The organism is Paractinoplanes rishiriensis, from assembly GCF_016862375.1.
In the GTDB taxonomy this organism is placed as follows: domain Bacteria; phylum Actinomycetota; class Actinomycetes; order Mycobacteriales; family Micromonosporaceae; genus Actinoplanes; species Actinoplanes rishiriensis.
This window is the reverse complement of record NZ_BOMV01000104.1, coordinates 1-57,671: the sequence shown is the minus strand read 5'-3', so window position 1 is coordinate 57,671 and position 57,671 is coordinate 1. Positions and strand designations below refer to the sequence as shown.

44 protein-coding genes and 1 pseudogene (1 of these 45 running past the window's edge) are annotated in these 57,671 nt (G+C 71.9%); 21 read left to right on the top strand and 24 right to left on the bottom strand.

The window, feature by feature from the left end:
* The 3 genes in view from Ari01nite_RS44490 to Ari01nite_RS44480 are tightly spaced (at most 21 nt apart) and all read right to left on the bottom strand, a layout consistent with a single transcriptional unit that may run on beyond the window.
* A protein-coding gene (locus tag Ari01nite_RS44490; protein ID WP_203790217.1) for a hypothetical protein crosses the window boundary here: on the bottom strand, positions 1–1,402 show its start. Its footprint begins 3,203 nt before the window's first position; only the first 1,402 of its 4,605 coding nucleotides appear in the window; it begins with the start codon at positions 1,400–1,402; its stop codon lies beyond the left edge, outside the window.
* A gap of 10 nt (positions 1,403–1,412) precedes the next feature.
* Entirely contained in the window at positions 1,413–3,719 is a 2,307-nt protein-coding gene (locus tag Ari01nite_RS44485; RefSeq protein WP_203790216.1) for a hypothetical protein, read from the bottom strand.
* 21 nt (positions 3,720–3,740) lie between these two features.
* A complete protein-coding gene (locus Ari01nite_RS44480; protein ID WP_203790215.1) occupies positions 3,741–8,123 on the bottom strand; it encodes a hypothetical protein in 4,383 nt (1,460 codons plus the stop codon).
* Between the two features lie 391 nt (positions 8,124–8,514).
* On the opposite strand from Ari01nite_RS44480, the gene Ari01nite_RS44475 reads away from it, so the two are divergent.
* A complete protein-coding gene (locus tag Ari01nite_RS44475) occupies positions 8,515–9,609 on the top strand; it encodes a hypothetical protein (RefSeq protein ID WP_203790214.1) in 1,095 nt (364 codons plus the stop codon).
* Between the two features lie 95 nt (positions 9,610–9,704).
* Here the strand turns inward: Ari01nite_RS44475 and Ari01nite_RS44470 are convergent, their stop codons facing one another.
* Positions 9,705–10,022: a hypothetical protein gene (locus tag Ari01nite_RS44470; RefSeq protein ID WP_203790213.1), complete on the bottom strand. Its 318-nt coding sequence runs from the start codon at positions 10,020–10,022 to the stop codon at positions 9,705–9,707.
* Between the two features lie 41 nt (positions 10,023–10,063).
* Positions 10,064–10,510 carry an Hsp20/alpha crystallin family protein gene (locus Ari01nite_RS44465; RefSeq protein WP_203790212.1) on the bottom strand — a complete coding sequence of 149 codons (447 nt, stop codon included), beginning with the start codon at positions 10,508–10,510 and terminating at the stop codon, positions 10,064–10,066.
* Positions 10,511–10,627: 117 nt separating this feature from the next.
* On the opposite strand from Ari01nite_RS44465, the gene Ari01nite_RS44460 reads away from it, so the two are divergent.
* The 3 genes from Ari01nite_RS44460 (at position 10,628) to Ari01nite_RS44450 (ending at position 14,626) form a co-directional block, all read left to right on the top strand.
* Positions 10,628–11,311 carry a type III effector protein gene (locus tag Ari01nite_RS44460; protein ID WP_203790211.1) on the top strand — a complete coding sequence of 228 codons (684 nt, stop codon included), beginning with the start codon at positions 10,628–10,630 and terminating at the stop codon, positions 11,309–11,311.
* A 308-nt stretch (positions 11,312–11,619) separates the two neighbouring features.
* On the top strand, positions 11,620–13,998 hold the full coding sequence (locus Ari01nite_RS44455; protein WP_203790209.1) for a tetratricopeptide repeat protein: 2,379 nt from the start codon (positions 11,620–11,622) through the stop codon (positions 13,996–13,998).
* Between the two features lie 73 nt (positions 13,999–14,071).
* On the top strand, positions 14,072–14,626 hold the full coding sequence (locus tag Ari01nite_RS44450; RefSeq protein ID WP_203790207.1) for a dihydrofolate reductase family protein: 555 nt from the start codon (positions 14,072–14,074) through the stop codon (positions 14,624–14,626).
* Here Ari01nite_RS44450 and Ari01nite_RS44445 read toward each other — a convergent pair.
* Positions 14,602–17,616 (bottom strand): AfsR/SARP family transcriptional regulator, encoded by a 3,015-nt coding sequence (locus Ari01nite_RS44445; RefSeq protein WP_203790205.1) that lies wholly within the window; start codon positions 17,614–17,616, stop codon positions 14,602–14,604. The genes Ari01nite_RS44450 and Ari01nite_RS44445 overlap by 25 nt on opposite strands.
* Positions 17,617–17,673: 57 nt before the next feature.
* Between Ari01nite_RS44445 and Ari01nite_RS44440 the strand changes: the two genes are divergently transcribed.
* The gene (locus tag Ari01nite_RS44440) at positions 17,674–18,432 is read left to right on the top strand and encodes an alpha/beta fold hydrolase (RefSeq protein WP_203790202.1); all 759 of its coding nucleotides are present in this window, start codon (positions 17,674–17,676) and stop codon (positions 18,430–18,432) included.
* 116 nt (positions 18,433–18,548) lie between these two features.
* On the opposite strand, the gene Ari01nite_RS44435 is transcribed toward Ari01nite_RS44440, so the two are convergent.
* Entirely contained in the window at positions 18,549–19,430 is an 882-nt protein-coding gene (locus tag Ari01nite_RS44435; protein WP_203790200.1) for a hypothetical protein, read from the bottom strand.
* Positions 19,431–19,527: 97 nt separating this feature from the next.
* Here Ari01nite_RS44435 and Ari01nite_RS44430 point away from each other — a divergent pair, with 97 nt between their 5' ends.
* Entirely contained in the window at positions 19,528–22,266 is a 2,739-nt protein-coding gene (locus Ari01nite_RS44430) for an AfsR/SARP family transcriptional regulator (RefSeq protein WP_203790198.1), read from the top strand.
* Positions 22,267–22,327: 61 nt separating this feature from the next.
* On the opposite strand, the gene Ari01nite_RS44425 is transcribed toward Ari01nite_RS44430, so the two are convergent.
* Positions 22,328–22,972: a hypothetical protein gene (locus Ari01nite_RS44425; RefSeq protein ID WP_203790196.1), complete on the bottom strand. Its 645-nt coding sequence runs from the start codon at positions 22,970–22,972 to the stop codon at positions 22,328–22,330.
* Between the two features lie 233 nt (positions 22,973–23,205).
* Between Ari01nite_RS44425 and Ari01nite_RS44420 the strand changes: the two genes are divergently transcribed.
* From Ari01nite_RS44420 to Ari01nite_RS44390, 7 genes are all read left to right on the top strand, one after another.
* On the top strand, positions 23,206–26,130 hold the full coding sequence (locus Ari01nite_RS44420; RefSeq protein WP_203790194.1) for a BTAD domain-containing putative transcriptional regulator: 2,925 nt from the start codon (positions 23,206–23,208) through the stop codon (positions 26,128–26,130).
* 534 nt (positions 26,131–26,664) lie between these two features.
* A complete protein-coding gene (locus Ari01nite_RS44415) occupies positions 26,665–26,991 on the top strand; it encodes a PadR family transcriptional regulator (protein WP_203790192.1) in 327 nt (108 codons plus the stop codon).
* Complete coding sequence (locus Ari01nite_RS44410) at positions 26,988–27,344, top strand: DUF1048 domain-containing protein (protein WP_203790190.1); 357 nt, start codon at positions 26,988–26,990, stop codon at positions 27,342–27,344. The genes Ari01nite_RS44415 and Ari01nite_RS44410 overlap by 4 nt, the downstream gene beginning before the upstream one ends.
* Position 27,345: 1 nt before the next feature.
* Entirely contained in the window at positions 27,346–27,651 is a 306-nt protein-coding gene (locus Ari01nite_RS44405) for a DUF1048 domain-containing protein (RefSeq protein WP_203790188.1), read from the top strand.
* Positions 27,652–27,694: 43 nt separating this feature from the next.
* Positions 27,695–28,225, top strand: coding sequence for an EXLDI protein (locus Ari01nite_RS44400; protein WP_203790186.1), 531 nt, complete (start codon positions 27,695–27,697; stop codon positions 28,223–28,225).
* Between the two features lie 78 nt (positions 28,226–28,303).
* On the top strand, positions 28,304–29,062 hold the full coding sequence (locus Ari01nite_RS44395; protein ID WP_203790184.1) for an ABC transporter ATP-binding protein: 759 nt from the start codon (positions 28,304–28,306) through the stop codon (positions 29,060–29,062).
* The gene (locus Ari01nite_RS44390) at positions 29,059–29,805 is read left to right on the top strand and encodes an ABC transporter permease (RefSeq protein ID WP_203790181.1); all 747 of its coding nucleotides are present in this window, start codon (positions 29,059–29,061) and stop codon (positions 29,803–29,805) included. Before Ari01nite_RS44395 ends, Ari01nite_RS44390 begins: the two co-directional genes overlap by 4 nt.
* Positions 29,806–29,815: 10 nt before the next feature.
* Here Ari01nite_RS44390 and Ari01nite_RS44385 read toward each other — a convergent pair whose 3' ends face one another.
* Complete coding sequence (locus Ari01nite_RS44385) at positions 29,816–30,640, bottom strand: SAM-dependent methyltransferase (protein ID WP_203790179.1); 825 nt, start codon at positions 30,638–30,640, stop codon at positions 29,816–29,818.
* A 107-nt stretch (positions 30,641–30,747) separates the two neighbouring features.
* Here Ari01nite_RS44385 and Ari01nite_RS44380 point away from each other — a divergent pair, with 107 nt between their 5' ends.
* From Ari01nite_RS44380 to Ari01nite_RS44370, 3 genes are all read left to right on the top strand, one after another.
* The gene (locus Ari01nite_RS44380; protein WP_203790178.1) at positions 30,748–31,143 is read left to right on the top strand and encodes a hypothetical protein; all 396 of its coding nucleotides are present in this window, start codon (positions 30,748–30,750) and stop codon (positions 31,141–31,143) included.
* A gap of 72 nt (positions 31,144–31,215) precedes the next feature.
* Entirely contained in the window at positions 31,216–33,468 is a 2,253-nt protein-coding gene (gene secD / locus Ari01nite_RS44375; RefSeq protein ID WP_203790177.1) for a protein translocase subunit SecD, read from the top strand.
* A gap of 15 nt (positions 33,469–33,483) precedes the next feature.
* The gene (locus Ari01nite_RS44370) at positions 33,484–34,452 is read left to right on the top strand and encodes an aldo/keto reductase (RefSeq protein ID WP_203790176.1); all 969 of its coding nucleotides are present in this window, start codon (positions 33,484–33,486) and stop codon (positions 34,450–34,452) included.
* Between the two features lie 13 nt (positions 34,453–34,465).
* On the opposite strand, the gene Ari01nite_RS44365 is transcribed toward Ari01nite_RS44370, so the two are convergent.
* Genes Ari01nite_RS44365 through Ari01nite_RS44335 form a run of 7 tightly spaced genes read right to left on the bottom strand, consistent with a single transcriptional unit; the run spans position 34,466 to position 40,938 of the window.
* Positions 34,466–36,124 (bottom strand): DEAD/DEAH box helicase, encoded by a 1,659-nt coding sequence (locus Ari01nite_RS44365; protein WP_203790175.1) that lies wholly within the window; start codon positions 36,122–36,124, stop codon positions 34,466–34,468.
* Between the two features lie 34 nt (positions 36,125–36,158).
* Positions 36,159–36,818 (bottom strand): response regulator, encoded by a 660-nt coding sequence (locus Ari01nite_RS44360; RefSeq protein ID WP_203790174.1) that lies wholly within the window; start codon positions 36,816–36,818, stop codon positions 36,159–36,161.
* A complete protein-coding gene (locus Ari01nite_RS44355; protein ID WP_203790173.1) occupies positions 36,815–37,999 on the bottom strand; it encodes a sensor histidine kinase in 1,185 nt (394 codons plus the stop codon). The genes Ari01nite_RS44360 and Ari01nite_RS44355 overlap by 4 nt, the downstream gene beginning before the upstream one ends.
* A 53-nt stretch (positions 38,000–38,052) precedes the next feature.
* Positions 38,053–38,823: an ABC transporter permease subunit gene (locus Ari01nite_RS44350; protein ID WP_203790172.1), complete on the bottom strand. Its 771-nt coding sequence runs from the start codon at positions 38,821–38,823 to the stop codon at positions 38,053–38,055.
* Positions 38,820–39,734 carry an ABC transporter ATP-binding protein gene (locus Ari01nite_RS44345; protein ID WP_203790170.1) on the bottom strand — a complete coding sequence of 305 codons (915 nt, stop codon included), beginning with the start codon at positions 39,732–39,734 and terminating at the stop codon, positions 38,820–38,822. Before Ari01nite_RS44345 ends, Ari01nite_RS44350 begins: the two co-directional genes overlap by 4 nt.
* A gap of 48 nt (positions 39,735–39,782) precedes the next feature.
* Positions 39,783–40,106 carry a hypothetical protein gene (locus Ari01nite_RS44340; RefSeq protein WP_239163547.1) on the bottom strand — a complete coding sequence of 108 codons (324 nt, stop codon included), beginning with the start codon at positions 40,104–40,106 and terminating at the stop codon, positions 39,783–39,785.
* Positions 40,093–40,938 (bottom strand): SDR family oxidoreductase, encoded by an 846-nt coding sequence (locus Ari01nite_RS44335; RefSeq protein WP_203790168.1) that lies wholly within the window; start codon positions 40,936–40,938, stop codon positions 40,093–40,095. The genes Ari01nite_RS44340 and Ari01nite_RS44335 overlap by 14 nt, the downstream gene beginning before the upstream one ends.
* Positions 40,939–41,009: 71 nt before the next feature.
* Here Ari01nite_RS44335 and Ari01nite_RS44330 point away from each other — a divergent pair.
* Together Ari01nite_RS44330 and Ari01nite_RS44325 are read left to right on the top strand one after the other, a co-directional pair.
* Positions 41,010–41,507 (top strand): annotated as a pseudogene (locus Ari01nite_RS44330) (TetR-like C-terminal domain-containing protein); the annotation flags it as partial.
* Positions 41,508–41,533: 26 nt separating this feature from the next.
* On the top strand, positions 41,534–42,463 hold the full coding sequence (locus Ari01nite_RS44325) for a toll/interleukin-1 receptor domain-containing protein (protein ID WP_203790166.1): 930 nt from the start codon (positions 41,534–41,536) through the stop codon (positions 42,461–42,463).
* Positions 42,464–42,496: 33 nt separating this feature from the next.
* Here Ari01nite_RS44325 and Ari01nite_RS51150 read toward each other — a convergent pair whose 3' ends face one another.
* The 7 genes from Ari01nite_RS51150 to Ari01nite_RS44290 are packed head-to-tail and all read right to left on the bottom strand — an operon-like array spanning position 42,497 to position 51,688.
* Complete coding sequence (locus Ari01nite_RS51150) at positions 42,497–44,023, bottom strand: tyrosine-protein kinase domain-containing protein (protein WP_203790164.1); 1,527 nt, start codon at positions 44,021–44,023, stop codon at positions 42,497–42,499.
* Positions 44,020–45,204 carry a glycosyltransferase family 4 protein gene (locus Ari01nite_RS44315; protein ID WP_203790162.1) on the bottom strand — a complete coding sequence of 395 codons (1,185 nt, stop codon included), beginning with the start codon at positions 45,202–45,204 and terminating at the stop codon, positions 44,020–44,022. The genes Ari01nite_RS51150 and Ari01nite_RS44315 overlap by 4 nt, the downstream gene beginning before the upstream one ends.
* Positions 45,201–48,206 (bottom strand): murein biosynthesis integral membrane protein MurJ, encoded by a 3,006-nt coding sequence (gene murJ, locus Ari01nite_RS44310; RefSeq protein WP_203790160.1) that lies wholly within the window; start codon positions 48,204–48,206, stop codon positions 45,201–45,203. The genes Ari01nite_RS44315 and murJ overlap by 4 nt, the downstream gene beginning before the upstream one ends.
* On the bottom strand, positions 48,203–48,817 hold the full coding sequence (locus tag Ari01nite_RS44305; RefSeq protein WP_203790158.1) for a sugar transferase: 615 nt from the start codon (positions 48,815–48,817) through the stop codon (positions 48,203–48,205). Before Ari01nite_RS44305 ends, murJ begins: the two co-directional genes overlap by 4 nt.
* On the bottom strand, positions 48,814–49,446 hold the full coding sequence (locus tag Ari01nite_RS44300; protein WP_203790156.1) for an acyltransferase: 633 nt from the start codon (positions 49,444–49,446) through the stop codon (positions 48,814–48,816). The genes Ari01nite_RS44305 and Ari01nite_RS44300 overlap by 4 nt, the downstream gene beginning before the upstream one ends.
* A complete protein-coding gene (locus Ari01nite_RS44295) occupies positions 49,443–50,564 on the bottom strand; it encodes a DegT/DnrJ/EryC1/StrS family aminotransferase (protein ID WP_203790155.1) in 1,122 nt (373 codons plus the stop codon). Before Ari01nite_RS44295 ends, Ari01nite_RS44300 begins: the two co-directional genes overlap by 4 nt.
* Before the next feature lie 23 nt (positions 50,565–50,587).
* Complete coding sequence (locus Ari01nite_RS44290; RefSeq protein ID WP_203790154.1) at positions 50,588–51,688, bottom strand: Gfo/Idh/MocA family protein; 1,101 nt, start codon at positions 51,686–51,688, stop codon at positions 50,588–50,590.
* 377 nt (positions 51,689–52,065) lie between these two features.
* Between Ari01nite_RS44290 and Ari01nite_RS44285 the strand changes: the two genes are divergently transcribed.
* Positions 52,066–53,862, top strand: a complete 1,797-nt coding sequence (locus Ari01nite_RS44285; RefSeq protein ID WP_203790153.1) for a polysaccharide deacetylase family protein — start codon at positions 52,066–52,068, stop codon at positions 53,860–53,862.
* A 51-nt stretch (positions 53,863–53,913) separates the two neighbouring features.
* Here the strand turns inward: Ari01nite_RS44285 and Ari01nite_RS44280 are convergent, their stop codons facing one another.
* Positions 53,914–56,133, bottom strand: coding sequence for a putative bifunctional diguanylate cyclase/phosphodiesterase (locus Ari01nite_RS44280; RefSeq protein WP_203790152.1), 2,220 nt, complete (start codon positions 56,131–56,133; stop codon positions 53,914–53,916).
* A gap of 105 nt (positions 56,134–56,238) precedes the next feature.
* On the opposite strand from Ari01nite_RS44280, the gene Ari01nite_RS44275 reads away from it, so the two are divergent.
* Together Ari01nite_RS44275 and Ari01nite_RS44270 are read left to right on the top strand one after the other, a co-directional pair.
* Positions 56,239–56,580 carry a PadR family transcriptional regulator gene (locus Ari01nite_RS44275; protein ID WP_203790151.1) on the top strand — a complete coding sequence of 114 codons (342 nt, stop codon included), beginning with the start codon at positions 56,239–56,241 and terminating at the stop codon, positions 56,578–56,580.
* Between the two features lie 27 nt (positions 56,581–56,607).
* Positions 56,608–57,660, top strand: a complete 1,053-nt coding sequence (locus tag Ari01nite_RS44270; RefSeq protein ID WP_203790150.1) for a hypothetical protein — start codon at positions 56,608–56,610, stop codon at positions 57,658–57,660.
* Positions 57,661–57,671: the final 11 nt, after the last annotated feature.

Here is a 57,671-nt window from a genome sequence, read left to right as displayed (position 1 = left end):
CGCCGTCGAACCGCTGGTCCTCGGCGTGGTAGCGCACCTGCGCGTCGAGCACCAGGACGTTCTCCACCTCCAGATGGACCGCGACCCCGGCCAGCTCCACCCCGGTCAGACCGCCCGCGTTCCACCGGAGGCGCAGCCCGTCGACGGCCGCGGTGACCGGAATCCCGGAGACCAGGCTGAGGGTGCCGGAGAAGCCGATCCACCGGTCACCGGACGGTTCCGAGCCGAGCCCGACCTTGGTCAGGGTGAGCGTGAAGCCACCGAGCTCGACGCGGGCCGCGGCGGGCAGGGCCAGCCAGCCGCCGGCCACGCTCACCGTGCCGGTCGACGAGATCCGCAGGGCGTCCACGGTGAACGGTGGCAGCGGTCCGGAACCGGGAAGGCCGATCTCGGGGCGGATCGTGCCGCTCAGGCTGAGCGCGCTCTCGGCCGCGCCGATCTCGAGGGTCACGCCGGTGAGGGTCATCGCGACAACCCCCGGCTTCCGTACGGTGACCAGGCCGTCGGTGAGCGTTGCCGAGCCGCGCAGCCGACCGGCCGCGGTGGCCAGCGCGAGCCGGATCCCGGCCGCCGACAGTTGCAGGTCCACCGCGAGGTCGGTGTCGAAGAAGTCCAGGTCCCGGACGACGGACTCGATCTGCCCCAGCACCAGCCGGGACCGGACGAAGCGGATACCGACCCGTTCGAGCTCCACGGTGAACCCGCCGAACTGGCAGGCCGGGGGAGCGTCGAAGGTGACGCTCAGGCCGCCGGTGAACCCGCCCGTGCCGACGCAGCAATGGTCGAGGGTGAGCGTCGGCGCGCCGGCCACCTCGGCGGGCAGGGTGACGGTGGCCTGCTCGAACGCGATGCCCAGGAACTCACCGGGCAGGCCGGCCGCCTCGGCGGTGGGCAGGCCGCGCCCCCGCTCGAAGTTCCAGGTCACGTTGGTGGCGCTGATCGTGACGCCGCTGCCGGCGATCTCCGCCTCGGCCAGGCTGAGCGCGGCGTCGGTCTCGACCGTCACGTTGCCCTCGGCGTCCACCGTGACGCTCGCGGCACAGTGGATCTCCGCGGGGCCGCCGGTGGCGACGTCGCGCAGCACGCTCGCCGGGACTCGCAGCGCGATGTCCACGTCACGCAACGAGATCGACGGGCTCGGACCCAACACGAGCTCTACCGTCAGCGACGTCCAGCCGGCGCCGGCCGAGCCGAACACGACGGCCAGGTCGTCGACGCCCGGGATGCCGAACGCCAGTTCCCGCTCGAAGGTCAGGGTCAGCAGCAGCACCAGGTCGTCGCCGGCCGGGAAGGCCTCGGCCTGGGTGTAGTAGAGACCGTCGAGGACCTCGGCGAGCGGGAACTGCTCCGCGGAGATCAGGTCGCTCAGCGGGAACAGCGTGTTGCTGGACGCTCCGGGCATCGTCCGCCTCCTACGGGTAGAGAACGCGGGGATAGGCCGCGCCGAACGCGTCGACGAGAGCCGCGAAGTGCAGGCCGTTGACACGTGCGGCCCGGGACCGCGTCTCGGGTGCCGCGAGCGGAGTCCGCTGCTGCTCGTCCGCGGTCAGCCGGAAGGTCCGCAGGGCGTCCTGGTGACTGCGCACCCAGGGCGGCGCGGCGCCCCCGGCGAGGACACCGTCGGCGACGGCCCAGAGCCGGCCGGCCTCGGCCAGCCCGCCGTTGAAGGCGATGTAGTTGAAGGCGGGCAGCGACCAGGCGGCAGCCGGCAGCGCCGGATGCGGTGCGGTGCGGGCCGGGTCGAGGTAGGCGACCTGGCGGCGCAGGTACTCGCCGTACTGGATTTGGAGGTGGGTGCGCACGTAGCCGGCGTTCAGCCGGAACTCCCAGCCACCGCCGATCATGGGCCGCAGCTCGATGGTGCCGTTGACCTGCGCCTCGGTGGGTACGGTGAACCCGGCCGCGGCGATGGCCGCGAGCGCGGTGCGGAACTTCGTGTCGTGCCCGGCGGCGCTCGCGGCGATCGTCGGCTCCCAGCGCAGCGTCGTGTCCTGCCCCGGCAGCTTGTCGGTCGCGGCGAAGACGTCCATCCCCCAGCAGTTCCACAGCAGCATGCTTCGCAGCAACGTGCGGGTCTGCGCCTCGGTGGCCGCGCCGAAGACCGCCGCGTCGAACGGGTTGCCGGAGAAACCCGTGCGGTCGGCGAAGATCCACGAAGTGTTCGCTCCGGGTGCCAGCATCGGGATGTTGAAGAATCCCTCCGAGCCGAGCGCCACCCGCCCCTCCATCAGCCAGAGCACCATCGCCTCGGCGGGCCGGATCGGTGGCCGGCCCGGGGCCGGCGTCAGCTGTTGCAGGGCGTCGAAAAGGGCGCGCAGGTCGGCCAGGCCCGGCCCGTCGACCAGGACGTTCTGGTTGGCCGGGTCGGCCGCGCCGGCCCAGGGCCGGCGGGTGCCCCGGAACACCGGCGTGCCGGCCGGCCAGGCCACCGGCCGGATCAGGGACTCGTCGGTCGTCAGCCGCTCGCCGACCGCCTCGCGGGTGGCAGGTGTCCGGCCCAGCCGCAGGCTCAGGGTGGCGAGCCGGGTTGCGTAGGCAGCCTTGCCGGCGGCGTCCAGCACCGGCGGCGGTGGCGGTTGCAGCACCACCCGGGCCGGCTCGGTGAGCGTCGCGAAGTCGAACTCGATCGTCTCGGGCGGCCCGGGCCGCGCGCCGTTGGTCTCGGCGAGGCGCAGGTCGGCGCCGGGGTCCACGGTGCAGCGCACCACCGGCGGCGGTGCGGCCGGGTCGGTCGGCTCCTGCATGACGGTGATCAGGCCGCGGGTCGACAGCCGGCGCTGCTGCAACACAATCCCGGCCGCCGTGGTCACCTCGACGCCGACGGCCGGCAGGGCCCCGGAACGGTAGGCGAACCCGGCCGCACCGGGCGTGCTGAACGCGACGGTGAACCAGCGCGGACCGGCCGGCCAGGCGCCGTCCGGGAGCGCCGTGGACACCAGCGGGCCGACTCCCGCCTCGGCGCCGATCGTTTGCGACCGGAGCGAAATGAGGGTGCGGCGCGCGTCCAGCAGGGCGTTTGCCGGGTGAGCCGGATCCAGGAGCGGGACCGTGCCGGGCACCGGCGCGGGGACGACGCCGTCGTCGGTGGACGTCCCGGCGGCCACCGCGATCCACAGCCCGGTCGACCCGTCGGCGGCCAGCTCGACCGTCGGCATGGCGAACCGGACCGCGTCGTCCTGGTCCTCGGCGGCCGGCGTCCGCAGCTTGACCGCATGGGTGCCGGCGAGCAGGCCGCTGACGGCATGGGCCGGCCAGCGCGGGTCGCCGGTCGCCACCTCGCCGCCGGCCGGGCGGCGCACCTTCGACTTGACCAGCTGATGGCGCACCGAGTCGAGCAGGAAGTCGCGGCTCAGCCGGACCGGCCAGTACCAGGCCACGGTGGGCGCCGGCCGCACGCCGAGCGCCGGGACGAGTGTCGGGTCCAGCTCCATGACCAGGGTGCCGACCGTGCGCCAGCCGGCATACTCGGCGTCGGTCCAGGTGAACGGGTCGGTGGCGGCGGGCAGGACACCGGGGGCACCCGGGTCGGCCAGGAAGCTGAGCACGCCCGGGAACAGCGGCCGGACGGCGGGCGGCCCGGCAGCCGGATTGGTGACGTCGAACTCCAGCCGGAGCCGGTCGGGATGGGCCGGGCCGCCGTCCAGCACGGTGATCGTCGCCGGGTCGGCGCGGGCCTGATCGGTCGCGGTCAGCGGGAATCGCAGCCATCTACGGGGCATCGCCGTACCCCCTCCTGCTCGTCACGGCACGGTCACCGGGCCGATCCGGGGTTCCCCGCGGCTGAGCCGGCCCCAGCGGTCCCGGCCGCGCAGCCGGTAGAGGTAGAGATGGCCGGAGCCCACTTCCGGGTCTTCGATGAGGCCGTCGCCGCCCGGCACCCAGCCGGACACCGGCGCCCACCGGCCGTCGAGCAGGTCGGCTCGTTCGCATCTGACCTCGAGGTCCGCGACCGGGCCGGTCGCCCAGCTGATCCGGACCGCGGCCGTGGCGGTGTCGTACGCCGCGGCCCCGGCCGGCGCCACCGGCGGGCGGGAGTCGAAGGCGGTGGCCTCGCCCACGTCGCTGGGCAGCGACCGCACCTCGACCGTGGCGACCGGGCCCACCTGCGCGGAGCGGAGCGACTCGATCCGGTATTGGTAGGCGCGTCCGGGCTCGGCGGTGCCGTCGCGCCAGGCCAGCCGGGCGCCGGTCGGCAGGACCACCACGGGACCGCCGGCCGGGGTCCGGGCGGCCACGTAGACGAGCGTGCCGTCCGGCAGCGCGGACAGGCCGGTCACCTCGGCGCCGGTCAGCGGGAACGACCCCGGGAGCGGATCGCCCTCCGGAAGGCCGTCCGCGGTGATGCCGGTGGCGAGGTGGACGGCCACCACCTCGTCCGGCGGCGTCCCGGGCAGCCGAACCACCCCGGACACCACCGGTAGCGGCTCCGGGCAGCGGTCCGGAGCGACCGTGGCCAGCACGGTCATGTCCGAGGGCTCGGGCCGGCTGCCTGCGGGCCACGGCGTACGGAGGATGCGGTATCCGGCCGCGGCGGCTCCCGCGCCGTCGAAGAACAGCCACACCTCGCGGTCCCCGCCCACGGCCCGGCGCAGCACGGGTGCCGGCGGCCGGCGGACGTCCGGGACGACCACCGGCGGGGTGGCCGGACCCGGCGGGCCGCTGTTGCCGGCCGCGTCGACAACCCGTACCCGCAGCAGGTGCCGGGCCGGCGCCGTGCCGTCCAGCGGCACCGGCCAGGACAGCCAGCCCGGCTCCGGGTCGGCCAGCAGCGGGTCGGCCGCCTCCAGCGGGCGGTCGGTCACCGGCGCGAAGACGGACGGCTGCCGGTCGGCCAGCGTCCGCAGGCCGCCGGGTGGCAGCGCCGCCTGCTGGGCACGCCAGGCGGCCAGCTCGGCCGGGTCGAGTGCCGGGGCGCCGGTGTACGCCCCGCGGCAGGCGGCCCGGTCCGCGGCGTCGGCCGCCAGCACGTCGCCGACGGTGGCGTGATCGATGTGGAACCGGGTGCCGGTGCCGGCCGGCCACCGCAGCCGGAACCGGCTGCGACCGCTGAATTCGTCGGGCGGATCGGCCCACTGCTCGGCAACCCCGGGCGGCGCGACCGTGCCGGCCGGTGCGTCGAGGTAGTGGCGGCGTACGGGCACGGCGGCGACGGGACCCTCGTTGCCCGGTCCGCCCGGCTCATCCGGCCGGTTGCGGGTGTCGGGCGTCCACGGCCGGCCGTCGAATGCGCTGACCCCGAGCACACCGGTCGCCTCCGGCTGCGCGGCGGTCACCGGCAGGGTGACGCCGGTCAGCACCACCTGATGGTCCGGCAGCCATGTCACGTACGGCACCGGCGGCTCACCCAGCACCACGAGGCGCAACGGCGACGGCGTGTGGGCGATCACCGGCAGGCCCGCGTCGCCGGCCCAGGCGACGCCGCCGATCAGCGGCGGAAAGTCGTCCGGCAGGTAGCCGGCGAGCCGGATGGTGCGCAGTCCCGGAGCCTCCAGCATGGCCGGTCCGGGCGCGAGGACCGGCCCGGCCGCCACGACCAGGGTGGCGCCGTGCCGCCCGAGCGCCGCGCTCACCACCGGCCGGCCGGACAGCGACAGCCCCTCCGGGATCGGGCCGGCGAAGACCCACGACGGCGGTATCCGCACGGTGGTCTGGCCGGCCCGGGGATGGTCCGGCTCGACGGCGTCGCAGTGGACCGCGATGCCGGCCGACTCCTGGAGGATGTCGAAGCTGACCGATGCCGTCGAGACCTCCAGGACCCGCCGCTGCCAGGCCGCAGCCCGGCTCGGGTCCGGCCGCAGCGGGTTGCCGAGCAGGTCCAGGCGTTCCGGGTCCGCCCCGCGCATCGAGACCGAGCAGGGGCCGGCGGCCGGCGGTTCGGTCCCGGACCGGCTCAGGGTCAGCACCGACGGTTCCGCCGCCGTGTTGCCGAGGATCAGATACTGCCGGTTGCCCTGCCGCAGCCAGTCGCCGCGGAATGCGTCCGCCGGCGGTTGTCTCCCGAGCGGAACGGTGACCCGGTAACCGTCGGCGTCCGCCGTCACCGCGGTGACGGCGGCCAGCACCGTGCCGTGCGGACGGTCGTTCCAGTAGACCCGGAAACCGACCGTGTCCGGGGCCTGGCTGACACACCGTTCCGGCCACGACCAGCGCAGCAGCGCGGCCCGGTCCACCCCGGCGTGGTCCAGCTCCGCAGCGTCGTCGGCGGCCAGGTAGGGATCCGAGCGGTCGATCCACCGGCCGGTCACGGCGCCGGGCAGCGGCGGCGGCACCCGATCGGCGGCATCCACCTCGGACGGTGCCGACCAGTCGCTGACCCTTCCGTGGAGGTCCCGCGCCCGGCAGCGGTAGTGGTAGTGGCGGACGCCGGGGTCGAGGCGGTCGTCCACCAGGTCGCCCGGATCGTCCGGCCAGCCCGGCGCCGGGACGAAGGCGGCCGGCCGGGCGGAGGAGCGGAACACCGGCCGGGTCCGGCCGGCGAGCGGGTCGGCCGCCCGATCGGCCCAGTCGCCCAGCTCCGAACCGGGCGGTGTCACCAGGTCCGTCCAGGCGCCCTCGGTGCGCCGCTGCACCTCGTACGAGATCGGGTCGGTCAGCGCGGCCGCCAGGGGCAGCATGCCGGTGTCGAGGACGCGCGCCGGGACCGGATCGAGACGCAGCCCGACGACCTGCTCGGCGGCGAACCGCCGGGCGAAACCCGGCATCGGCACGGCCTCCGGCGCGACCGGCGTGCGCAGTGCGGGCACCGGTCCGCGGGTTACCCCGAAGCAGATCCAGCGGTGGCGCAGGATGTCCTGCACCGGCTCGAGGTGGCACACCTGGGTCACGACCGGGCTGTCGCCGTCGACCCACACCGTGCCGATGTCGGGCGCCTCCACCGTGACGGTGCGCATCGGCCCGGCCGGCACCCGCCGCACCACGTCGCGGCCGTGCCCGGAGGACACCCGCACGATCAGCGGACCCGGTCCGGCGGATCGCGCCGTCACCCGGACCGCGCCGCTCGGGACGGGCAGGTCGACGCGGACCGGTTCGTCTGTCACCGGGACGTCGCGGCACACCCACACCCACCGGATCGGTCCGGGCCAGTAGCCGACGACCTGGTAGTCGTAACTGACACCGGGCTGCGCGGTGCCGTCCACGAGGGCGAGCCCGGCCATCCGCGCGACGTCCGGGTCGAGCGCGCCGAGTTGGACCAGGCGGATCGCGTCGACCTCCACGGTGGGGGCGGTGGTGCCGCTGCCGCTCTGCGTCAGCTGCCGCCCGGCGATCGCCGCGCGGAAGATCTCCCGGGTCCGGCTGAACTCCGGCGGCCCGAACTGCGCGGCCAGCGGGGCCGGAAGTCCGGCCGCCGACCCGGTCGGGCTCAGCCGGTCGGCGGCCTCGAGCCAGTCCTGTGCCCCGGTGCCGGGGTCGGCGCCGTGCCCGTGCGGCACCTGGTATCCGGGCGCGGTGACCGGGAAGCCGATCCGTCTCGGGTTCAGCGGTGGGTCCCACCCGTCGTCGGCCTCGTCGGCGACGGTCGCCCACCGTACGGCAATGATTTTGTAGTAGTAGGCGACCTGGCGCCGTCCCTGGATCTGGAATCCGTCGAGGGCATCGGCGGCGACGCTCACCCGCAGCGCGGTGAATCGGTTCTGCTCGGTGAGCCGCAGCGATGCCGAGCAGACCCGCCGGCCGCCGGCGATGCCCCAGACGACGAAGTCGAACGGCAGCAGGCGGGTGGACTGCGGCACGGAATGCACGATGTCGATGTCGACCCGGCGAACCGGCGCGGCCGCGCTGGTCAGCTCACCGGTGATCGCCCCGGCGACGGCCGGCCGCAGCACCGGCACCTGCGCCCCGCCGACCAGTTCGGTCATCACCTCGGCGGGCGCGCCGGTGGTGGCCGACCGCAGCACGAGCGGTCCGAGGGTGAGTGCCGGCGGCACCGGCCCGCCCGGCAGCGCGGTGAAATCGACGGACTGCGCGGTGCCGGAGCGCGCGGCCCGGCGCTGGACGTCGAAGCCGTGCGGCGGGAACCCGGCAGCCGGATCGACGGACCAGCGCAGGTGAACGCCCGGCCGCAGCACCGCGTCGTTCAGCACGCCGAGAGCGGTCATCGTCAAGGCCGCGGTCTGCAGGGCCATGCGCCCTCCCAAGGGTCGGGCAGTCAGTCTCGGACGGCCTGGCCCGTGGCCCAACACTGTGATCAGATATCCGACGCCTCTGGCGATCGGGCCCGGCGACCAGCGGACCCGAGGCCGGCCTGGCATCGATGACCCTGAATGGTTGTGACCTCGCCCGCATGGGGCTAAAGTACCGAAAACGATTTCAATAGATGTACGTCGATGCGTGGCGAGCCGACCGCGAGCATGGTGTCAGGCCTGCTCTCGCACTCGTGGGCTGATCCGACGCCTTCCGAAAACGTGTTCGGAAGCGGCTGCCTCTCGCCCGCTCATCCGGTGCGGCACAGGGTGCGTCCTGTGGCGCCTATCCGGGCCGGCCTACACACCATGCTGATTGACCTCGGAGGTCTGCGTGCCTATCAAGAAGCTTCTCGTGATCGCGGCCGGCGTGGTCGCCGCGTCCGCACTGGGGTTGTCCGGCACAGCGATAGCGGGCACCCTCGTTCCGGTCGCTGCCGTCGTCGCTGGGCATGACCACTCCGCCACGGAGTCGGACCGCTGCCTGCATGACGACGACTTCGCCCCCAACCCCGCGCTGGGCGATCGGGTGTGCGCCATGGGCGACGGGCTGTTCAAGCTGCGCACCGCGAACGGTGACCGGATCACGCACATCGACCCCCCGACGGCGAAGGACAAGGGCACCCGCGACTCGCTCAAGGCGATCACGGGCGGGTCGGCCGCGCTCGCCGCGCGTGCGCACTTCTGCGCTACCGACTCGTACCGCATCCAGCTGGTCTACATGATCCCGGCGAACGGCACGGACGCGTCGGCGACGATGGTCCCGCTCATGCAGCAGCACTTCATCCAGTCCAACGCCATGGTGTCCGACCGGGCCGCGGAGTTCGGCGGAGACCTGTCGCTGCGGGTCGCGTGCGAAGCTGCCGGACAGCCCGCCGTCCGCGTCCTGCGCAGCAGCACCGACAACGGGAGCATCGGTTCGGTCGACCAGGAGCTCAACCGGCAGGGGCTGCGTGCCACCGGCCAGGACAACGTCGTGTACTGGGGCAACGGGGGCTGTGGCGGCGGCGTCGCCTGGGGCTCCGGGGACGCTCGACCCGGTGTCGACAACCCCGTCAACAACGCCCCGGGCGTTGCGGTGGTCACCGGCCGGTGCCCCTTCACCTACATGCTGCACGAGCAGGGGCACTCGATGGGCGCCGTCCTGCCGAACACGCCCAACGGCTCCGGCCGAGGTCACTGCAACGACGACGCAGACGTCATGTGCTACAACGACGGCGGTCCCCGCTCGTCCGGCTACCGCACCGACGTGTGCCCGTCTCCGAACGGCAACCTCGACTACTACTGGGACTGCAACGTCAACGACTACTTCCACCCCAATCCGCCGGCCGGCTCGTACCTGGCGAGCAACTGGAACCTCGCCAGCTGCTCCAACCGGATGATCTACCGGCCCAACTGCGGCGCGGCTCTGCTGCGCACCCGCAGCTGAACGCCGGCCCGATGACGGCGGCGTAGGGAGGACGAAGCGCCCCAGGGCCGGCCGCGGTTTGCCGGCCCTGGGGACTCGGTGGTGAGCAGGTGCGATCAGGGCGGCGACCGTGGGTTGGTGCCGGCCGTGCCCGGCTGGTGTCCGGACTCCCGGGCCGGTGGGGCCGGCGAGGGGTCGGCCGTCGGAGGGGCGGGTGACGGCTGGGCGGCGGACGGGGCGGGTGGCGCCGGCGGCTCGGGCGGTTCGTCGAAGCTGGCGCCGATGAGGGCGTCGAACTCGGTGCGGACCAGGTCGGGGTCGCTGCTGATGAGTTCGGTGAATGCCTCGTCGAACCCGCGGTCCCATTCCGGGGACAACGCGGTGCCCGCCTGTGCCGTGGGGTCGTTGATCATGCCGGTCACCACCCGCCGCATCCGGTTTTACTGTGAAGGGGCTGACGTGACGAACCGTCAGGTCAGCCGGTGATCACCTGTTGCTCGGCCTGCTGGGGACCGGACACGGCGATCTTGCGGGGCTTGGCCTTCTCCGCGATCGGGATGCGCAGGACCAGCACGCCGTTGTTGTACGCGGCGTCGATGTGGTCGGTGTCCAGGGCGTCGCCCAGGAAGAGTTGCCGGGAGAACACGCCCAGCGGGCGTTCGTTGAGCTGCGTCGTGGCCTGCTCGCCGAGGTTGATGGGACGGCGTTCGGCGCGGACCGTCAGCACGTTGCGTTCCACGTCGATGTCGATCGCGTCGGCGTCCACTCCGGGAAGGTCGAACGCGATCACGAACTCGTCGCCGTTGCGGAACGCGTCGGCGGGCATCGTCGTCGGCCGGGACCAGGTACCGGTCGCGGGGACGCCGAACAGCTGCTGGGCGATCCGGTTGACCTCGGTGAAGGGTTCGCTGCGCATCAACATGGTTCCACCTCCTGCGGTCTCGACTTGACAGTCAATGCGCGATACCGTCTTTCTAACACGTCATCGGAACGATGACAAGAGGTTCGTCATCGTAACGATGACGCGGGATGGGAACGCATGCTCGACACTCCACCGGATCGCGATCTCGCCGCGGCAGTTGCCGCTGTCGTCGGCACCGCACACGCGGTTCAGCAGCCGGGCGCCGGCAGTGCGCGCGGTGTCCCCGGTACCGGACGCGCCACCGCCGACCGTGCTGGCGGCCCGGTGAGCGGTGCCGAACTGCTCGACGCCCTGGTGCTGCTGCACCGGGCCCAGGCGGAGCTGGCCGGGCTCGAGCCGGTCCTGATCGCTGCCGCCCGCGCCGCCGGGGTCTCCTGGCAAGCTCTCGCGCCCGCTCTGGGGGTGGCCAGCCGCCAAGCCGCCGAGCGGCGCTACCTGCGCAGCGCCTCCGCCCAGACCGACCACCCGGGTGCCACCCGCGACGACCGGGTGCAGGCCGAACGCGACCGCCGCGCCGCACACCGCGCCGTCGCCCAATGGGCCAACGACAACACCGCCGACCTGCGCCGGCTCGCCGGCCAGATCGCCGCCCTCACCGATCTCGACGAGGCCGCGACCAGCGACCTCGCGCAACTGCACCAGGCCCTCGGCGACGCGGACGCCACCGCTCTGCCCGCGCTGCTCGCCGCGGCCCACCAGCACCTTCCCGATCACCCGGACCTGGCGGCGCAGATCGACACCGTCACCAGCCGCACCGACCAGATCCGCCGGCAATCACCACGCCGGGGCGGCGAAACCTGATCCCTCTCGGCGCCACCCCATGCCGGTTGAGGGCCCAGAACACGCACCCGGCACATACCGGCACCCTTGCCAGGTACCTGCTGGCCCCGGCCCGCCGGCGCTCGTCCGTCAGCATGTGAGTCCCCCCGTCGGTCGATGATCCACATGGCTGTTGCCTCGGCGCTGGGCGCCGCGGGCAGGTTGCCTCGGGAATCGAGAATGGAGGATGGTGGTCGAGTGGTGGTTCGGATCCGGACGCAACCGGAAACCGAACAAAACCGGCGCCAGCCAGCCAAGTCGCCCGATGGAAGAGCAGGGGTACACCGGACGTGAGCGCTGACGGGGAGCCCGGCGAGCTGGTACGCCTCGGGCTCCAAGGACTGTACGAGCAGGTGCGCCGGCCGCCGTACCGGGCGTTGCAGGCACATGCTGATCTGGCCGGGCTGACGTTGCGCATCTCCACGGTGAGCGACCTGCTCAACGGTCCCGGCATGCCGCGATGGGCGACCGTGGAGGCGTTCGTGCGGGCCTGCGCCGGTTATGCCAGCGCCCACGACATCCAGGTGCCGGCCGGCCAGCTCGATGTCGACCGGTGGCACCAGCGCCACAGCGCCGCCCAGGAGCAGCAGGAAACCCAGCCGGTCCGGCGCCGGGCGACGAAATCGACACCGGCGGCGGGGCGACTGGTCCCGAGGCAGTTGCCGGCGGACGTCTACCCGTTCACCGGGCGGGCCGCCGAACTGTCCAGCCTCGACCGGCTGCTGGCTCCGACCGGCGAGGGTGAGAGCGGCGGGGGACCGGCACCCGTGCTCATCGCGGCGATCAGCGGCATCCCGGGTATCGGCAAGACGGCGCTGGCCGTGCACTGGGCGCACCGGGTCGCGGAGCGGTTCCCCGACGGGCAGCTCTACGTCAACCTGCGCGGCTTCGGTCCCGCCGAGCCGATGATGGATCCGGCCGAGGCGCTCCGCGGGTTCCTGGCGGCCCTGGGCGTGCCGCCCAACCAGGTCCCGGCCGGCCTCGACGCCCAGGCCGGCATGTACCGCAGCCTGCTCGCCGGTAAGCGGGTGCTCGTCGTGCTCGACAATGCGCGCGACGCCCAGCATGCCCGTCCGCTGCTGCCCGGCACCCCGTCCACCGTCGCGCTGGTGACCAGCCGCAACCACCTCACCAGCCTGGTCGCCATGGACGGCGCCCATCCGGTGACGCTGGATCTGTTGTCGCCGGCCGAGGCGCGGGCGCTGTTCGACCGCCGGCTCGGCGTGCGGACCAGCATCGCCGAGCCGAAAGCGGCCGAGCGCATCGTCACCGCATGCGCTCTTCTGCCGCTGGCGCTCGCCATCGCTGCCGCCCGGGCCCGGCAGACCGGCTTCCCGCTGGCCACCCTCGCGGCCGACCTCGACAACACCGCGCGACGGCTGGACGCCCTGGACGCCGGCGACGCGACGAGCCGGGTGCACGCCGTGTTCTCCTGGTCGTACACCACGCTGTCGCCACCCGCCAGGCGGCTGTTCCGGCTGCTCGCCCTGCGCCCCGGTCCGGACATCTCGGCCGCCGCGGCGGCCAGTCTCGCCGGTGAGCACCCGGCCGAGGTGCGCCGGTTGCTGGCCGAACTGACCCGCGCCGGCCTGCTCGACGAGCATCGCCCCGGCCGGTACGCCTGCCACGACCTGCTGCACGCCTACGCCCTCGAACAAGCCGAGCACTCCGAACCGGCGCCCGAACGTGCCGCCGCCGTGCACCGATCGCTCAGCCACTACCTGCACACCGCCAGCGGCGCCGCCCATCTGCTGGACCCGTCCCGTACCAGGGTCCAACCGGCACCCGCCCCGCCGGGCGTCATCCCGGAGCCGCTCGCCGTGCTCGACGAGGCCCTGAGCTGGTATCACGCCGAGCAGGAGACGCTCACGGCGGCCATCAACCAGGCCACCGCCATGGAGCTGCCGGAGCATGCCTGGCAGCTCGTCTACAATCTGGTCTCCTACCTGAAGCGAAAGGGGCAATGGCACGCCTGGCTGTCTGTCCAACGGCTCGGCCTGGCCGCTGCCCGGCGGCTCGATGATCCGGCGGCCATCGCACATATGGTGCGCGGCCTGGCCGTGGTCAACACGAAACTGGGCCGCTACCGGACCGCCGAGGTGCACCATCAGCAGGCGTTGCGTCTGTGCCGGCAGCTGGGAGATCGGGGCACCGAGGGGAACGTGCAGCACAGCTTCGCGGCGTTGTTCGCCGTACAGGGCCGCTTCCGCGAGGCGCTGGACCATGGGCGGCAGATGCTGGAGGCGCACCAGGCGACCGGCCAGCTGGCGTGGCAGGCGGACGCCCTGAACGTCATCGGCGCGTGCTATGCCGGGCTCGGCGAGTACGCCACCGGCCTGGAGTACGGCGAACGGGCGGTGGCGATGCACCGCCGGGCCGGCGACCGTTTCGGCGAGGCCGCGAGCTGGGACACCCTCGGCGAACTCCACCACGGCCTGGGCAGATATCCCGAGTCCGTCGCCTGCTACCGGAAGGCGCTCGACATCTATCCCGGAATCGGCGAGCGCTACTACGAAGCCGAAACCCTCATCCGCCTCGGCGAGAGTCACCGCAGCAGCGGCGACGACGACGCCTCGCTGCGCGCCTGGCAGCGGGCGCTGGGAATTCTCGAGGACCTCGACCATCCCGGCGCCGCCGCTCTGGCCGAGAGGATCCGGAAGGCGACCTGAAGCGAATCGTAAGCGGCCTCCGGCAAGTTCTCCCCATCAGCAGCGACACCGCAACCGACTGGGAGAACATTCGATGCGCAAGCTCATCAACTCCACCTACCTCACCCTCGACGGCGTCATCGAGAACCCCGTCTGGACGACGCCCTACTTCGCCGAGGAGGCGGCCGAGGTGGCTACCGAGATCACCGCCGACGCGGACGCGCTGCTCATGGGGCGGGCCACCTACGACGGGTTCTCGCAGGCCTGGCCGGCCATGGACGAGAGCGACCCGAACACCGGTGCGGCCTTCTTCAACAACGTCAAGAAGTACGTGGCCTCGACGACGCTGAAGGACCCCTCCTGGAAGAACACCGAGGTGCTGGACGGGGATCTGGTCGAGGCGGTCGCGAAACTCAAGGCTCAGGACGGCAAAAACATCATTCAGTACGGGTACGGATCGGTCACCGGGCAGCTCGTCAAGGCCGGCCTGGTCGACGAGGTGAAGTTCTGGATCCACCCGGTGATCGAGGGCATCGGAAACTTCAGCAGCGAGCTGAGCGACGTGAAGGCCACGTTCGAGCTGATCGGCACCCGGGTGTTCGGCAACGGTGTCATCGTCGTCACCTACCGGCCGAAGGCCACGGCCTGATCGAGGGTGAGCTTGGCGCCCTCGGCGACCAGGTCGTCGAAGCGTTCCCGGCCGAGCGAGGCGATCGCCCGGCGCGCCGCCCGGTCGAGCTCGTCCTGCTCGGCCGGGGCGGCCGGGGCCGCGTTCTGGTCGCGGGCGGTGGCGGCGGCGCCCAGCAGCCGGGCCGCCGTCTCCGGCTCGGCCAGTGCGGCCAGTCCCTCGACCGCGCCGAGGCCGTCGCGGGCGGAGCCGATGGTGGCCTCGTACGCCTCCATGTGCAGTGCCCGGGCCGCCGCCGGGTTGCCCTGCAGCTCGCGCGCGTAGCCCAGCTCGACCAGGATCATCGGCAGGTAGGGCGGCGGCTGCGGCTCGATCCGGCCCTGGTCGGCGATCCGGGCCAGGTGGGTGACGGCCTGGTCGAGGCGGCCCGAGCGGCGGGCCGCGATGCCGAGGCTCATCTCGGCGAACACCACCGCGGTGGGCGCGCCCTGCTCGACGGCCAGCCGGTACGCGCGTTCGGCCAGGTCCCGCGCGACCTCGTAGTCCCGGCCCTGCACGGCCAGCCAGGCCAGCCAGGACAGCTTGGCACCGACCTCGGGCCACAGCGAAAGCTCCGCCGCCCAGCGCAGCCCCTCGCGGTGCACGGCGGCGGCCTTCTCGTTCTGGCCCTGGAACTCGGCCAGCCCGCCGATCCAGTCGCTGGCCCGCAGCCGGCCCCACCGGTCGCCCAGCTTGGCGAACAGCGTGTCGCTGCGGGTGGCGGCGGCCTCCAGGGCGGGCAGATCGCCGGCCGCGTGCGCGAGCATCGCCCGGGACGCCAGCACCGCCGCCTCGGTCCACGCGTCGTCGTACTCCTGCGGCAGCAGTGTCTCGGCGAGCGCCAGGTCGCCCCGTTCGAGCACGGCATTCGCCACGAACCAGGCCGCCCGAGAGGCCGGATCAAGAGCAAGCACATCCCGTACGCCCGAAGGCACCTGCTCGCCCTGCAACAGAGCGAGACCGAGACGCCAGGGCGCCGCCAGGCGCTCCTCCTCGCCCGTGCCCGGCCGGGCCAGGGCGGCCCGCGCCTCGCTGAGCCGGCCGCGCAGCACCCAGTACCAGGTGAGGGCGAGTGCCAGCCGCAGCCCGCCGGTGGTGAGCGCCGCCCGCAGGTTGGCCCGCTCGGCGTCCAGGATCGCGAGCCACTCCCGCTGCTCGGGACCGCGCAACCGGGGGTCGGCGCGCTCGGCGAGCGACCGGAAGTAGGCGGCATGCCGGCCCCGGAGCGCGGTGGCATCGGGCAGTTGCGCGGCGCCGAACTCGGCCACTGACTCCAGCATCCGGTACCGCGGTCCGGGCTCGGCCACCACGAGGGACCGCTCCACGAGCCGGTCCACCGCGTCCAGGTCGGCGTCGCACACCTGCTCGGCGGCCTCGGGCGTCCATCCGTCGCGGAACACGGAGAGCCGGGCGAGGACCAACCGATCCTCCGGGTCGAGCAGGTCCCAGCTCCACGCGATCACCGCGGTCAGGGTGCGCTGCCGCTCCGGCACATCGCGCTGCCGCGTGGTGAGGAGCCGGAAGCGGTCGTCCAGGCGGTCCACCACACCCTGGACGCCGAGGGCGCGCACCCGGGTCGCGGCCAGTTCCAGGGCCAGCGGGAGGCCGTCCAGGCGGCGGCAGAGCTGCGCCACCGCGGGTGCGGTCTGCTCGTCGAGCCGGAACCCGCGGTGCTGGGCGGCCGCGCGCGCCGCGAAGAGCCGGGCCGCGGGCGACCGGCGTACGGCATCGACGTCGGCCGGATCCGACGGCAGCGCGAGCGGACCCACCTCCCAGATCTGCTCGCCCGCCAGCAGCAGCGGCTCGCGGCTGGTGGCCAGCACCCGCACCCCGGGCGCGTCGCGCAGCAGCCGCCCGACCAGCGCGGCGGCCGGCTCGATCACGTGCTCGCAGTTGTCCAGCACCAGCAGCATCTCCCGGTGCCGCAGCGCCGCCACCAGCCGATCGGCCGCGGACCCGGCGGTGCCCGGCGCCTCGTGCAGGCCGAGCACCCCGAGCACCTGCTCCGCCACCCGTGTGTCGGCCGGCGGAAGCGGCGCCAGTTCCACCAGATGTACGCCGTCCGGCTGCACCTGTTCGGCCGCGGCCGCGGCGGCGAGCCGGGTCTTGCCGACCCCGCCCGGGCCGACGAGGGTGAGCAGCCGGCCGGCCGGAATCAGCTCTCGCAGTTCCGCCAGCGCCTCGGCCCGGCCGACGAGCTCGTCCAGCTGGGCGGGCAGGCTGTTGCGGACGATCGCGGCCGCAGGCCGGGCGCTGAGGCCCGGGTCCTGGTCGAGGATCCGCCGGTAGAGGGCGGCCAGCTCCGGACCCGGGTCGAGGCCCAGTTCGTCGGCGAGCCGCTCGCGCAGGCCGGCGTAGCTCTCCAGCGCCTCGGCCTGGCGGCCCGCGGCGTACAGGGCCCGGATGTGCAGCGCGCGCAGGCCCTCCCGCAGCGGATGGAGCTCGACCAGCTCGGCCAGCTCCGCGGCGACCAGGTCGTGCTCCCCGCGGGCCAGCCGGGCCCCGGCGAGCCGCTCCTGCACGACGAGGCGCTGTTCGGCCAGGCGGGTCGCCTCCGCGCGGGCGAACTCCTCGTCGGCCACGTCGGCGTACGCCTGGCCGCGCCACAGCGCGAGCGCCGCGCCGAGCCGGTCCACGCCGGTGGTCTCGGCGAGCGTGGCGAACCGGTCGGCGTCGACGTCGTCGGCCCGCAGCCGGTAGCCCGGGGGCCGCGACTCGATCAGGTCCCGGGCCCCCGGTTCGGCGTCGTTGAGCGCCTTGCGCAGCTGCGACACGCGCACCTGGAGCGCGCCGGCCGCGTTCGCCGGTGCGTCGCCGCCCCACAGGTCCTCGATGAGCCGGTCGGCCGAGACCACCCGGTTGCGGTGCGCCAGCAGGTCGGCGAGCAGCATCCGGACCTTGGCGCCGGGCACCACCACTGGCTCGCCGTCGTCGGTGGTGACGGCGAGCGGACCGAGGATCCCGAAGCGCACAGCGGGACATGGTACGTCGGTAAGCCGACCGTAAGCACAGCAACGCACGCTGGGCCGATGGACATCTATTTCGAGGACCGCGGCGCCGGACCGGGGCGGCCGCTGATCCTCGTGCCGGCCGCGCTGTCCGGCATCCGTACGTCGTACGGCATGCTCTTGCCCTTGCTCGTGAAAACGCGCCGCGTCGTCGCGATCGAGCTGCCCGGGCACGGCCGCACTCCGGATTGCGATGGCCCGTACACCGTCGAGGGTTTCGCGGCGGTGGTGATGCACCTGCTGGACCGGCTCGGCCTGGCGCAGGCGGACATGCTCGGGTGGGGTCTGGGCGCCGCGGTCGCGCTGCAGTTCGGCACCCACCACCCGGAGCGGGCCGGCCGGCTCGTGCTCGCCTCGCCGGCCTTCGACCGCGGCGGACTGCACCCCGGGCTGCTGGACGGCGCGCAGCAGCTGCGGCCCGAACACCTGCACGGCTCGGAACTGCACGAGGAATACCTGCGGACCGCGCCCGCCGCGGCCGGCTGGGACCGGCTGGTCACCAAGATGGCCGTGCTGGACGCGCATCCGCCCGAGTGGACGGCAGCCCAGATCCGGGCCTTGCGGCCGCCCGCGCTGGTCGTGGTGGGCGACGCGGACATCGTCCGGCCGGAACACGCGGTCCGGATGTTCCGGCTGCTCGGCGGCGGCGTTCCCGGCGACGTCTGCGGGCTCCCACGCTGCCGCCTCGCGATCCTGCCCGGCACCACGCACGCCTCGCTGCCGCAGCGGGCCGAGTTGCTGGCCCCCATGGTGGAGGAGTTCCTCGACGAGGCGCGGTGATCCGGCGACCTGTTCCCGGGCGGCCCGCCGACCCTGGAGGCGCAGTACGTGGTCCGGGTGACCACGCGGTAGGGACCAGGCCCACCGAGCACGGCTTCGGTGGGCCCGGTCGTCGGTCACCGGGAAGCGCAGTGCACGCGCCCGCGTACCAGCCAAATTCTTTCGATGGGGTTGTTCTCCCGCGCGGTCACCGTCGCCTCGTCGCCCGGAATCCCGCCCGGCAGCGCCTCCGGCATGATCGACTGGAGAACCAGGTTCCCGGAGATGTCGTTGACGGTCTGTCCACCGCCGCCGGTGACGAACATGCCGGGCGGGCAGAGCACGTCGGCGGCCTTCGGCGAGACCGAGTTGAGCGCGGAGTCGGCCGATGGTTGTGCCACATCCGAGGTGGGGATCTCGGCACAGACGACGAACGCGGTCACCGACCACGCGCCGGTGAAGCCGGTACTGTCCGCGAGCCCCGACGCGGTCGAACGGAACGGGTCGGAGGCGAGGACCGGTCCGGTGCGGCTGAGGGCCACCTCGCCCTGCCCGCCGGTGATCCGGCCGCCGCTGCCGATCATGGTGAGGCCACTGGGGCAGGAGGCGCTCGCGCTGCGGGAACTGGTGCCGGGTGGCGCGTCCAGAGTGGAGCTGAAGATCTGCTGCCCGGGCAATGGATCGGCGCAGATGGCGACCGCGGTGACCGCCCACTGTCCGGCCGGATCGGTTTCGTCCGCGGAGGCGGCGACTGTGAACCGGTCCAGGTTGTTGGTGTGAATCGGTTCCATGCGGGTCAGCACCACGTGTTGCGGCTGGCCGGTGACCCGGCCGAAGCCGCCCGTCACCCGCTTGCCCGCCGGGCACCGGGCCTCGGCCACCTTCGGCGTCGTGGTGCTGAACTCGGTCTGCTCGCTGCTGATGACAGCGCCGGTCACCGCGGCATATGCCGGCGCCGGCCCGATCAGTAAGGTGCCGGCCAGCACCGTGAGCCCGAGTGCGGCTGCGTACCGTTTCATCGAATTCGGTTCCTTCCCCGTCGTCGGTCGTTGACGTGCACGCGACAGCTTGCGGGGCCGGTCTTCGATACGGTTTCGGCTCGGATTGAATCCGCAGGTGGGGGCCGTCGTGATGGTGCGGTTCGGAGTGCTGGGGCCGGTCGAGGCACGGGTCGGCGGCGTGCCGGTCGACGCGGGGCACGCACGGCAGCGCTGCGTGCTGGCCGCGCTGCTGGTCGACGTCAACCGCCCGGTGCCGATCGACGTGGTGCTCGACCGGGTCTGGGGCGACCGGCCGCCGCAGCGGGCCCGCAACGCCCTGGCCGGCTATCTCTCCCGGCTGCGCGGCGGCTTCGCGCAGGTGCCCGGCGTCGGTTTCGAACACCGCCCCGAGGGCTACCGGGTGACGGCCGACCCCGACGCGGTGGACATGCACCGGTTCCGCCGCCTGGTCGCCGAGGCGCGCACCGCGGACGGTCCCGCATCGGCCGCCGGCCTGCTCGACGAGGCGCTGCAGCTGTGGCGCGGCGACGCGTTCGCCGGCCTGGAAACCTTCTGGATCCATGAGATACGCATGTCGCTGGACGCCGAACGGGTGGCCGCCACGCTCGACCGCAACGAGGCCTGGCTGCGGCTGGGGCGCCACGCCGAGCTGCTGGGCGAGCTGGCCCGGCTGGCCGGCGAGCACCCGCTGGACGAGCGGCTGGCGGGTCAGCTCATGCTGGCGCTGTACCGCTGCGACCGGCAGGCCGACGCGCTGCGCCACTACGAGGTCGTGCGGGCCCGGCTGGCCGACGAACTGGGTGTCGATCCGGGTCCCGCGCTGCGCGCCCTGCACCAGCGCATGCTGACCGCCGATCCGTCGCTGCCGGCGACCGACGACCGCCCGGCCTGCCGTCAGCTGCCCGCGCCGCCGGCCTGGTTCGTCGGCCGCGCCGCCGAGCTCACCGCCTTGGACGAGCCCCATCCCGGCATGGTGCTCCACCTGATCACCGGTACGGCCGGCGTCGGCAAGACCACGCTCGCCCTGCGCTGGGCCCACCTGGTGGCGCACCGCTTCGCCGACGGCCAGCTGTATCTCAACCTGCGCGGTTTCGACCCCGGCGGATCGGCGATGCCGCCCACCGAGGCGCTGCATGTGCTGCTCGGCGCCCTCGGCGTGCCGGCCACGCAGATCGCCGGCACGGTGGCGGGTCAGACCGGGCAGCTGCGCGGTCTGCTCGCCGGCAAGCGGATGCTGCTCGTGCTCGACAACGCGCGGGACGCCGATCAGATCCGGCCGCTGCTGCCCGGGAGCGCATCGTGCACCGTCGTGGTCACCAGCCGGGTACCCCTTCCCGGGCTGGTCGTCGGCCACGGCGGGCGCCCGCTGAACCTCGACGTGCTGAACGACGCCGAATGTCGGGACCTGCTCGCCGTGCGGATCGGTCGCAGCCGGGTCGCCGCGGAAGCGGAGGCCGTGCGGGAGATCGTCGCCCGGTGCGCGCGGCTGCCGCTGGCGCTGGCGATCGTCGCCGCACGAGCCGGTTCGGGCGCCGCGCTGCGCACGATCGCCGGCGAACTCAGCGATACCGCCGGGCCGCTTTCGGCCCTGGCCGAGCCCGATCCGGCGATCGACATGCGGTCGGTGCTGTCGTGGTCGTACCGCGCGCTCGGCCCCGCGGCAGCGCGGCTCTTCCGCCGGCTGGCGCTGCACCCCGGCCCCGACATCGGCACGGCCGCGGCGGCCGGCCTCGACGGCACCGACGCGGCCACGGTTCGGCTGGCGATCGGCGACCTGACCAGGGCTCACCTGCTCACCGAACGGGTGCCGGGCCGGTTCGCCCTGCACGACCTGCTCCGCGCCTACGCGGTCGAGCTGGCCCGCACCGTCGACCACGAAGCCGACCGGCACGCGGCCACCCGGCGCATGCTCGACCACTACCTGCACACCGCACACCGGGCCGCCCTGGCGCTGCACCCGCACCGCCACCCCATCGCGTTGCCCGACGCCCCGACGGAAGCGAACGTCGCTGACGTGGCCCCGGCGCCGGCCTGGTTCGCCACCGAACAGACGGTGCTCGTCCGCTGCGTCACGCTGGCCGCGCGGGAGTCGCTCGACCGGCACGCCTGGCAGCTGGCCTGGACCCTCACCGACCACCTCGACCGGCACGGCCACTGGCAGCAGGAGGTCCTGGTCCACGAAACGGCCCTCGCCGCGGCGCACCGGCTGGGCGACCTCGGCGCGCAGGCCGCCGTCCACCGTGCCCTGGGCCGGATGTCGGTGCGGCGGTGCCACTACGAGGCCGCGGCCGACCACTACCGCTCGGCGCTGGACCGCTTCCAGGCCGCGGGCGACCAGGTGAGCGCGGCACATACCCACCTCGGCCTGGGCTGGGTGTTCGAACACCAGGACCGGCCTGCCGAGGCGCTCGACCACGACCGCCGCGCGCTGGCGCTGTTCCGCGCGGCCGGCCACCAGCTCGGCCAGGCCCGCTCACTGCTCCACCTCGGCGGCCACCACCTGCAACTGGACGAGCCGGTGCAGGCCCTCGCCGACTCCGAGCGGGCGCTGGCTCTGTTCCGCGAGGTGGGCGACCTGTTCGGGGTGGCCGCCACCTACGACAACCTGGGCGGCGTGCACCACCGCCTCGGCCGGCACGAGGAGGCGTCCGGCTGCTATCACCGCTCCCTGGAACTGCTCCGGCAGGCAGGCGACCGCTACTACGAGGCCGTGGTCCTCGACCACCTCGGCGACCTGCACCACGCCACCGGGGATGTCGCCTCGGCCCGCGACGCGTGGAAACAGGCCCTGTCCATCCTGGACGAATTCAACCACCAGGACGCAGACAACGTACGAGCCAAACTGGCCGGCTGACCTCCGGTTGCGCTGCGGACACGGGTGCCCTCCCGGTACGCGTACCGGGAGGGCACCGCCGTCACTGGACGGTGAACCGCCAGCCCTCGTTGATGGTCGGCACGTGCGCGGTTCCCCGGGTGCGGTTGCTGTCCACGTATTCGCAGGTGATTCCGTCCCGGCGCATCGCCACTGTCTGGGCGTCGAAGACGACGTCCAGGCTGTGGATCCCGTACTCGCCCAGCAGGGTGGTGCGTGGTGCGATCGCCGACACCGCGGTGACGCCGATCATGCTGGTGCGGCTCTGGACGACCTGGAAGCCGGTGGACATGGTGATGGTGGTGCGCTGCGTGAGCATGGAAGTCACCGAGAAGTTGAGGGTGGTCGTCATGGTGACCGTCCGCGACTCGCTGGCGGTGAAAGTTCCGGTGATGGTCTGGTCGCTGGTGTTCTGGATGAACCGGCCGGTCGACGGCTCGAAGACCGGATTCACCGAGATGACGAGGTAGCGGATGCCGGCCTTGAGGTAGTTCCCGCTGGGCCCGGTGATGAACTCGATCGGCCCGAGCTCGGAGCAGGGCCTCGAGACGATGGGCGGCCGAGGGAACGGGCCCTGGGGGTCGGCGAGTGCGGCGCTCGGCGTCAAGGCGGTCGCGGCCATGGCGAGGGCGGCGAACACCGCGAAAGCGCCGATCCGCCGCCGGGACGGGGTCGCTGTGGGTTTCACATCGGTTCCTTCCGATAGAGATCTGCTGCCAACCGACGTTAGGGAGCGGGGCGTGAGCGGCCGTGTACGCCGGATGCACGGCATACGCGCAGGTCGCCGGGGCCGGACGGCAACCCGTTGCCGGTATCGCGGCGGCAGCGTCCTGTGCGGTACGCAACATCCGACGTCCAGGCATCGCGGGGCTTCGAATTACGGCTGTGACAGAGTCGTCGACGGAGCCGAGTGTGGGCCGGATGATCAGGGCGCGCCGACAGGCCGCCGGCTGGGATCAGGAGTCGCTCGCGCGTGCGGCCGGGGTGAGCGTCCGGACCGTACGCAACATCGAGCTGGGCCGGGTCCGCAGTCCTCTGCACGAATCCGTGCGCCGGTTGGTCGGTGCCCTGCCGGGCGGCGCGTCCGCGGCTTCCTCCAGGCTGCATATCGAGGTGCTCGGGCCTGTTCTCGTACGCCGCGGGCCGCACCCCGTCGACCTGCGGTCGAGGCGCCTTCGTGACCTGATCGGGCTGCTGGTGATCCGGGCCCCGCACCCGGTCGGCCGGGACGAGATCGTGGACGGCCTGTGGGACGGGGCGCCGCCGCCCAGCAGTCACACGCTCGTCAACACCTACGTCGCGCGCCTGCGGGCGGAGATCGGGCCGGGGGCCCCGCTGCTCCGTACCGTCAGCGGATACCGGCTGGACGTGGAGCCCGACCAGGTGGACCTCGCCGTCTTCAACGACCTTTTCGACCGCGGCCTGGACGCGGCCGGCGATGCGGACCACCGCCGGGCCGCGATCCTGCTCACCCAGGCCTTGGACTGCTGGCGTGGCCCGCTGCTCGCTGATGCCGGCCCGGGACTCGCCCGGCACCCGGTGGCGGTCGCTGCCGCGGCTCGGCGCGTGGCGGCGGCGTGTGCCTACGCCGATGCCGGCCTGGCGATCGGAAACTTCGCGGAAGTGGCGTCCCGGCTGCGGCCCCTGGCCGAGCGGGAGTCGTTCCACGAGGGCCTGCACGCCCGGCTCATGCTCGCCGTGGCCGGCACGGGTGAGCAGGCGTCCGCGCTGGGGCTGTACGCCGGTCTCCGCGAACGGCTGGCCGACGAACTCGGCATCTCGCCGGGGCAGGCCGTGCATGACGCCTACCTCAGTGTGTTGCGGCAGAAGTCCGCCGTGGTGGGCTGGCCCGTCGCCCAGCTTCCGGGTGGCACCGCCCTGCTGGTCGGCCGGGACGCGGAGTTGCGGCGGCTGAACGGGCTGGAGGGCGGCGCCGGGCCCGTCGTCTGCGTGCTCACCGGTCAGGCCGGGGTGGGCAAGACGACGCTCGCCGTGGCGTGGGGACGGCAGGCGAGCGAACGCTTCCCGGACGGGCAGCTGTACGTGGACCTGCAGGGTTTTGACCCCGCTGGCACACCGGTCGACCCGGCGGACGCGATCCACGACTTCCTGCTCGCGCTCGGCGCCGGGTCCGAAGCCATCCCGAGCACACGGTCCGCGCGCACCGCGCTGTACCGGAGCCTGACCGCCGGCCGTCGGCTGCTGATCATTCTCGACAACGCGCGCGGTACCGACCAGGTGCGTCCGCTGCTGCCCGGCGGCGCCGGCAGTTTCGTGGTGGTGACCAGCCGGGACAAGATGACCGGGCTGGTCGCCCAGGGCGCCCACTCGGTGGTTGTCGGCCCGCTCGCCGAGGACGCGGCCATGGCGCTGCTGTCGCACCACCTCGGTGCCCAACGGCTGGGACGTGAGCCGGCCGCCGGCCGCGACATCGTGCAGCGATGCGCTCGGTTGCCCCTGCCGCTGGCCGTCGCGGCCGCCAGGGCCGCCGCCAACCCCGGGTTCAGCCTGGCGAGCGTCGCGGCCGAGTTGCATGACGACCGCCGGGGCCTGGACCCGTACGACAGCGGCGACGAGGCCACCAGCGTCCGCAACGCGCTGTCCTGGTCGTACCACGGTCTCGAGTCCGACCACGCGAGGGTGTTCCGCCTGCTCGGGATCGTCCCGAACCCGGAGATCACCGCGCCGGCCGCCGCGAGCCTCGCCGGCCTGCCGCCGCCGCGGGCCGCGGCGGCCCTGACGGCACTGGCCCGGGTGCACCTCGTCGACGAGGTGCACCCGGGCCGCTACTCGCTGCATGACCTGCTCCGGAGTTATGCGCGGGAGCTCGTCACCGCGGTCGACACAGCTGCGGATCGGGACGTTGCCCTCGACCGGATCACCGGCCACTACGTCGTCGCCGCGCAACGGGCGGCCCGGCTGGTGGCCCCGAACCGGGCGGGCACCGGCCGGGTAACCGCCGGTCACGGCGAGTTCCGATCGGCCGAGCAGGCGGTGCGGTGGTACGACACCGAGCGGGCCACCTTGCTCGCGACGATCCGGCAGGCCGCGGCGGACGGGCGGGACGCCAGTGTGTGCGACCTCGCCCATGCCTTGACGGAGTTGTTCGACCGGCGTGGCCACTGGCACGACTGGGTCGCCGTGACGGATCTGGCCGCGGTGGCCGCGGCCCGCCTTGCCGATCCGATCCGTGCGGCCCGGCTGCACCGGTCCCGAGCCCGGGCCGAGGTCTGGCTAGGCCACTACGACCGGGCGCAGGACCAACTGGCCCAGGCGCTGGACCGGTGCCGCGACACCGGGGACCAGGCTGAGCGGGCGCACATCTTTCGCTGTCTCGCCTGGTGCATGGGCCGTGCCGGCGCCCGGCACCAGGCGGTCGCCCACGCCCGCACCGCGATCCGCCTCTACGCCCGAGCCGGCGACGTCGCCGGCAAGGGCATCGGCCTGAACAATCTCGGCTGGCAGTACGCCCATCTCGGCAGGCCGGAAATCGCGCTGCGCTGCTGCCACGGCGCGGTGGCGCTGTTGCGCGCCGCCGGCGACGACAACGGGGCCGGCCACGCCCACGACAGCCTCGGATTCATCTATCAGCAGCTCGGTGACCGAGTGCGGGCCGTGGACCATTACGTCCGATCGGTGGCGCTGCTGCGCCGTACCGGAGATGTGTTCCACGAGGGCGACACCCTGATCCGGTTGGGCGACGCGCGCCTGGCCGCCGGCGACAAGGCCGGCGCGATGCGTGCCTGGAGGCGGGCGTTCATGCTGCTCGCTCGGCTCCGTCACCCCAGCTCGGAGGAGGCGCGGAGCCGGCTGAACATGCGGCCTGGCGGGGGACCGGGGCGCTGAGTCCGGCCTGGCGGGTCAGGAACCGACGTGGATGCCGGGGCGGCGGTTCTGGTCGGGCTCGTGCTTGCGGATGATCTCGCGGGTGACGGGGGCGGCGCCGGTGCCCCGGTGCGCAGGACGCGGTAGCCGTCGACATCGATGCCCCGTACGACCAAGGTGTCGCTGAACTCGGAGGGATCGACCACGTCGATCTCCAGGAACAGGATGTCGTGGGCGCCGGGCACCGGGTTGTCGCCGCGCTGCTCGCGTTCCTTGAACCGGTACTCGGCGGCGTCGCCGGTCTGCCGGCGGTGGGCGACCAGGTCGAGAGCGCCGTCGAGCTCGAGGGATTCGGTGATATGGCGCCTGGTCGTTCACCCGGATCAGGGTACGAGCCAACGGCGCTCCGATCTCTCCCGCGGAGCCGCCGGCACCGGCATCCGGCGGTAGAAATTCGTCAAAACCGGCGGTACTCGGTACTACCGTATAGCGGTACCCGGTGTTACCGTATAGCAGTACCTGGTGGTACGAGGTACTGGAGGGAGGTGAGCCGCGGTGGAAGATCTGACCGAGATGCTGAAGGGCACGCTCGAAGGTTGCGTGCTCGAAATCATCGGCCGCGAGGAGACCTACGGGTACGCCATCACTCGCCGGCTGAACGAACTCGGCTTCGCCGACGTCATCGACGGGACGGTTTACACCATCCTGCTGCGGCTGGAGCGGAACGGCCTGGTCCAGGTCACGAAACGACCGTCCGAAGTGGGCCCGCCGCGCAAGTTCTACGCACTCAACGACGCCGGGCGCCAGGAACTCGCGACGTTCTGGACGAAATGGCAGTACGTCTCATCGCGGATCGACAAACTCAGGGAGGGCGGGGCATGAGTTTCTGGGAAACCATCACGGGCAGCGATCTCACCCGGGAATGGAAGGCGTTCGACACCCGGGCCGGAGCATTGCCGGCCGACTATCAGGTCGCATGGGAACAGATCAAGGGCAACCTTTTCCCGTACGGGAACTTCAGCGGCCGCAATCTGACACCGATCGCCGATGCGGCACTCGGATTGCTCGAGGAAGCCGCGGCCGACGGGCAGGGCATTCACGAGGTGCTCGGCGACGACATTGCCGGCTTCTCGGCCGCGCTGGCCGGCGGAGCGGGCGCCCGCAATTACCGCGACCGATGGCGGGAGCAGTTGAACCGGAACGTCGCCCGAAAACTGGCTCGGCTAGGAGACTGACGTGGGCATTCAGGACATCATCGAGGGCAAGAAGCAGTGGCGGGCGCACGTCGCCCGGGTCAAGGCGCTCCCGCCCGACTATCAGATCGTCTACAAAGAGATTCAGCGGTACCTGTTCAAGGTCGGGCCGATCGACCTGCTGGACAGCGATCTGCTCCCCGGGATCGTCGACTTCTTCGAGGAGGGTGCCGCCTCCGGCAAGGGGGTCCTGGCAGTCACCGGCACCGACGTCGCCGCCTTCTGCGACGACTTGATCAAGGACTCACGCACGTACGCGGACGTCTACCAGGAGTCCATCGAGCAATAGCTCCAGCGTTGCGTGTACGTATAGGTGTGCGTATAGTCGGGTCATGCCCAACAAGACCATCTACGTGTCCGACGACGACCTCCCGCTGTTCCAGCGCGCCCAGGAACTCGCCGGCGGCACCCTGTCGGCGGCCATCGCCTCCGCCTTGCGCCGTTACGTCGAGGTCGAGGAGGGCCGGCAACAGGGGTACGCCGACGTCGTTGTCCGCGTCGGGCCGGGACTCGGCCGCAAGCAGCGGTTCTCCGGCATGCTGCTGGCCGAGATGGAGCAGAGCGGCAACGAGCGCGACGAGACCTACCGGGTCTACCGCACCCGCACCGAAAAGTACGTAGTCCACCTCGAGCGGTCCGAGGCGCACGTGAACACCGGACCGAACGCCGAGAAGTACCGCACCGGCTGGCGCGCCTGGGTCGGCGACTGGAGCGCCAACCAGTCCTGGACGCGCATCCCCGCCGACTCCAGCCTGCGCATCGCCGACGACCTCGACGCGCTGCGCGACATCATTCCGACCGAGCTCTACGAGCTGGTCCTCGATGCCGTCCACGAACCGGCGATCGAGGACCTCGACATCTGACCCAGGCCTGACACAGCACGGACGAGCCGACGTCGGCCGTCCGGCGATGAGCCATGCCCACCGCACAGGAGGCGGCACATGGAAACAGCGAGCCCGGCGATCCGGGTCCACGGATTGCGGAAGTCGTACCAGAATCTGTCCGTCCTCAAGGGCGTCGATTTCGAGGTGGTGCGAGGGAGCATCTTCGCGCTGCTCGGGTCCAACGGCGCCGGCAAGACCACCGTCGTGCGCATCCTGTCCACCCTGCTCAAGCCGGACGGCGGCACGGCAAGCGTGCACGGGTTCGACGTCGGTACCGAGCCGCGGCGGGTGCGCGAATCGATCAGCCTGACCGGGCAGTTCGCGGCCGTTGACGAGATCCTGACCGGACGGGAGAATCTGGTCCTGGTCGGCCGGCTCCGCCGGGTCGGCAACCCGCGCGAGGTCGCGGACGAGCTGCTCGGCCGGTTCGGGCTGGCCGACGCGGGCGACCGCCGGGTCGCGACCTACTCCGGTGGCATGCGCCGCCGGCTCGACATCGCGATGAGCCTGATCGGTGATCCGCCGGTCATCTTCCTCGACGAGCCGACCACGGGGCTCGACCCGGAGGGCCGTCTCGAGGTGTGGCAGGTGATCCAGAAACTGGCGCACGGTGGCACCACGATTCTGCTCACCACGCAGTACCTGGACGAGGCGGAGAAACTGGCCGACCGGATCGCGATCCTGCACGAGGGCACGATCATCGTCTCCGGGACCCTCGCCGAGCTCAGGGAACTGCTTCCACCGGCCGAGGTGGAGTACGTCGAACGACAACCGACCCTGGAAGAGATCTTCCTCGCGATTGTGGGCCGGCGATGAACGACATCACGGTCATGCTCGGGCGCTCGATGAAGCACGTGACCCGCAGCCTGGACACCATCATCACCGTCACGATCACGCCGATCGCGATGCTTCTGCTGTTCCGGTACGTGTTCGGGGGCGCCATCCAGGCCGGCGGCGGCAACTACACCGACTACCTGATGCCGGGCATCCTGCTGATCGCGATCGCCAGCGGCGTCTCGTACACGGCATTCCGGCTTTTCACCGACATGAAGAGCGGCATTTTCGAACGGTTCCACTCGATGCCGATCACCCGGTCGTCGGTGCTGTGGGGGCACGTGCTGACCTCGCTGGTGTCCAACGGCATCTCGGTGGCGGTCATCATTCTGGTCGGGCTGGTGATCGGCTTCCGCTCCTCGGCCGGTGTGCTGGCCTGGCTGGCCGTTGCGGGCATCCTCGCGCTGTTCACCCTGGCCCTGACCTGGCTCGCCGTGATCCCGGGCCTGACCGCGTCGACCCCGGACGGGGCGTCCGCCTTCGCCTATCCGCTCATCTTCCTGCCCTTCATCAGCTCGGCGTTCGTCCCCACCGAGACGATGCCCGGGCCGGTGCGAGCCTTCGCCGAGAACCAGCCGGTCACCGCAATCGCCAACGCGGTCCGGGCACTGTTCGAGCAGCAGCCGGTCGGCAGTGACATCTGGATCGCACTCGCTTGGTGCGCCGGCGTCCTGGTAGCGGCCTACGCGGGCGCGATGGCCGTCTACCACCGCAAGATCGCCTGAAGCGGGCGGCCTAAATCTTTCGGCCGACGCCGCCGACGGTCCAGATCGGAGTGGCGTGCGGCCACTCGGCACCCGGCTCCGGCCGCCACTCGGGCAAGGGCACCAGGCCGGGTGCCACCAGTTCCAGTCCGTCCAGGTATTGGGCTACCTCGGCCTGGCCGCGCAGGTTCGGCCGGCTCGGTCCTTGGATCCGCGTGCTCTGGGTGTAGAGCGTGGCCAGTTTCGAGGTGACCTCTGGTCGCAGGTCACCGACGGCGTGCGCCAGCACGAAATAGCTGCCGGGAGCCATGGCCTCGCGCAGGACGCCGACGATGCGCAGGACCTCCTCGTCGTCGGGGAGCAGGTGCAGGACGGCGACGGCCAGGACGGCCACCGGGGCGGTGAGGTCGAGCAGCCCGCGGACCTCCGGCCTGGACAGCAGTTCCTTCGGCTCGCGCACGTCGGCCTGGACCACCTTGGTCAACGGGTTGGTCTCCAGCAGGGCCCGGGCGTGCGTGATGACCGTGGCGTCGTTGTCCACATACACCACCCGCGCCTCGGGTGCCACCGACTGGGCGATCTCGTGAACGTTGCCCCGCGTGGGCAGGCCGCACCCGAGGTCGAGGAACTGCCTGATGCCGCTGTTCGCGACGTAACGCACCGTCCGGGCGAGGAACTTGCGCACCTCGGCCGCGCCGGCGCGCAGTTCCGGAGCGACGCTCAGCGCCTTCTCGGCGGCCTCCCGGTCGGCGGCGAAATTGTCCTTACCACCCAGGTAGTAGTCGTACATCCGGGCCACGTTCGGAGTGTGCGGATCGAAGTCGGACAGCCCGTCGCGCGCCGTTGCCTCAGTCATGACACCTCCGTCGATGGGTGACCGGATCATCCTCGCACCCCGGCCCGAAGGCCCGGTACCCAGTCGCGGGGGTGCGATAGGCTCGGCCCTCGACGAGGAGGCCCAGGATGAGGCCCAGCAGGAGGCCCAGCAGGTGGGGTGAGCAGCGGATACGGCAGGCATGCCGGGCCGTCGTGCTGCCGCTCGTGCTGCTGGTCGGCATCTCCTGGGCCGCGCTGCTCGGCATCGGCCGCGGCGAGCCGATCCAGGCGAGCGAGTTGCCCCGCCTCGTGGTCTCCACACTGGTGCCGCAGTCGGTCACGCCGGTGGTGCCGGAAACCCGGCTGACCGCCAAGCCCTCCCCAGCGGCGTTCTTCCTGTTCGTGGCCGCGATCGTTGGTCTGCTGTTCGGCACCGGACGGTGCGTCCGGTGGCCGGCCGCCACGGGGATGGGTTCCGCGGCGACGCCGTCATTGCTCCTGCACACGGTGAGGGGGCGCGCACCGCCACGCCTGCCGGCGTAGTCGTGCCCCTTTCTTTCCACCCGCGGTGACGCCTGAGGCGGCCGTGGCTCATCCGTGTCGAGGAGATCCAAAATGTCGCGCGCTACTGTCGTGCGCGCGGTTCTCGCCCTGGTCGTGTTGGCGGTGTCGGGGTGGCTGCTGGCCACCCGTCCGCCCCGGCTAGGGCTTGACCTGCGCGGCGGAACCCAGATCGTTCTTGAAACCCGTGACGGCGAGTTCGCCAAGGCGGACGCCGTCAGCACCGGCGAGGCGCTCGAGGTGCTGCGCCGCCGAGTCGACGAATTCGGTGTCGCCGAGCCGACGCTGGCCCGCTCCGGCGAGCGGCGCATCATCGTCGAACTGCCCGGAGTCACCGAACCGGCCGAGGCGGTACGCATCATCGGCCGTACCGCCCAACTGTCTTTTCATCCGGTCCTCGGCGTCGAGTCGAGCGCGCAGACGGGGACCGGCGGCGAACTCGTGCTGCCGTCGGAGAGCGGCGAGAAGCTGAGGCTGGGGCCGGCCGCGCTCTCCGGGCAGCAGGTCGACAACGCCACCGCCGGGCGCGGCGAGTTCACCGGCTGGCAGGTCAGCCTCGACTTCCGCGGCACCGGCGCCGAGGCGTGGCGGAAGCTGACCGCCGATGCCGCCTGTGCCGCACCCGGTGAGCCGGCCCGGCGGGTGGGGATCGTGCTGGACCGGGAGGTGATTTCGTCGCCGCAGGTCAACGAGGACGTCGTCTGCAACACCGGCATCGCCGGCGGCCGCACCCAGATCACCGGCGAGTTCACCGCGGCCGAGGCGAAGGACCTGGCCCTGCTGATCCGCGCGGGCGGGCTGCCGGTCCCGGTCGAGGTCATCGAGCAGCGCACGGTCGGCCCGAGCCTGGGTGCGGCAGCGATCGACGCGTCGGCGACGGCCGCCGTCCTCGGGATGATCGCGACGGTCCTGTTCATCGTCGCCGTGTACCGGCTCGTGGGTGGGGTGGCCGCCGTCGCGCTGGTCTGTTACGGCCTCATCTCGTACGCCGCGTTGCTGGCGATCGGCGCCACCCTAACCCTGCCCGGCCTGGCCGGATTCGTCCTCGCGATCGGCATGGCCCTGGACGCCAACGTCCTGGTCTTCGAACGAGCCCGGGAGGAGTACGCCGCCGGCGGCCCCCGGCGCAGCCTGCGCACCGCGATGCGAGCCGGATTCGCCAACGCCTGGTCGGCCATCGCCGACTCCAACGTCACCACGTTGCTCGCCGGCGGGCTGCTGTTCTTCCTCGCCTCCGGCCCGGTACGCGGCTTCGGCGTCACCCTGTCGGTCGGCGTGCTGGTGTCGATGTTCACCGCGCTGGTGCTCACCCGGGCACTGTCCATGCCGCTGGTCAACGCCCGCTGGCTGGCCCGCCGCCCGAACTGGAGCGGGCTGGGCGGCATCGGCTGGGTCCGGCAGAAGCTGGAGACCCGGAACCCGGACATCATGGGCCGCCGGCGGCTGTGGCTGGCCGTTTCGGTCGCGGCGGTCGTGCTGGCCCTGGCCGGTGTCGCCGTGCGCGGGCTGAACCTGGGTGTGGAGTTCACCGGCGGCCGGCTCGTCGAATACGCCACCACCGCCCCGCTCTCGGCCGACACCGCCCGGGACGCGGTCGAATCCGCGGGCTTGGAACGCGCCGTCGTCAACCCGTCCGGCGACGGCAACATCAGCGTCCGCGCCGGGAGTTTCGGCGACGACACCGAGGCCGGAGTGCGGTCGGCGCTGGCCCAGGCCGGCGGCGGCGAGATCCAACGGCTGCGGGACGAGAAGATCGGCCCGACCCTCGGGGAGGAACTGCGTCGCAACGCGCTGATCGCACTCGGCGTGGCGCTGACCGCCCAGCTGGCCTACCTGGCGATCCGGTTCCGCTGGCAGTGGGCCACCGCCGCCGTGCTGGCCATGTTCCACGACGTGCTGCTGGTGGTGGGCGTGTTCGCCTGGCTGGGCCGGCCGATCGACGGCATCTTCCTGGCGGCTCTGCTGACCGTGATCGGCTACTCGGTCAACGACTCGGTGGTCAACTTCGACCGGATCCGGGAGCTGGTACGGGCAAAGGGCAACCGTGGCATCCCGTTCGCGCGGCTGGTCAACACCGGCAGCCTGCAGACCGTGCCGCGCACCGTCAACACCGGCCTGGGCGCTGTCGTCATCCTCGCCGCGCTGGCCGCGCTCGGCGAAAGCTCCCTCGTCGACTTCGCCCTGGTACTGCTGATCGGCATCGTCGTCGGCACATACTCCACGGTGTTCCTCGCCGCGCCGCTGGCGGTCGTGTTCGTGGGTCCCGCGGTCAGGCACAGTGAAGCACGCCGGGTTCGTGCCGGCTGATCGGGAGGTACTGCGATGGAGTTCACCCGTCTGGGCCGGACCGGGCTGCGAGTGAGTCGGATCGGGCTGGGCTGCATGAGCTACGGGCGGGCGGCGGCCGGGATGCATCAGTGGACCCTGGACGAGGAGGCCGCCGCGCCGTTCTTCCGGCAGGCCGTCGAGCTGGGTGTGACCTTCTGGGATACCGCGAACGTCTACCAGGGCGGCACCTCGGAGGAGTTCGTCGGGCGGGCGATCACCCGGTTCTCCCGGCGCGAGGACATCGTGCTGGCGACCAAGGTCAGCGGGAAGATGCATGACGGGCCGGGCGGTAGCGGCCTGTCGCGCAAGGCGATCCTGGAGCAGGTCGATGCCTCGCTGCGCCGGCTGGGCACCGATTACATCGACGTCTACTACGTCCACCGGTTCGATCCGGAGACGCCGGTCGAGGAGACCATGCAGGCCCTCGACGACCTGGTCCGGGCTGGCAAGGTGCGTTATCTCGGTGCGTCGTCGATGTGGGCGTGGCAGTTCGCCAAAATGCAGCACGCTGCCGTCGTCAACGGCTGGGCGACGTTCTCGGCGATGCAGGATCAGTACAACGTGCTCAAGCGCGAGGAAGAGCGGGACATGATCCCGATGTGTCTCGATCAGGGTGTCGGTCTGACTCCCTACTCGCCGCTGGCGAAAGGCCGGGCGGCCCGGCCGTGGGGCCAGCAGACGTCCCGGTCGTCGTCGGACAACGTGGCCAAGGCGTTCGACCGGGACGTCGACGAGCCGGTGGTGAACGCGATCCAGCGGGTCGCCGAGGCTCGCGGCACCGCGATGGCCCAGGTGGCGCTGGCCTGGGTGCTGTCCAAGCCGGTCGTTTCCGGCCCGATCGTGGGTGCTACCAGGACGCATCACCTGCGGGACGCCGTCGCCGCGCTCGAGCTCGATCTCACGGATGGCGAGCTCGCCGCGCTGGAGGCTCCCTACCAGCCGCAGGACAACTACTGGTGGTGATCGCCGGGTGGGGTCAGCGGTGGAAACGTTCGCGGCGCACCGTCGGCCGCCGGCCTCTGATGGTGCTGCGCTGCATGGCCGTGATGACCATGTCGGCGGCATCTTCGGGGACCTCCACCAGCGAGAAACGGTCGGTGATCTGGATGGCGCCGATCTCGCGGGCGCTGAGGCCCGATTCGCCGGCGATCGCGCCGACCAGGTCCTGCGGGCGTAGCCCGGCCCGCGTGCCGATGCCGAAGAACAGGCGGGTCACCCCGGAGTTCGACGATCGTGAACGGTTCTGATGGGGGGCACGGTTCTGGGGTTTGCGGTCCTCGCGCGGTGCCACCGGTGACGGGATCTCGTCCTCGTCGACGTCGCCGCCGGCTGCCTCGTGCAACAGCTTGACCGCGGCGAGGGCGATGTTCTCGATGTCGAACTCGTCGGTGAGTGAGTCGAGCACGACGCGGAACCGCTCGAGGTCGTCGGTTTCCAGGCTGGTCTGCAGGGCCGTGCGGGTCACTTCCAGCCGCTTGGCCCGCAGGTCGGTGACCGTCGGGAGCTTCTCGAGGGTGATGCGCTGCCCGGTGAGCCGCTCGATGGCCTTGAGCATCCGCTGTTCCCGCGGTCCCGCGAGGGTGATGGCACAACCCTCCCGCCCGGCCCGGCCCACCCGGCCGATGCGGTGCACGTACGCCTCCGGCGCCGCCGGCACGTTGAAGTTGATGACGTGCGTCAGCTGCTCCACGTCGAGGCCCCGGGCGGCCACGTCGGTCGCGACCAGCAGTTCGGTGTTCCCGCCGCGCAGCCGGCCCATGACCCGGTCCCGCTGATCCTGGCTCATCCCGCCGTGCAGGGATTCCGCGCGGTACCCGCGCCCGTTCAGGGTCTCCGTGACCTGGTCGACCTCCTCGCGGGTGCGGCAGAAGACGATCGCCGCCGACGGCAGTTCCACGTCGAGGATCCGGCCGAGAGCGGCCGGCCGGTGCGCCCGGGCGACGATGTAGGCGCTCTGCCTGACCAGCGGGAGTTCGCCGGGCGCGACGGCCTTGCGGCCCATGGCGATCCGGATCGGGGCACGCAGATGGCGGCGGGCGATGCTGTCGATCCGGGGCGGCATCGTGGCCGAGAAGAGCACCGTCTGCCGGTCTTCGGGCGTCTCGGCGAGGATCGCCTCGATGTCCTCGGCGAATCCCATGTCCAGCATCTCGTCGGCCTCGTCGAGGACGACGGTGCGGACCCCGCCGAGCCGCAGGGTGCCCCGTTCGATGTGATCGAGCACCCGGCCCGGCGTGCCGACGACGACGTCCACACCGCGCTGCAGCGCCTGCAGCTGCCGCCCGATCGGCTGCCCGCCGTACACCGGCAGGACCCGTACGTCCAGGTCGCGGCCGTACCGGTGGACCGCCTGCGACACCTGCTCGGCCAGTTCGCGGGTCGGCACCAGAACCAGCGACATCGGTCCCGCGTCCCGCTGGCCGGCCGCGAGCCGCTGCAGCAGCGGCAGCGCGAACGCGGCCGTCTTGCCGGTGCCGGTCGCCGCCTGTCCCACCAGGTCGTTGCCGGCCAGCAGCGGCGGAATGGCCTCCTGCTGGATCGGGGTCGGTTCCTCGTAGCCGAGGTCGGTCAGGGCGCGGAGCAGCTCCGCCCGCAAACTCAGCCCGGCGAAACCGGCCGGCGGGTTGTCATCCATGGCGACAACCTTAGTGAGCACCATCCCGGCCCGGTCACGCTGTGCGGGGTGCCAGCCCGTTCTCGTACGCGTACACCACAATCTGTACCCGGTCGCGCAGCTCGAGCTTGCTGAGCAGCCGGCCGACGTGTGCCTTCACCGTGGCCTCGGACAGGTGCAGTTCGGCACCGATCTCCTGGTTCGACAGGCCCCGGGCGACGAGCGTCAACACTTGCCGCTCGCGTTCGGTGAGCCGCTCGCGCCGTTCGTCGCCGGTGGGCTTGCCGGGCAGGTGGGGCAGGGCTACGTCGAGCAGGCGCCGGGTGACGGCCGGCGCGACCACGGCGTGCCCGCCGACGACCGCGTGGATGGCGGTGATCAGCTCGGCCGGCGGCACGTCCTTGAGCAGGAAGCCGCTGGCCCCGGCGCGTAGCGCGGCGTAGACGTACTCGTCCAGGTCGAAGGTGGTCAGCATCAGGATGCGGGCCGGGCTGCCGGAGCCGACGATCTCGCGGGTGGCCTCGATGCCGTCGAGCACCGGCATCCGGACGTCCATCAGCACCACGTCGGGGCGCAGCGCCCGGGTCATGGTGACCGCCTGGGCACCGTTTCCGGCCTCGCCGACGACGGTGATGTCCGGCTGGGCCTCCAGCACCAGCCGGAGGCCGAGCGAGAGCAGCGGCTGGTCGTCGGCGAGCAGCACCGAGACGGTCACCGGACGAGTTCCGTCTGGTCGAAGGTGAGGCTCGCGTACACCTGCCAGCCCGGCCCGGCCCGAGGGCCGGCCTCGAGTCGTCCACCGTATGCGGCGGCACGTTCCAGCATGCCGGTCAATCCGTGCCGGCCGGTGGTTACGGGTTGCCGGGCGATCCGGCCGGCACCGTCGTCGAGGACTGAAACGTCGGCGGCGCCCGGCCGGTAGCGGAGCGTGACCTCGGCGTTCGCTTGCAGCCCGGCATGTTTGAGGGTGTTGGTGAGCGCTTCCTGCACGATCCGGTAGATGGCCAGTCCGGCGCCCGGCCCCCAGGCACCCGCTGCGCCCTCGTGCCGCAGACTCACCCGTAGCCCGGCAGCCCGCACTCTTTCCACGAGCGCGTCGATGTCGTCGAGGCCGGGCTGCGGCGTGCGCGTGCTGGTCCCCGTACTGGAAAAATTGCGCAACAGACCCACCAGCCGGCGCATCTCTCCGAGAGCCTGCCGTCCTGTCGCCGAGACCTGGCCCATCACGTCGGCGGCGCGCTGCGGCGCCTGCGCCGCGGTCGCGGAGGCACCGTCCGAGAGAGCGACCATGACCGCCAGGTGGTGGGCGACGACGTCGTGCATCTCGCGCGCGATGCGCGCCCGCTCCTCCGCGACCGCGAGTTGGGCGCGCTGATCGCGTTCCTGTTCCAGCCGTCGGGCGCGATCTTCCAAAGCGATGGTGTACGCGCTGCGTGTGCGCTGGTTCATGCCGATCAGGACGACGGTCACCGTGACCGCCGAGACCGCCGCGAATGCGCCCCACGCCGGTCCGTCCGCGATCCGGTTGTCGAAGCCGGGGATCACCGTGAGCGCGGCAGCCGGCCAGGCGAACCGGGCGGGACGGTGCCGGGCGATCGCGTGCAGGGCGGTCAGCGTGACCGCCAAGGCGGCCGGTGACTGGGCGCCCACCGCCTGCGAGCCGACGAGCAGCACGGTCGCCACCGCGAAGACCAGGACCGGTGCCCGGCGGCGCCAGATCAGCGGAACCGGCAGCAGGACCACCGAAACCCAGTCCACGGCATCGGTGTGTGCGACGGTGGCGCCGGTGCGCCCGGTGAGCACGAGACCGCAGCCCAGCGCCACGATCCCGGCGATCCCGGCGTCGGCCACGCGCGGATGGCGCCGGGCAGCTGCCCGGATTTCGCGCAGGCTCATCCGGCCATTGTGGCCGGAGGACACCCCTGTCGCGGTACCCCGGCCGCCAGCGGTCACGGGTCGCGGCGCCGGAGCATGACACTGCCGGCACCCAGCGTGAGCACCGCCCAGGCGGCGACGGTCAGCGTGGCCGGGCCGGGCGCGAGCATCCCGAACGGATTGGCCGAGTTCACGGCGTACATGGCCTGCGCGGCCGCGACCGGGACGAAACGCAGCACGTCGTCGGCGATGCTCTCCGGCAGAGCGGGCCGCAGGATGGCCGGCAGCACCAGCATCGTGAGGACGTAGACGGTGATCGCCGCAGCGGTGTGGCGCACCAGGGCGCCGATGCCGAGCCCGATCAGCGCGAGCGCGACCGGCGCGGCGGCCGCACCGAGCAGGGCGCGTGCCGGGATGCCGGCCTGCTGTCCGGCGGGAAGCAGCGCCTCGCCGGCGACCAGGGCGGCCGTGCACGCCACCAGCATCACGGGGAAGGCCACGAGAACGAGCGCGACCGCCTTCGCCGGCAGCACCGGCAGCCGGCCGGGGACGGCCGCGAACGTCGCCCGGATCAGGCCCGACCCGAACTCGCCGGTGATCATGAGGACGCCGAAGACACCCAGGATCAGCGAGATGACGTCCACACCGAGGAAGGTCTGCGTGGTCAGCGTGCCGGCCGAGACCTCGGCACCCGGGTCCCGGTAGACGTTCCAGTTGATCGCCACGGCCAGACCCACGGTGATCAACGCGGCGGCCGACAGCACCACCCAGGTGGAACGCAGGGCGGTCAGCTTTCCCCACTCGGCGCGGGTCACGCGCGCAAACGAGATCCGGTACGCGCTCATGACGGGACGACCTCGTTGTGGAACCGGATCCAGCCCCGGGTGAGCTCCATGTACGCCTGCTCCAGCGAGGCCCGGTGCGGGGTGAGCTCGGACAGGATCACGCCGTGTGCCGCCGCGACCGCGCCGATCTCCTCGGCGTCCAGTCCCGCCACCACCAGCGATCCCTGCTCCGAACCGGTCACCGTCGCACCGGCAGCGACCACGGCGGCGCGCAGGCCGGCCGGGTCCGGTGAGCGAACCAGGCACCGGCTCGTGCCGGCCCGTGCGATCAGCTCCTCGATGCCGACGTCCGCCAGCAGCCGTCCGGCACCGATGATCAGCAGGTGGTCGGCGGTCACCGCCGTCTCGCTCATCAGGTGGCTGGACACCAGCACCGTTCGTCCCTGCGCCGCCAAGTCCTTGAGCAGCGTCCGGATCCACAGCACGCCGTCCGGGTCGAGCCCGTTGACGGGCTCGTCGAGTATCAGCACGGCGGGGTCGCCGAGCAGCGCGGACGCCACTCCCAGCCGCTGGCTCATGCCGAGCGAGAACCCGCCGGCCCGCCGGTCGGCCGCCTCCGCGAGGCCGGCCGTCGCCAGCACCTCGGCCACCCGCCGGGCCGGAATCCCGTGCGTCCGGGCCAGCCCGAGCAGGTGCTGCCGGGCGGTCCGGCCGCGGTGCACGGCCCGCCCCTCCAGCAGTGCGCCGACCGCGCACAGCGGGGCCGGATGCGCCCGGTAGGGCCGCCCGCCGACGGTTGCCGTCCCCGCGTCCGGCCGGTCCAGGCCCACCATCATCCGCATGGTGGTCGACTTGCCGGCCCCGTTCGGCCCGAGAAAGCCGGTCACCCGCCCGGGCCGCACGGTGAACGACAGGCCGTCGACCGCGGTCGTCGCGCCGAAGCGCTTCGTCAAATCCCGTACTTCAATCATGCGACCGACGCTATGGGCGAACCCGGCGACCGGGGAGCGCCCGAAGTCTCATCCGGGAGACCGCGGACTACGACTTGAGTCGAGGGTGGCGACCTCGCGTACGGCCCGGGCGATGGCGGTGGAGTCCTTGTTGAGGATCGCGCCGTGGTTGCTGGTGACCTTCGCACTGACCTGGATGTTCGGGTTGCGGGCGCACACCCCGTCGAGACTGGCGCGGATGCGCTCCTGCTCGTCTCCGCGGCTGCCGAGCGACGTACCCGAGGCGACCACGTACCGGGTGGGGACGGTGACGTGCCGCCACGGCGTACCCAACTCGGCGATGACCCGCCGCCAGTCGACCGGCACCATGCCGGTCCAGCTATTGATCGTCATGCTGCACCGCCGGCGCCGGGACGGCGTGCTCGGCGGCCCGGCTGACCTGTTCCCAGCCCGCCCAGGTGTCCATCCGCCGGCGCGAGATGTCGAACGCGAGGTCGTAGACCATGCTGCCGAGCAGGAGCCGCAGCGGCGGGTCGTCGCTCTCGACGAGTTTCAGTAGCGCCTCGGCGGCGAGGCGGGGCTCGCTGTCGATCGAGCCTTCCGCCCACTGCCGCTCCAATTCGGCGCGCAGCGGACCGTACGCCTCCATCGGTGTGGTGGCGGTGATGCTGGTGTACAGGTCGGTCCAGTAGCCGCCGGGTTGCACGATGCTGACCTTGACGTCGAAGGCCGCCGCCTCCATCGCCAGGGCCTCGCTCATGCCTTCGAGGGCGAACTTGCTGGCGCTGTACATGCCGGTGCTCGGAAAACCGCCGAGAGCCGCGATGCTGGAGATCTGCACGATGTGGCCGGACCGCCTGGCGCGCAGGTGCGGCAGCACGGCCTGACTGACCCAGAGCGCGCCGAAGAGGTTGACCTCGAACTGGCCGCGCGCCTCGGCCTCGGTGAACTCCTCGATCATGCCCATGGACATGGTGCCGGCGTTGTTGACGACGATGTCGAGCCGCCCGAAGTGCTCGACCGCGGTGGCCACGGCGGCGAAGACCGCCGACCGGTCGGTCACGTCGAGCCGCAGGGTGAGCAGCCGGTCACCGTATCGCTCCTCGAAGTCGTCCCGGGTGATGGTCCGTGCGGCGGCGACCACGTGGTCGCCGCGTTCGAGCGCCGCGATGGCGAACGCGCGGCCCAGGCCGCGGCTGGCGCCGGTGATGAACCAGGTGCGCATGTGGTGGTCCTCTCGGCCTAGCGAGACGATGCGGTTCGTCTCGCTTCTCGTCAGAAGGTAGGCGCTTCTCCGCCGCACGGGCCGGCGTCGGCAAACAGACCATCTACCGCTGGTGGCCGTCCAAGGGGGCGGTCATCTTCGATGCGTTCCTCGTTCTCAGCGAGGGCGCCGGGGGCGAGCCCCCGGTGCTGCCGGACACCGGCGACCTGGAAGCCGACCTGACGGCGGTTCTGCGCGCCACGGTCGCGGAGTTGACCGATCCCAGGTACGACCAGCCGATGCGCGCGCTGGCCACCGAAATCGCGCACGACCCCGAGCTTGCCGCCGACTACGCCGAACGGCTGGGCGGACCGTTGAAGCAGGCCAAGCAGGAATGGCTACGCGCCGCGCAACGGGCCGGGCAACTCGCCGAGGATCTCGACCTCGACGTAGCCGTGGAAATGATCTGGGGGCCCCTGCTCAACCGCTGGCTGCACCGCACCGGGCCGCTCACCACCGAGTACATCGACCGCGTCGTCACCACCGCTCTCAACGGCTTGCGCCCGCGCCCTGGAGCTGGCTCAACGTAACCGGGCGAGGTGACTATCATCCGACCATGAGCTTCATCTTCTTGTCGTATTCCAGACAGGACAGCGGACGCGTCCGCGACCTGTACGACCGGCTCCGGAGCAACGGGTACCAGGTCTGGTTCGACGAGGAGAATCTCCTTCCCGGTCAGATCTGGGAAGCGGAGATCAAGAAGGCAATTCGCGGCGCGGCGCTGGTAATCGTAGCGCTCTCCAGCCGCTCGGTGACCCGGACCGGCTACGCGCAAAAGGAGATTCGCACGGCGCTGGACTTCATGGATCAGATCCCAGCGGGCCAGCCGTACCTCATCCCGCTCAAACTCGATGACTGCGAAGTTCCCGACCAGTTGGGCCACATCCACTGCGGGAGCCTCGTCGATGAGACCGACTTCCAGCGCCTGCTGAAGGCGCTGGACCAGTACTCCAGCTCCGCAGAGGACGGAACAGCGCCCGAATCCGCCCTTGATGCCCCGCTCAACTATTCCAAGTACGTTGCCGAGTTCAAGAAACATGAATCTCTCATCATCCCGGGCTACGGCATCTCGCCGCTCACGATCGGCGTGGACGAGTCGGCCGTACGGGCAGCATTCGGGGCACCAACGCGGACGTCCGAATATGGCGGCGACGGAAATGAGCCGGCACAGAGATATCTTGAGTACCTCACTGTCGGGTTGGATTTCAGGCTGGTCCGCGGGTCAGTGACGACGATCTTTGCCTACGCCTCAGGCAAGGACGGGCATTCGGCATTCACGGGATCCACTCCGGAACGGATCTCCCTCCATTCCCGGCGGCAGGACGTGGAGCGAGTCTTCGGAAGACCCCCGAAGGACGGCGGGAACGGTGTTATCAACTACTGGGTCAGCTACCCCTCCCTCGGCCTCGCGATCACCTACGACACCATCGACACGACCAGCCTGAAGGCTGAGATTCACCACTTGTCCGTCACGCTGCCCTATTAGCGCCAGGCGTCGGCGCTGCCGCGGCTGACGTCGTCAGTTGTCTCCGTAGGGTGTCCGGTAGAGGGTGGGCATCGGTTCGCGCAGGGGAGGCTCGAACGTCGCCGGTGGCAATGGCGGCTCCCAGTTGTTCGCCCGCATGCCCGCCGTCGGGAAGTCGGCCAGGGAGGCCGCAAGGCCCCGGCTGGCAGCAGGCATGGGGGCCGGCATCGGCGCCGGCCTTGCGACCGGCGGCTGTCCCTGCGGTGCCAGGCCCTGCGGTGCCGGGCCCTGCGGTGCCGGACCGCCGTCCCCGCGCGGGACGTCCAGCAGCACCGTGCTCATTCCGCCGCGGGCTACGTCGTTGAGCTCGGCCAGCATCCGGGCCACGGCGGTTCGGGTGGTACGGCGGTGGTTGCCGACCAGCAGCACGTGGTCGGCGGCCGCAGCCAGGGTGATCGAGTCGGACACGCTGAGCACCGCGGGCGAGTCCAGGATGACGACGTCCGCGTGCGCCCGGGCCACGTCGAGGACCCACCGCAGCCGGTCGCCGTAGAGCAGGTCGCCGGCGTTGCCGGGCAGCGGGCCGGCGGGCAGCAGCGTCAGGCCGGGGACCGCGGTCGGCACCAGGCCTTCCTCGACGCTGTGCCGGCCGCCGAGGACGCCGGACAGGCCCACCGGGCTGTTCCGGTCGAAGACCTGGTGCAGGCGGGGGTTGCGCAGGTCGCCGTCGATCAGCACCACGTCGTGCCCGGCCTGGGCGACGACCACGGCCAGGTTCGCCGCGGTCATGGTGCGGCCCTCGCCCTCCTCGGCGCTGGTGACCAGCACGACACCGGTGCCGCGCAGCAGCGGCTGCAGCCGGGAGCGCAGATAGCGGAAGGACTCCGCCGCGGGGGACATCGGCTGCAGCAGCAGGGCTCGTGGATCGTCCGGCTTGGCGGGCAGACGCGGCACGGTGGCCAGCACCGGGACACCGCTGATCCGGGCGAAGTCGTCGCTGCCGCGTACCCGGTCACTCATCTTGTCGCGCAGCAGGGCGGTGCCGACGCCGAGCAGGAGACCGGCGATCAGCCCGGCGCCCAGATAGATCACGATCGGATGGCTGACCGGGTCGCCGGGCGCCGTCGCGCCGGTGACCAGGACGGCGTGCTGGGTCGCGGTGGGCGCCGCGGCCTCCTCGGCGTTGCGGAACTTCACGTACGCGCCGGACAGCACCTCGGCCCGGCGCTGCGCCTCCGCGGCGCTGCCGTGCCGGTAGCGGAACGTCAGCACGTTGGCGTCCGGGGCGACGCTCACCGACAGGCCGTCGAGCAGGTCGTCCTCGGTGGTGAGCAGCAGCTTGGCCGCCGGGCCGAGCACCAGCCCGGACTGGGCCAGTTGCTTCTCGGTGCCCATGTCCGGAGCGACCGGCGTGGTGTTCGCCCGGACCCGGGACTCCACCAGCACGGTGGCGGAGGACTCGTACTCGCGCGGCAGTAGGAAGCCGGCTCCCAGGGCCGTCGCGATGACCACCGCGGTGACCAGGGCGATCCAACCGCCGTAGACCCGAACGAAACGAGGCGGACCCCAACCTGTCGTCATGCGTGTTCTCCCTTCGGGCGGGCCAGCCGGCCGACCAGTGCGACGTACGTTTCCTGCTGGTGCTCCCAGGCGAGCCGCTCGACCACCGCGCGGCGCCCGGCCCGGCCCATGGCCTGCCGGCGTTCGCGGTCGGTGAGCAGCTCGTCGATGTGCCGGGCGAAGTCGGCCGGGTCGCCCGGCGTGGCCAGGGCCGCCGCGTCCCCGCCGACCAGCCGGGTCTCGGCCACGTCGAACGCCACGAAGGGCAGCCCGACGGCCATGTACTCCATCGCCTTGACCGGCGTGACGAACGGTTCCAGATTCGGTTCGATGCCGAGGTCGGCGGTGGACAGGTAGTCGACCACCTGGTCCGGTTCGGCCCAGCCGGGGAAGGTCACCCAGGCCGAGACGCCACGTTCGGCGGCGAGCTTTTCGCAGTCGGCCACCGCGTCACCGACCCCGACAAAAGCAAAGCCGCAATCCGTACGCCCGAGCCGGTGCACCAGGTGCGCGACGGCCTCGACGGCCAGGTCGATGCGGTCCTGCGGGCCCATCATGCCGACCAGCACCGCGAGGTGGCGGTGGCCGCCGCGCAACTCGGGCCGGGCCGGGCCGGCGACCAGCTGGTCGAGCCGGGGACCGTTGCCGACCACGGTGATCCGCCGGGCCGGCACCCCACCGCGGGTCATCGCCACCTCCCGGACCGTGCCGTTGACCGCCACCACGTGCGAGGCGGTCCGCAGGCTGGCCCGTTCGCAGGTCCGGAGGAGCCGGTACAGCGGGCCGTCCGTGCTGCCGTAGCGGGCCTCGTACATCTCCGGGGAGAGGTCCTTGAAGTCGAAGATCACCGTGCGGCCGAAGAACTTGAGCGGCACGGCCAGCACGAAATAGATGTCCGGGGTGCTGGACATCTGCACCACGTCGGCGCCGCCGGTGCACAGCGCCCGGACGGTGAGCGCGACGGCCATCAGCAGCGAGTAGAGGTACTCGCGGACGAAGCCGAGCTTGCCGGTCCCGTCCGCGGGAGCCGGGTAGTCCAGTACCCGTACCCCCGGCACGGCCTGGTTGCCCGGGTCGCGGCGGCAGATCACGGTCACCCGCATGCCGGCCTCGACCAGGGCGGCCGCGTGTTTGCGGAGCCGGTGGTCGCGGGCCAGGGCGACGTTCTCCACCACCAGCAGCACGCGCGTCGGCGTACTCATGTGCTCTCCTGTTCCTGCTCTTGATCCAGGTTGCGGAGCATCGCCAGCAGGCCGAACATCGCCTCGGCGGCACCGCGGTAGGTCAGGTGCGGGTCGAAGTTCATCAGCGCGACGTTCGCCCAGATGTAGGCGACCAGGGCGAGGCCGATGACGCCGACCACGCCGGTCGACCGGCGGGCGGCGGCGAGCGAACGGCGCAGGGCCACGACGACGAACGCGACGTACGCGCCGAGCAGGGGGAGTCCGCCGCCCCAGAGCAGCCAGGTGTAGCCGCTCTCGATCCAGACGTAGCCGAACTCCTCGTGCGCCGCCGCCACCCGGGCGGACGGCCGCACGCCGAACGCCCAGTTGCCGTCCGCCAGCAGATCGGGCCAGAAGTACGTGTTCAGGTTGTGCAGCCGGACGATCCAGCTGTCCGGCAGCCCGGCGGCGCTCTGGAAGCCCATCAGCCGGGTCTCGATGACCGGCCACATCACCATGCCGCCCACCAGCAGCAGCGGCAGCGCATAGCCGAGCAGCCGGGTGGCCTTCGAGGTGATGATCAGCGCGCCCATCGCGACCATCAGGCCCAGCACGGTGGAGAACTCACCGGCACCGAGCGTGCCGAAGATGCAGATCACCGCGATGCCGCCGAGCAGCAGCCGGTGCCGGGAGCCGCGCAGCAGCAGGCCGACCGCCAGCGCCAGGTTGAGGATGGCCAGGTCGGCGACGGCGGCGGCGAGCGCCAGCGTGGAACTGCCCCGGCCGATGGCCAGGGTGCGCTCGACGCCGAACGGTGCCCAGAGCGTGCCGAGCAGTTGCGGCACCCCGAACAGGTCGAGCGACTGCAGGATGCCGATGACGCAGACGATCGCCGCCGAGGTCATCGACAGGTACAGCGCGCGCAGGGCCTGCTTCTCGGTGGTGATGCTGAGCCGCACGATCGCGTACACCGCGAGCAGCTTCCACAGCACGGTGGTGTGCTGCAGGTCGTCCGTGGTGATCTCGCGCCCGCGCACCAGCATCACCAGCAGCGGCACCAGCGAGCTGCACACGGCGAGCCCGATCAGGACGGCGTCGAGCCGGGTGATCCGGGGCCACCGGACGGCACCGGTGCGTACGGTCAGCAGATAGCGCACCACCAGCACGAGGCCGGCGAAAATCGCCAGCGCCTCGTGCGGCCGCAGCATCGGCAGCAGCGTGCCGCGGTCGATCCCGGCGGTCAGCGGGGTCACAAAGATGAGGAGGTACGCCGCGACGGCCGGTCGCCGGTAGATCCAGGCACCGGCACCGGCCGCGACGACCACGCCGGCCGCCAGCAACGGGTTGAGCCCGACCAGCACACCCATCGCCGCGCTGCCCAGCAGCAGCAGGCCGGCCAGCGCGGCGCCGGAGTCGCGGCCGGCAACGCGAGGCCCGCGCTTGCCGGCGAGGATCCACTCCAGTTCGGGCGCCCCCAGCAGGCGCTGGCCGCCAAGATAGACGGCCCCGCCCGCCGCCGCGGCGGCGAGCACCCCGAGCACACCGCCGAAACCGCCGGACACCCGGTCGGTCAGCAGGGTGCCGAGCAGGTACGCGGGCACCGCCATGGCAGCCGCGAGCCCGGCCATCCGCAGCACCGGGCCGGCCAGTGGCTCGTCGCCGTCCGGGAAGGCGGCCAGCAGCGACCGCCCGAGCATCGCGGCACCGGCCAGCGAACCGGCCGTCTGCGCCAGGCCCAGGATTGCCAGCACGGCCGGGCCGTCGGCCAGCAGCGCACCGCCGGCCACCGCCAGCGCGACGGCGACCTGCACCACCATCGCCCGCAGCGGGGTCCGGGTGTCCGAGCGCGCGTAGCAGGCGTACGTCAAAACCAGGAACACCGTCTCGCCGAGCACCCCGGCGGCCAGGCCGGCGACGCCGGCGGCGACCAGCGCCGGGCCGCCGCCCTCGCCGAAGCCGCCGTAGGCGACCGCGGTGGCGAGCGGCGTGGCGATCGCCAGGTATCCGGCCGCCGCCGGCACCGCGAGGAACAGCGCGAACCGCAGACCGCGGATCACCGTGTCGCGGAACATCGGCCGCTCGGCCGGCCCGGCCATCCGGGCCAGCCGGGGCGCCAGCGACAGCGCGACGGGGGTGGCGCCGAGGGCGATCGGCAGGAAGTAGAAGTTCATGGCGAGCTGGAACGCGACGACGCCGCCGGCCACCCGGTTGGCGATCGCCAGCAGCACCAGCAGCTGCACCGCGGCCAGGCCGGCCTGAGCCAGGGCGGGCAACGACCGGGCCAGGACCGTCCGCACCTCGGGGTCGCGCCAGCCGGCGCGCGGGCGGAGCCGGACGCCGGCCCGGCGCGCTCCCCACCACTGGGTGCCGGCGTGCAGCGCGACCGCACCGGTGGTGCCGAGGCCCAGCAGCAGCAGGGTGGACAGCGGCGCCCGGTCCAGGTTCGCGATGTCCGGGCGGGTGAGTGCCACCAGGCCGAGCACCAGCACGGTGCCGACGTTCTCGAGGGCCGGTGCCGCGGCGGCCAGCCCGAAGCGGCCCTTGGCGTTCATCACCGCGCCGGCCGTCGCGACCAGGCCGTACAGCGGAATCTGCGGCAGCAGCATGAGCACCAGCAGCAGGCCGGCGCGCGTCTGGTCGCCGCCGGCCGAGGTCAGCCCGAGGACGAACGGGGCAAGCAGCACCGCCACCGGGGTGGCGATCGCGGCGCCGAGGGCGATGACGCCGAGGAAGCCGCCGGCGATTCGCGTGGTGGCCGCGGTGTCGCCGCGGTCCAGGTGCCGCACCAGCGCCGGAATGAGCAGTGAGGACACCATGGAGCCGCCGAGCAGGCCATAGAAGATCAGGTTCGGAAGCGCGTTGGTGAACTGGTAGGTGTTGGCGAACACGGTGGCGCCGAGCACGGCCGCGACCACCACACCGCGGATCACGCCGGTGACCCGGCTGACCACGGTCCAGGCCGCCACCGTCACCGAGTCACCGGCGGCCGCGACCGGCTCGGCCTGCTCGGCCGGCGTCGTGCGCTCTGCGAGCAGCGTCATGCGGCACCGCGCCGGAGCTGGGCCGGGATCGTCTTCACCATGATGGCCAGGTCGAGCCAGAGGGTCTGCCGGCGCACGTACTCCACGTCGAGGTCGAGAGCCTGCAGCATGGTCAGCCGGTTGCGGCCGCTGACCTGCCACAGGCCGGTCAGCCCGGGCCGGACCTCGAACCGGGCGCGCGCTCCGGCCGGGAAGAGCTCCGCCTCCCAGCCGAGCACCGGCCGCGGGCCGACCAGCGACATCTGCCCGCGTACCACGTTGACCAGCTGCGGCAGCTCGTCCAGGCTGGTGCGGCGCAGGAGCGCGCCGACCGGCGTGATCCGGGGGTCGCCGACCAGCTTGTACAGGCCGCCGCTCGACTCCGCGGTGCCGGTGAGCAGGTCGCGGACGTACGCCCGATGGGCCGCGTCACCGGCGTCGGTCCACATCGTCCGGAACTTGTACATGGTGAACGGCTGCCCGTGCCGGCCCAGTCGCTGCTGGCAGAAGACGGCCCGGCCGGGCGACGTCGACCGGACCGCCACCCACACCGCCGCGAGGAGCGGGGCGAGCACGAGCAGCGCGAGCGAGGCCAGCATCAGGTCGAGGGCCCGTTTGACCGTCCCGGTCACGCCCGTCCGTTCTCCGCCGGCCGCATCCGGCGCTGGGCCGGCGCGGGCATGGCAGACACGCGCTCCACGATGTCGGGGAGGTCCCGGACCGGCCGCTGTACCGCGGCCGGGTTGCCGTACGCCACCATGCCGTCCGGGATGTCCCGGGTGACCACGGCGCCGGAGCCGATGATCGCGCCGGCCCCGATCCGCACGAACGGCAGGATGGTCACGTTGACGCCGATCTGCGCACCGGCGCAGATCGTCGGGCCGGTCATCAGCTTGGCCGACCGGTCGTCGCCGGGGTACAGATCGTTGGCGATCGTCACGCCGGGGGCCAGGAACACGTCGTCCTCGATGACGGTGAACTGGGCGATGTAGCAGTTCGAGTGGATCTTGACGCGGTCGCCGATCCGGGTGCCGTAGTCGATGACCGTGTTGCTCCAGATGCTGGTGTCGTCGCCGATCGTGCAGTCCTCCCGGACCACGACGTTGTGCCCGGTCGCGAACCGTGCCCCGATCACCGTGGCGTCGTACAGCACCGAGCCGCTCCGCAGCCGGGCGCCGGGCCCGAGCCGCAGGGGGCGGTCGGGGTGCCCGGTGACCGGGTAGCCGACGGTCACGTTCGCGTCGATCTCGTGCCCGGTCACCGGCCGGTCACCTCGTTGAGGGCGTCGGTCAGCGCGGCACAGACGTGGTCCAGCTGCTCGGTGGTCATGTGCGGGAACAGCGGCAGGGAGAGCTGCTCGCCGGCGGCCCGCTCGCAGACCGGCAACGGCGTGCGGGCGTACCGCATCAGCGGCGGCTGCTGATGGCACGGCACCGGATAGTGCACCCCGGTCTGCACCTCGCGGTCGGCGAGCAGTTTCTGGACGCGTTCCCGATCCGGCACCCGGACCACCATCAGGTGGTACACGTGCCGGGCCGGTGCCGCGACGGTGGTCAGCCGGGCGGCGGTGCCGGCCAGCCGATCGCGGTAACCGGTGGCCAGCGCGATCCGCGCCTCGGTCCACTCCTCGTTGCGGGCGAGCTTGCCGGACAGCGCGATCGCCTGCAGGGTGTCGAGCCGGCTGTTGGTGCCCACGAAAAGGTGCTCGTAGTGCGCCGCGCCGCTGCTGCGTCCGTGGTTGGCCAGGCTGCGTACCCGGGTGGCGAGGCCGGCGTCCGAGGTGACCACGGCGCCGGCGTCCCCGAATGCGCCCAGGTTCTTGCCCGGGTAGAAGCTGAAGCAGCCGGCGATGCCGAACGACCCGGCGCGGCGGCCCTGCCACTCCGCGCCGTGCGCCTGCGCGGCGTCCTCGACGAGGTGGATCCCGGCCCGCGCGGTGACGGCGCCGATGGCGTCCATGTCCGGCATGTTGCCGTAGAGGTGGACCACCATGACGGCCCTCGTGCGGGGCGTGACGGCGGCCTCGACGATCTCCGCGGTCAGCAGCAGGCTGTCCGGGTCCACGTCGACGAAGACCGGCACCGCACCGGCGCGGACGACCGCCGCGGCCGTCGCGATGAAGGTGTTCGACGGCACGATCACCTCGTCCCCGGCGCCGACCTCCAGTGCCTGCAGGGTCAGCTGCAGCGCGTCGGTGCCGTTGGCCACGCCGACCGCGTGGCTGGTGCCGCAGTAGCGGGCGAAGTCCTGCTCGAACTGCTCGACGGGGGCACCACCGACGTACCGCGCGTTCCGCACGGCGTCGAGGAAATCAATCTCGATGTCCGGCCACGTCTCGCGAGCCATCGCGCCGAGGTCGGTGAAGGGAACCTTCAACATGAAGCGCTTCCTGTCTGTCGGCGTCAGCTGGCGAACGTGCGGAGAACCTTGCCGTTGCGCTGCGAGGGGACGGGCGTCGGAATGAGAGCGGCCACGGAGTGCGGGAGGCTGCGGGTCAGGATCTCGTCGAGCTGCACCCGGCGTTCCTCGGCCAGCGAGAGCTGCGCGGCCTCGATGACCTGCACGACGGCCAGCCCGTTGGCGCCGTCGGTGCGCGGCGTCGCGCCGGTGACGGCACAATCCACGAAGTGCCGCGCCTGCACGGCGAGCGGCTCGTCGAAGGCGATCGGCGGCGAGGTGATGGCGCCCTGGTGGTACTGCTTGCGCGCCGGCGACCCGGCGTCCGGCAGCAGCACGGCCTTGTCGTGGATCCGGATCCGCTCCTCGGCCGTGTCGTCGTACACCGCCATCTTCTTGGAGCCGACCGCGGTGATCCGGCGGGTCTTCACCGGGTCGAGCCAGCTGACGTGGATCGTCGCGTGCGCGCCGAGATCGGCGTAGTCGAGCCGCAGGAAGGCCACGTCCTCGAAGGTCGGGTCGACGTGGTGCGAACCCCACGCGGTCACCGAGCTGGGTGCCTGACCGAGTACGTGGTTGGCGATCGAGACGTCGTGCGGCGCCAGGTCGAAGACGACGTTGACGTCGCTCTGGTAGAGACCCATGTTCAGCCGCGAGCTGGTCAGGTGGTAGAGATCGCCGAGCTCGCGGGACTGCACCAGGTCCCGCAGCATCCACACCGCGGCGTTGTACTCGAAGGTGTGGCCGACCATCAGCGTGACACCGGCTTCGCGGGCGGCCGCGATCAGCAGCAGCGCGTCCGCCGTGGTGGTGGCCAGCGGCTTCTCGATCAGGACGTGCTTGCCGGCCTCGATCGCCTGCAGGCCGAGGTGAGCATGGGTGGCCGGCGGCGTCGCGATGACGAACGCGTCGACGTGCGGCAGCGCGGCCTGCAACGAGGTGAATCCACGCCCCTCCGCGACCAGGTGCGCCAGGTCTGGCAGGTGCTCGATGCGGGCATCCACCGCCACGACGCTCGACACGCCCGGCGTACCTCGCATGACCCGCAGCTGTTTCGCCCCCCAATAGCCGACACCGATCACGCCGACGCGAATACCTGTCCCCATCAATGTTCCCTCCGGCCTACGTCATCACCCCGCACGGCAAAACGCTTCCGCGGAGCAATATTTGGCGGTCGGCGGGCGGACGCCAACCGACTGACCGTGCTGATGATTCATCCATTCGGCCAATCTCCTTTAGTTCGACGAAAATGGATTAAAGAGAGGGCCTGGTGATGCAGAAGTGAGCCTGTGAGCTGGATTTTTACTCCTGAGGTGCGTATCCAAAAGGCGGCCCGGTATCGCCCTTTCGTTTACTGACAGACGACGTCAGTGATGAAAGAGTCCTCGGGAAATCCGGGGAAATATCGAAAGGGGCCGCCGTGCGGGCGCAGTCAACCCTCGTAAGAAGCCATAGCCCAGGGGTGGGGATGAGGGTCGTGGCAATGACCTTGGCCCTTGCGGCGGTGCTCTACGTGGCATTCCAACCGGCCCGCGCGGAGGCGTCGTTCCTGCGGCCGCTGACGGTGACCTTCACCTTCGACGACGGGGTCACCAACCAGCTGACCGCCAAGACCCTGCTCGAGAAGTACGGCATGGTGGGCACGTTCTACATCAACTCGGCGCTGGTGGGTTCGCCGGGATACATGACGCGCACCGAACTCGACGGCCTGAAGGCCCGGGGCCACGAGATCGGCGGGCACACGGCGACGCACCAGAACCTGACGACGCTGGCGCCCGAGGAACAGAACCGCCAGATCTGCCAGGACCGCAACCAGCTGCTGTCCTGGGGCTACGCGGTCACCTCGCTGGCGTACCCGTTCGCCGCCTCCACCCCCGCCATCGAGGCGGTTGCCCGCACGTGCGGGTACAACTCCGCCCGCGGCGTGGGTGAGCTGCGTTCGCCCAGCGACTGCGCGGACTGCCCGACCTCCGAGAGCATTCCGCCGGCGAACGCGTACAACCTGCGGACGCCGGCGGACATCACCAACACCTGGACCCTCGCGCAGTTGCAGACGCTCGTGCAGCGGGCCGAGGTCAACGGCGGCTGGCTGCCGCTCAACCTGCACCACATCTGCGCGACCTCCTGCCCGGCCGAGTCCATCTCGCCGGCCCTCTTCGAGCAGTTCCTGTCCTGGCTGCGGCCCCGCTCGTCGATCCTGATCAGGACCTCGGTGCGGACCGTGCACCAGGTGGTCGGCGGCGCGGTCAAGCCGGCCGTCGCACCCGCACCGGCGCTGGCACCGGGCGCGCCCGGCGTCAACACGGTCCGTAACCCGTCGCTCGAGACGGTCAGCACGAGCGACCCGAACCTGCCGTCCTGCTTCTCGTCGGCCGGCTTCGGCACCAACACCGCCACCCAGACCCGGGTGACCGGCGGCCGCACCGGCACCTTTGCCTCGCGCATCACGGTGACCAGCCGCACCGACGGCGACGCCAAACTGGTGCCCACCTTCGACCTCGGGCAGTGCTCGTCGCAGGTCGCCCAGGGCCGCACGTACGAGGCGAGCACCTGGTACAAGTCGACCGTGCCGGTGTTCTTCACCCTGTACAAGCGCAACGCCCTCGGCCAGTGGAGCTACTGGACGCAGAGCCCGCGCCTGGCAGCGGCCACCAACTGGACCCGGGCCGCCTGGGTGAGCCCGGTGCCGCCCACCGACGCGGTAGCGGCCAGCTTCGGCCTGACCATCGACAGCGTGGGCACGCTGACCACCGACGACTACGGCTTCGCCGACACCGCACCGGTCACCGTCCCGGTCGGCGTGAACGCGCTCAAAAACCCGTCGCTGGAGACGCCGGGCGCCGACGGCTTCCCGCAGTGCTGGGCCGGAGCCGGCTACGGTACCAACACGCCGGCCTGGTCCCGGGTGACCGACGCGGCCGACGGCGGCTTCGCGCAGCGCCTGACGATCACCAGCCTGACCAGCGGCGACGCCAAGCTGATCCCGACCTTCGACAGCACCAACTGCGCACCGCTGGTGACGGTCGGCAAGACCTACAACCTGGCGGTGTCGTACAAGTCGAACGCGCCCACCTTCATCACCCTGTACCGCCAGGACGCCACCACCGGGACCTGGGCGTACTGGACCCAGAGCCCGGTCTTCGCCGCCTCGGCGGCGTACGCCCGGGCCACCTGGACCACGCCGGCGGTGCCGGCCGGCACCAGGGCGGTGAGCTTCGGCCTGACGCTGCCCAGCGTCGGCACGCTGACCACCGACAACTACAGCATGATCGCCAACTGAGGCGAGCCACCGGAGCACCCCCACCTGCGTGGGGGTGCTCCGTCGTGTCGGTCACACAGCGGTACGGGAACTCTGGGCGGCCAGCAGGTCGTACAGCTTTCCGATCGGGGCCGGCCGCGCGAAGTGGTATCCCTGCGCGAGGTGGCAACCCAGCTGCCGCAACCGCTCCGCCTGTGCCGGCGTCTCCACCGCCTCGGCCAGCGTCAGCAGATTCAGGCTCCGCCCCAGATCGACGATCGTGCGGACGAAGGCGATTTCCTGTGGCCCGCCGTTTTCGATCTGCTGGGAGGTGAACGAGCCGTCCATCTTCAGGATGTCCACCGGAAGTTCGCGCAGGTAGGCCAGGGACGAGTAGCCGGTGCCGAAGTCGTCCACGGCTATCCGGACACCGTGCGCCCGCAACTGCTGCAACTGCAGGATGGTGCTGGCGGCGTCGGTCACCGTGGTCATCAGCACCGTTTCGGTGATCTCGACGATCAGGGCCGTCCCGGGCAGGCCGGTACGCTCCAGCCGGCTGAGCAGACGGTCGGCGAAGAGGTGGTCCCGCAGCTGATGCGCCGACACGTTCACCGTGACGGGCAGCTGATGGGCGTTCCACAGCTCGTACAGGTCGGTGCAGACCTGCCCGATCACCCAGTCGCCGATGGCGGTGATCTCCCCGCTCTGCTCCGCGAGCGGGATGAACAGACCCGGGGGCACGGACGTGCCGTCGCCGCGGGTCCAGCGCAGCAGGGCCTCGGCGGCCACGACGGCGCCCGTGTCGAGGTCGACGATCGGCTGGTAGTGCACGCTGAACTCGCCGGCCGCGACCGCGTGCTGCAGCTCGGCGACCATGTCACGGTTCGCCTTCCACTGCGCGTAGGCGCTGGGATCGAAGAGGGCCGCCCGGTTGCCCTCGCTGCGGGCGTCGTTGAGAGCCAGATCCGCGTCGCGGAGGGCCGTGCTGCCGTCGCCGCCGGCGATGACCGCCACGCCGCCGATGACCGCCTGCACCCGGCGGCTGGTCAGTCCGGTGGTCGGGTAGGGCTCGGCGATCGCCCGCAGCAACTGCTCGGCGAGGCGGTGGAAGACCGCTTCGCCGCCGCTGGTCAGCACGGCGAAGGCGTCGGCGTCGAGCCGGACCACCACGGCATCGCTGGGTGCCACCGCGCGCAGGCGGTGACCGGTCTCCACCAGTACGGCGTCGCCGACCTGATGACCGAAGGCGGCGTTGATCTCCCGGAAGCCGTCGAGGTCCACCACCAGCAGCACCCGCTCGTCGGTGGCGCGGCGGTGCAGGTGGGTCTGCAGTGCGGCGCGGTTGCCCAGTCCGGTCAGCGGGTCGACGTACGCGCGCCGGTTGAGGGCCCCGCCGAGGTGCGCGAGCCGGGCGATCAGCAGCACCGACGTGGTGCAGCCGATGCCCAGCATCACCATCAGCTGCACGGTCTGGTGAGCCGGGCGGGCGTTCTGGAACCCGTAGACACTCAGCCCGGCGATCAGCATGGTGAGCGTGACGTAGCCGGCCAGCCGGGTGCGCGACATCAGGGCAGCGTTGCGCGGCATGCTTCCGGTGCTGCGGGCCATGGACGGGTGCAGCGCGGCCGCGCCGACCAGCACGTAGGCCGTCAGCCAGCCCACCATCGCCCAGGCGGCAGGCCGGTAGGCGCCACCGAACAGCCCGGCGTAGTACACCGTGTCGGTCAGCACCCACAGGGTCGAGGCGCCAACCATCAGCCGGTACGCCACCGTGCGCACCCGCGAGATCACCGCGACCCGGACCGTGAAGGCAAAAATCAACAGATCAAGGCAGATGTACGCGAGATAGCTGCCCAGCCGCAAACCGGTGGCCCGGCCGTCGAACAGCAGCGGCGTCAGCACGAACACCCAGACGACGGCACCGAAACCGGTCAGCGCGATGGCCGCGTCGATCATTCCGCCGCGGTACCGGCCCGGCCGGATCCACCAGTAGACGCTGGCAGCCAGCAGCGTCATCGAAAGCGTGTAGCACAGGTCGCCCACGGACGGAAAGCGCGGCACCCCGGCGGGTGTCGTCGCCAGCGCCCACCCCAGGTTCGCGCCCATCGACACGCCGACCGTCGCCACCACCAACCACCAGGGCCGGGACCAGACCGGCCGGTACCGGCGGATGCCCACGATCACGGCGGCCGCCACCGACAGCGCCAGCACCAGGATCAGGCCGCGCTGCACCAGCGGTGGCGCGGCCAGCACGCCGGCCAGCATCAGCCCGCCGAGACCGAGGTACCACCGATACGCGCTGTGTTGCGTCACGCCGTCAATCGCACCAGATCACCGTTGCAGAAACGGTGCGGATGCGGTGTCGCCGGGCTGCTCCGCGGTCTGGCGGATAGCTCGATGAACTGTATATTGAGCGCCATGGCGGGCATACGGCGACCGAGTCTTCTGATCCTGTCGGCGCTGGCCACGGGTCCGTTGCACGGGTACGCGGTGATCAAGGAAGTGTCGCGGCTGTCGGATGAGACGGTGCGCCTGGCCGCCGGCACCCTGTACGCGGCACTCGACCGGCTCACTGACGAGGGTCTGGTCGAGGTCGACCGGGAGGAGACGGTCGGCGGCCGGCTCCGCCGGTACTACCGCCTCACCGGTCCGGGTGCCTCCGCGCTGGCCGCCGAGGCCGAGCAGATGCACCGCGACGCACGGATGATCACCCAGCGGCTGCGCGGTGCCGGTCCCGCCGGTGCACCCGGCCTCGCCTGACCCCCATCGACCACCGAGGAGAGCCGCATGCCCGACGGCGCCCCTGCCGAGCACCTGGCCCGTAGGTACCGCCGGTGGCTGTCGGCCTACCCGCGGACGTACCGCCGGGAGCGTGCGGAAGAGATCCTCGCGACGCTGCTCGACGCCGCGGATCCCGGCCGGTCACGGCCGGCCGCCCGCGAAGTGGCCGTGCTGGTGCGGCACGGCCTCGGCCGGCGGGTCGCCGAGTTCGGGCGCCGGGCGTTCGTCGTCGCGGCGTTCGCCGCCGTGCTGGGCGGGCTGAGCGGCATCGCGCTGGGCTCCTGGCTGGCCTGGCGGAGCGTGGACCCGCTGGCGCCCGACAAGGCCACCGCGGTCAGCCTGGCGCGCACGGTCCTGCCGGGCCAGGCCGGTGACAAGGCCTACCACTACGGGCGGCACACCTTCTGGAATCCGTACAGCAGAAACACCCTGCACGGCGGCACCGGCGTGCGGGCCGGCCGGGCGCACGTCGACGGCATCGTGCCCCAGAACGCCGGCTACCAGGAGGTTGCCGCCGCCGTCCAGGAGAGGATGCGCGCACATGGCTGGCACCACGTGCGCACCACGGTCGAGCGGTACGGGCCGGAGACCTCGTCGACCACGACGGTGGAGGTGGTCGGCACCCGTGCCGGTTACCTCGCCGTGGTGCGGATGGACCCGGCGCTGGGCGTCGACGTGATGTGGGCCGAGCCGCGCGGTCACCTGGCTGCGACCGTCGCCGGCGGGGTGACCGGCGCCCTGCTCGCCGCGCTGCTCGGGTTGTACACCGCCAAGCGCATGCGCCGCTACGGCCCGGCCGCGCAGCGGACGTACTCGCGGCTCTGCGTGGCCACGCTGCTGATGCTCGGCCCGGCCTGCCTGGGCAACATCCCCACCTCGACCGGCTCGCTGCTGGCCAACACCCATCGCAACGGCACCGGTCCCTCGGTGTACTGGGGCGGCTTCGTCATCTACGGCGCCGAGCCGCTCGCCATCCTCTCGCTGGCCCCGATCCTGGCCATCCTCGTCGGCTGCGTCTGGCCGCGCCCCTCGACGGCCCGCACTCCCACCACGGTGTAGGGCACGCAAAG

Excerpts from the sequence above, each read along its gene's own strand:
- Ari01nite_RS44485 (WP_203790216.1), bottom strand. The coding sequence starts at position 3,719 with ATGCCCCGTAGATGGCTGCGATTCCCGCTGACCGCGACCGATCAGGCC.
- Ari01nite_RS44480 (WP_203790215.1), bottom strand. The coding sequence starts at position 8,123 with ATGGCCCTGCAGACCGCGGCCTTGACGATGACCGCTCTCGGCGTGCTG.
- Ari01nite_RS44470 (WP_203790213.1), bottom strand. The coding sequence starts at position 10,022 with ATGCGGCGGGTGGTGACCGGCATGATCAACGACCCCACGGCACAGGCG.
- Ari01nite_RS44465 (WP_203790212.1), bottom strand. The coding sequence starts at position 10,510 with ATGTTGATGCGCAGCGAACCCTTCACCGAGGTCAACCGGATCGCCCAG.
- Ari01nite_RS44460 (WP_203790211.1), top strand. The coding sequence starts at position 10,628 with ATGCTCGACACTCCACCGGATCGCGATCTCGCCGCGGCAGTTGCCGCT.
- Ari01nite_RS44450 (WP_203790207.1), top strand. The coding sequence starts at position 14,072 with ATGCGCAAGCTCATCAACTCCACCTACCTCACCCTCGACGGCGTCATC.
- Ari01nite_RS44440 (WP_203790202.1), top strand. The coding sequence starts at position 17,674 with ATGGACATCTATTTCGAGGACCGCGGCGCCGGACCGGGGCGGCCGCTG.
- Ari01nite_RS44435 (WP_203790200.1), bottom strand. The coding sequence starts at position 19,430 with ATGAAACGGTACGCAGCCGCACTCGGGCTCACGGTGCTGGCCGGCACC.
- Ari01nite_RS44420 (WP_203790194.1), top strand. The coding sequence starts at position 23,206 with ATGATCAGGGCGCGCCGACAGGCCGCCGGCTGGGATCAGGAGTCGCTC.
- Ari01nite_RS44410 (WP_203790190.1), top strand. The coding sequence starts at position 26,988 with ATGAGTTTCTGGGAAACCATCACGGGCAGCGATCTCACCCGGGAATGG.
- Ari01nite_RS44400 (WP_203790186.1), top strand. The coding sequence starts at position 27,695 with ATGCCCAACAAGACCATCTACGTGTCCGACGACGACCTCCCGCTGTTC.
- Ari01nite_RS44395 (WP_203790184.1), top strand. The coding sequence starts at position 28,304 with ATGGAAACAGCGAGCCCGGCGATCCGGGTCCACGGATTGCGGAAGTCG.
- Ari01nite_RS44390 (WP_203790181.1), top strand. The coding sequence starts at position 29,059 with ATGAACGACATCACGGTCATGCTCGGGCGCTCGATGAAGCACGTGACC.
- Ari01nite_RS44385 (WP_203790179.1), bottom strand. The coding sequence starts at position 30,640 with ATGACTGAGGCAACGGCGCGCGACGGGCTGTCCGACTTCGATCCGCAC.
- Ari01nite_RS44380 (WP_203790178.1), top strand. The coding sequence starts at position 30,748 with ATGAGGCCCAGCAGGAGGCCCAGCAGGTGGGGTGAGCAGCGGATACGG.
- secD (WP_203790177.1), top strand. The coding sequence starts at position 31,216 with ATGTCGCGCGCTACTGTCGTGCGCGCGGTTCTCGCCCTGGTCGTGTTG.
- Ari01nite_RS44370 (WP_203790176.1), top strand. The coding sequence starts at position 33,484 with ATGGAGTTCACCCGTCTGGGCCGGACCGGGCTGCGAGTGAGTCGGATC.
- Ari01nite_RS44365 (WP_203790175.1), bottom strand. The coding sequence starts at position 36,124 with ATGGATGACAACCCGCCGGCCGGTTTCGCCGGGCTGAGTTTGCGGGCG.
- Ari01nite_RS44355 (WP_203790173.1), bottom strand. The coding sequence starts at position 37,999 with ATGAGCCTGCGCGAAATCCGGGCAGCTGCCCGGCGCCATCCGCGCGTG.
- Ari01nite_RS44350 (WP_203790172.1), bottom strand. The coding sequence starts at position 38,823 with ATGAGCGCGTACCGGATCTCGTTTGCGCGCGTGACCCGCGCCGAGTGG.
- Ari01nite_RS44345 (WP_203790170.1), bottom strand. The coding sequence starts at position 39,734 with ATGATTGAAGTACGGGATTTGACGAAGCGCTTCGGCGCGACGACCGCG.
- Ari01nite_RS44340 (WP_239163547.1), bottom strand. The coding sequence starts at position 40,106 with ATGACGATCAATAGCTGGACCGGCATGGTGCCGGTCGACTGGCGGCGG.
- Ari01nite_RS44335 (WP_203790168.1), bottom strand. The coding sequence starts at position 40,938 with ATGCGCACCTGGTTCATCACCGGCGCCAGCCGCGGCCTGGGCCGCGCG.
- Ari01nite_RS44325 (WP_203790166.1), top strand. The coding sequence starts at position 41,534 with ATGAGCTTCATCTTCTTGTCGTATTCCAGACAGGACAGCGGACGCGTC.
- Ari01nite_RS51150 (WP_203790164.1), bottom strand. The coding sequence starts at position 44,023 with ATGACGACAGGTTGGGGTCCGCCTCGTTTCGTTCGGGTCTACGGCGGT.
- Ari01nite_RS44315 (WP_203790162.1), bottom strand. The coding sequence starts at position 45,204 with ATGAGTACGCCGACGCGCGTGCTGCTGGTGGTGGAGAACGTCGCCCTG.
- murJ (WP_203790160.1), bottom strand. The coding sequence starts at position 48,206 with ATGACGCTGCTCGCAGAGCGCACGACGCCGGCCGAGCAGGCCGAGCCG.
- Ari01nite_RS44295 (WP_203790155.1), bottom strand. The coding sequence starts at position 50,564 with ATGTTGAAGGTTCCCTTCACCGACCTCGGCGCGATGGCTCGCGAGACG.
- Ari01nite_RS44290 (WP_203790154.1), bottom strand. The coding sequence starts at position 51,688 with ATGGGGACAGGTATTCGCGTCGGCGTGATCGGTGTCGGCTATTGGGGG.
- Ari01nite_RS44285 (WP_203790153.1), top strand. The coding sequence starts at position 52,066 with ATGACCTTGGCCCTTGCGGCGGTGCTCTACGTGGCATTCCAACCGGCC.
- Ari01nite_RS44275 (WP_203790151.1), top strand. The coding sequence starts at position 56,239 with ATGGCGGGCATACGGCGACCGAGTCTTCTGATCCTGTCGGCGCTGGCC.
- Ari01nite_RS44270 (WP_203790150.1), top strand. The coding sequence starts at position 56,608 with ATGCCCGACGGCGCCCCTGCCGAGCACCTGGCCCGTAGGTACCGCCGG.